The sequence below is a fragment of the Belliella marina genome, from assembly GCF_042682445.1.
Lineage (GTDB): Bacteria > Bacteroidota > Bacteroidia > Cytophagales > Cyclobacteriaceae > Belliella > Belliella marina.
Window position 1 is genome coordinate 115,343 of sequence record NZ_JBHUHR010000027.1, and the last position, 57,671, is coordinate 173,013.

Sequence of the window (57,671 nt, forward strand, 5' to 3'; positions counted from 1 at the left end):
CCACATCGTTGGGGTTTATATTTTCCAGGGGGCCATCATAGGGAAAGTCGTCTATGATGACCAGTGGGTTTGGATTGGCAAACAGTGTGCTTCGCCCCCTTATGCCTATTGGGTCTGCATTGGATCTGTTGAGTATCAGGCCGGATGTCACATCTGCCAACCTATCGATCAGGTTTGTAGATACCCTCCGGTTGATCAGGTCTTCGCCGATACTTACAAAAGAGCCAGTAGCCCTTTCCTTGGAGAGTTGTTGGTAGCCTGTAGAAACGATCTCTACCCCATCAATATCCAGCCCCACCTCTTCCAGATCGATCTGCAGCAATTCTTGATATGGCATAGAGACTACCAGTTCATAGGTATCAAAACCAATGTAGCTGATCAACAATACCGACTCACCCATTGGCAAATTGAGGGTAAACAGTCCATCTGCATCTGTAATGGTCCCTTTTGATTCACCTTTGAATGACACACTTGCCCCCGGCAAAGGCAATCCATCCTTTTTGCTGTTCACCTGCCCCTTCAAGGTGGCGATGTCCTGAGACCAGCCTTCAAACCCAAAGCAAGTCAGGAATATTAAAATGAAGTAATTTTTTTTCATGGGGGTTTATGGGATTTGGTTGGGGGATATTTGATTGTCGGAGATCACGAGGATCTCCTGTTCTGTCGTAGTCTCTATAATGTCCAGTCCATGGGGTAGTAAGGCCTTTTTAATGGACTCCATATCAGACATATTACATTGTAGATGCAAATCCAGAGGTTTGTTATACCCAGTCTGGTCGACAAGCACCTTGTCCAAGTGCTGCAAGTATTTGAGATTGAGATGTCCGACCAAAAAACCAAGGGTCTTATTCTGAATGATGGCCTCGTAGGGCGTTACATTATCTATCGGCTGTCCGCCATTCGTTTTGGGGGTAAAACCGTCCATGGCAATCAGGGCATAGCAAGGGACTACCCGAAGTTCCTTCCCTGCCTTGTATTGGGGAAATAGCAGTCTGAGATCAGCTTTAAAAATGTCCCAGATTTTGTCTTTAAATTCTCTGGCAACTTCCAGTTCGTATGTGAAAGTATATTTTTTTGTCCATTCGGTCATTTCGGTGGTTGACATCTTCTCTAAATCTTCAAAATAGTTGTCATTCTTAACCTGGACATCTACATTCTTGCTATTAAGGGACTTTCCACCGTCCCTGTGTGAATACCTATAAAGAACAGTCAAGGGGATATTCGTAAGGTAAATCCTAATATTATGGTCCCCCTCTTCAAAAAATGTGGAGATGGATGCCATGGAAGGAAACCCCGGAATGTGTCCCCATAATCCAGATTGATAAATAGGTTTGCTTACTTCTGGGATCTGATCCCTTAGAGGTTTGTCTTTTTCGAATACATTCGCTTGCTGCCTGTCGTTTCTGATTGCTGAGTAATCTCCGGCTATCGCTTTATGGATGTTGGCAGGGTTGATCTCATCTGAGTTTGTATATGCAGCCACCCTACCCTCCCGATCTATCCAAACATAATAAGGTAGTGAGCTGTGTGGAAAAATAGACCTTAGGGTATCATCCCCATACACCATTGGCTTTTTGATATCCTTCAGCTTAGCCATTCGTGAAAAGAGCTTTTCTACTTCCTCCTTGTCTTGATAAGTCACGGGAAGGATCGCCAAATCATCCCCAAAAGCCTTGTCCAAACTATCCAACTTCGGAAAGGAAGCCACGCATGGGGCGCACCAAGTAGCCCAAAAGTCAAGGATCAGAAGCTTGCCTTTGTAATCGGATATTTTGATGGGTTCACCATGACTGTTGAGTACATTGGTGAATTTGAAATCGGGAACCTGGTCACCTACCTGCAATTCCCCCATTGTCACCAATGGCGAAGAGGCGGATGCCTCCTGCACCATTGGTTGGGGTGTTTGGGGGAAAGCAACTTTTGCTGTCATCAAAAAGAGTGTTGTCAATAAGATGTTTTTCATTTGTAATTAGATTTGGGTTACTAAAGATTTTAAGATTAGGACATTAGTTATAAGTGGATTAGGTTATTGGTTGAATTGGTTCGTTAAGCGTTAAAGTTGTTAGATAGGGATTGTCACATCGAGCAAAGCGAGATGTCTCGAACTAGGATTGAGATTTCTCACTGGCGTTCGAAATGACTTAGCGTAAAAAGCCTGGCAGTACGGGCGTGGCGTATGAGGTTCGCCACAAACCCAGTTTAGCATCACTTGGTTTATTGTTAAACATATCACCGTAGCTGCCATGGCTTATTTGGTTATTAGTGGATTAGGTTATTGGTTGATTGAGGTTTGAAGGTTGGAAAGTTTGAAAGTTGGAAGGTTTGGGGTCTAGTAAAGTTCATGGGGTGTTAGTTATAAGTGGATTGGGTTAGTGGGATTTGAAATATTGAAAGATTTTAAGATTAGGATATTAGTTGATTAGGTTATTGGTTGATTGGGGATTAGTCACATCGAGCATAGCGAGATGTCTCGAACTAGGATTCAGATTTCTTCCCAATATCCATCAGGACAGACTTTAATACTTTGTACATTGTACATCGTACTTTGTACACTTTTTCTTCTCGCTTCTAGTCTCTCGCATCTAGCTTCTCGTCTGTCACATCGAATTTACCTCCCAACTCAGGGAGGCGTAGAGAGATGTCTCGAACTAGGGTTAAGATGTCCTCCCGCAATCCTTTAGGACAGGCTTCGCTTCTCTGCCTCTCGCTTCTCGCCTCTCGCTTCTCGCTTCTAGTTTCTCGCTTCTAGTCTCTCGTTTCTAGCTTCTCGCATCTCAAAAACAACACATACCCCTCCCATCCTGGAAAAAACCTGCGTTTTCCCCAACTGGGTCCAGAAACAGGGAAATGCTCCTAGTGGCTAAGAAATTAGAATATGGTTCCTTTCCGACAGTGCTCCTGCAGTAGCGATAGTTTCGGAAAGGGTGCGGGTACATCCATGGCGTATCGACCTTGGAAAAACGTATCTAAGTAGATGCCCCGTCTCGCATTGGTAAAGTAGGTTTAGATAGGGTTCTTGGGCTTGCGCTCAAAGAGGATATCGAAGGCAGAGAGGCCTGGGTCATCCGTAGGTTTGAGGGATTCTGTCTGATCAGACTGATGGTTTTTTCCTGACTCGGATCGCAAAGCAAATAGACACAGTCCTGCCATTCCGAATAAATCGGAGTAGGGTTCAATGATCAGGTGGCTGTATATTTTGCTCGCTTTCATGTTTGGAAAATATTAAAACGAGTCTGATTACGGAAAAAGTAACACTATAGCTAGGGCAACTACTTCAACCGCATCACAAGGTTCCGACGCCTTATAGGGACGATATCGATAGTGCCCAAGAGCTATAGTGCATACAAAAGTACGCAAAATATTCCCTTGGGCATTAATCTATCTTCTCTCCCTATTACAAACTTGTCGGAATTTGTGATCGAGACTCTTTGATTAATACCAAATTGATAATTCTAACATCATCAGAGTTTATCTAAACCTGATAATCCAAATATAATAATTTAAGTACATTTAAAAAACTATTTGATATAAAATGTACTAGAAAATATTTCTCCATTTGCTCATTATGAGCAAAATAGATGAAACTAGAGCTGAAACAATATCCCAGAACCTAAAGTTAATTATGGAAGTAGCAGACTTAACCATTGATGGATTGGCTGAATATACCAAAGTCTCAAAGCCCACAATTGACAGAGCAATATTAAAAACATCAAATATTTCACCTAATAAGCTAAATAAAATTGCAATTTCATTTGATTTATCCTCATCTCAAATTTCAAACAGATTCCCAGTAAAAACCAGCCACCTATCTAAAGTTAAAAAACTAATTGAATTTAAAGATGATGATTCAGCGAACCCTAAATACTTCATTAGCGAAGCAAAAAAACACAATGCGCATCAATTTGTAAAAGATCAGCTTTTAAACGATTCATATTTTTCGAAGGAAAGAAGGTTAAGTGACATCAAGAAAAGGCTAAAGGCTAGCGACTTATTTGTTAATACTTTTACGGATAGTGCATTAGAACAAGCTATTAAAAGGATAGCTACGGAATTCGAATGGCTTAAAATCTCCAAAAAAAGTCCAAAAGGAAAAGTGTTTTATTACAAAGTTGCGAAGTGATTTGAATTATTAAGAAATATTTTTATTAGTGAAAAATACCCTGTAGTTGGTATTTTTTAAATGATGGGGAATTGGTATGTTTGGGAAGTATCCAGACTTGTTTCTTATTATTAATGGATAAAGTCGGGCTTTTCCAGACAGATATAGGCAAAATTGAAGTGCGAAATCCACAAAACCAAATAATGAAATGACATTTATAGTAGGGTTAATTGAAAAAGACAATATATATTTATTCTCAGATACAGCAATAACAGAATGGAATTCTAATGAAATAAGTCAGATTTCTTCTTTTGGTGAAAACTCATATTCAGATGATGTGAGGGTTGTTTATCAGTCCGAGATTAAGCTTTTTAGTGTAAATAATAGGCTAATAATTGGAGGAGCAGGGAATTCAAATTCCATAGATTCATTCATCGAAAATATTGAAACTTATGAGAGTTATGATCTGTCTCTTAGCGAAATTGTTGAAAATGCATTAGAAAATATTGACGATATTGATTTTGAAATATTGTTGGGTTATTTTGAAAATAATATGCCAGTTTTATGCAAAAAACATTCAAATTCAATTGAACTCGAAGTTTGTAGCAATGAATTTTCTTACATTGGAAAAGAAGGGACACATTTTACTCTTTTTCAGAATAATTTCACAGAACTGAAATCTCAAACAGCAAATTTTGATTCATGGGATCCTAAAGAAATTTCAGTTACTGTGAATTCAATGTTGCAAGCCTATGGGGTCTGGAATTACACGTTAGAGGAAGGCATTGGCGGTGCTTTTACATCGTTATATTTAGATAAACAAAGAGTATCTTGGCAGCCAAGTTTAAGCTATATAATTTTTGATATCAACATTAATTCTCTAAAAGCAATTTCTTCAAATCCTGACATGGCTTTGCCGAATAATCTATTTTCTAATTCAAAATATATTTTCACAGACCAGAGAGAAGGTGCATTCTATATTAGTTCTCCGAAGCCAAATTATACAGGTTTTCTATTTCGACAGTTAGACAAAAAAAAGGAAATTTTGTGAAGAATTGGTTTTATAAATATGAAGAGGAATTGATTCGTCAATTTATAAATATTGAAATTGAATATGTTATTTTTATTTGCACTAATACGAAAGTTGTTACAATATTTGAGAAAGAAGAGTTATCAAAAAAGAGGATTCAGATTCAATATGGAAAAATGCTAAAACTTAAATATGAAATTCTTAATGAAGATGATATTAAGAATTATGCAGAATTTATAAACATGATAACAGAACCATTAGACAACGATTTCACTTTAAAAATTACTTTTCCTAATAGCAAAATATAATCAACTGCGGTTTCAGTGTTGTTAACAAGTTTTACAACCCAAATTAGCTAATGTTCTTTTCGACAGGAAAGGTCTCCTCAATCCGCAAATAATAATGTTTTCGGAACGTTGGCAGTAAGTTTAGGGACGACCGTACAATACTTCAAACCGACAAGCAATGAACACAGATAATATTGAGAAAATTTTTACAGACTACCTAAAGACAGACAAAACGCAATATGCGATTTTGCTTAATGGAAGTTGGGGATGTGGCAAGACATATTTTTGGAAATACGGCTTAGACGGCATAGCAGTCAAAAATGGTTTTAAGACAATTTTTATCTCTTTGAATGGCATCAGTAAAATAGATGCACTTGAACATTTACTATTTCTGCGGTTGATACCTTTTATCGGCAATCAAGAAAGTTCTCTGCTTCAAAACGCTACAAAGCTAGTCACTAACATTATAAATCAAGCAAGTAAGACCTTTCTCAAAACAAATTTGGTGGACATTTTTAAAGATGTCAGCGTTGACTCTTTCAACTTTTCCAAGTATGTAATTTGCTTTGATGATTTGGAACGCTGTCAAATCCCTATTAAAGAAGTATTAGGGTTCATCAATAATTTTGTTGAACACAAAAGTTTAAAAACACTAATTCTTGCAGATGAAAGTAACATTGACACAACTCAAAAAGGCTACAACAACATCAAAGAAAAGATCATTGGACGTGTTTTGAATTTTGAACTGAACATTGCCGCAACATTACCACAGCTCTTTAAAAAGTATGAGAATGGCAATGTTGACTTCTACAGCTTTTTACTCTCACAAAAACAAGTTTTAATAGATATTTTAGTAGAATACAAGCAGGACAATCTAAGAATTGTAGGTTTTTACTTAGACACCTTGGAAAAGCTGTTTCCTTCATTCAAAGATGTTGATGCAAAATACATTCAAGAACTCATTCTCTTTTCAGCATTGATAGCAATTGAGTTTAAAAAAGGTAAATTGACTTCTGCTGATTACAGAGACCCTAAAGGAATTGATATTATTGATGAACACTATTACTCATTAAATATAGCTCGTACAATGAGAGCATCAGAAAAGGAAACGACCGTTAGAGATAAATCTTATGCTGAAATCTTTTACGAGAAATATTTAGATAAGAGAATAGCAAATTATTTCTACTACCCTTCGGTTTATTCATACATACTATCAGGTTATTTAAATCAAACAGACTTAGATGCTGAAATTAAAAAGAGATACCCAGAAGTAATTTCTCAAGAAGTCCAAGATTTCAGAAGTTTATTAAACTACAAGTTTCGCGAGCTATCTAATGAAGACTTTAAAAAACTATCAAGAAATGTTTTAAAGTATGCAAGAGAAGGTCAGTATTGGATTTATGACTACGTGCAAATAGCCAATTTCTTTTACTTCTTTTCAAACAACAAGCTAATAACTGAAACAAAAGAAGATATAGACAACATTTTGCAGGTAGGACTTGAAATAGTAAAAGGTAAAAAGCAAATAAATGATAGAGTTTTAGAAAATCTGTTGCATTTTGGCGATGATAACCCTGAAGTAACCAAGATTAAGCAACTAGTAAAACTAATTCATTCTGAGATAAAAAAAGAAGAGTATGTGGCAGATAGCAACGAACTAATTGATTGTTTAACTAATAAAGATGAATATGCTTTAGCTGCTTTATTTGAGAAGCATAAATTTTCAAAAGAACTTTTTCAATATACTGACGACAAATTATTACTTGACACAATTTTGAGCATTTCAAATAAGCAATTATTCAATTTTACGGAGTTGCTGCGACACAGATACGAAATTGTAAACATTGGTGAGTTTTTGTTTGAGGACACGGTCTGTTTGAATAAAGTAAAAACGGGTTTATCTAATTATCTTGAGAAAAATGATGTCATTGAGCAACCGAGAAGGTACTTGTTTGTGACATTAGAAACAACCTTAATGTCAACAATTGAACACTTGAATGACACAAGAAAATAAATAAGTCCACCACTAATCAAGTCTCCTCCCGACCTTAGCCATTAGCTCAAATTGAATTCTGAAGTATTCTATATGCAGCTAGCAATTCTTTCTCTGTTAATTCTTTTTCTCTCTCTATTTTCTTAATTATTCGCGAAATCATATTTGAATCATGAATACTCAAGTCCTTAGATTTTACACCTAAATAATTAATTCTTATTAATCCATCTACACCAATTTCCATTAGCTTATTACGGATCCTATTTTTCAATTCGATATCCAGAGTGAATGATGTATATCTTTCTTTCGTGTCCTTCTTATCATACAGCTCTTTATTTAATTTCGAAAAGTCTATATCTAGAGATAGACTCTTCAATCGATTCCAACATTCAGTTTTTTTTGCCCATTCTCCTATTAAACCTCCCGGAGCAGTTTCTCGCATGAAGTCGTCTACCCTCCGCAGAACTGATAATATACAATTTTCGAATATTGTTGATAGTCCTTGATCTTTCCATATCTTATGAAGATTTAAGTTGTTTCCGACTTTAAACTTAATCCATGACACTGTGTATGGTACAACCATATACCTTAGATCTCCAATTGATTTTGCGCCAGTTCCATAAAGACGTTCCGCTGAACGGAATATAATTGCTTTAGCTATTATATTCTCATAAAAAATAGAATCTACATCTATATCGTTGGCTACTTTCATAAATTCAATAAAACTTTTTTGACGTCCACGTACCACCCACCAGGGTTCCATTTCCCAGCTCTTGTAAAATCTGGCAAGGTCTTCCTTTGCAAATTTCTGATTTTTAGGGTTTCTCTCAAGCCATTTTTTTTCCTGTGCCTTGGAATCAATCTGATATAGCTCGTCATTATACTGACCTCTGGCTCTTTCATAAAACCAACGTGTCTGATTTTTCCCTTTGCCTGCATTGGTCCATATTTTCCTTGACAGATTCTCCAATTTAATATGAAAAGGATGATTCGATGAAAGATCCGCTTCAGAAACTTTATTCTGAGTATTAGCATATCTAGAAATAAGGGCAACTATTTCCGGCTTACGAAATTGATCCTTAATTACAGACAATTTTACCTGTACACAAACAGAACTTATATCTGCAGTTTTATACTTTCTTTTTGTCTGAAAAATTGATGCTATGGTCTGACCGCCATTCACGATCTGAAAATCCTTTATGGAAGCAATTCCTTTTTCGTCATCTGTAAGCTCCACAAATTCTGCTGTCGCAGTAATACCATTATTATAAGCCATAAACATATGTGGTTCTTTAAGAATTGTATCTCGGATCCCCTTGTTAATTTTACCTCTGAATTGCAAAAAGGTACGGACGTTTTGTTCCAATAAACGTGCTCCATAGTTTTGATATATATCTATCAGCATATAAGCAGGTATAATGCATAGGTACGAATCATAATCGTCATTTATCTCTGACATGGGAAGACATGGAACCGACTCTTTAAAGGTTTCAATAAAATTTATAATTATGACCTCCTTTCCTGAACCGGAAGTATGTATACGCTTAAAATATTCAATATCCCTTACATGATAATTCAACTTTATCCCACTGAAATCAGATGGCCCCGAAACATTAATCGGAATCAAATAGTCAGAGAGAATGCATATGTTCACTCTGACTATTTGATCCACAATTGAACGGATAGTATTGACTAGATCAAACACAGGAGCAGTTTCTTCAATACCTTCCAGCTTGCCCGTTAGAAGATTTTGTAGAAAACGGGTGCACAGGCTTACAGCCATTTTAAGTTCATCTGAATAAAGTCTACCCAAATCTTCAGACCCCTTAAATACAGTAATAAAAAGATCAACAGTTTCATATCCTTCACTCAATGCATAACCGTTAATTTTATGAATACGGTTGCCAATACTGTTTTCTCTTATTTCGCGACAGAGAATCGCTCCTTCTGTCTCACCCGCATGCTCTAGATATTCGAACGCAATTTCTGTAAACTTCTCTTCTCTTATACCCCCTACTCGGTCAAAATGTATAGAATCATTAATATCCTGCAATACAGTTGTCCTGAAACGGGTCAATTCATGTCTTTTCATTATAAACGAATATTTGATTCATTTTAGAACCATCATTTAATATAAAATCATCAAATGGATCAGTTGCTTTTTCTACCCCTAGTGAATGACAGAACATACCATATATATCTTCAAATTTTCCTCCATAGCTAATTTTACACTTTCTCTGGTCACCTTCCTTTTGAGTTAAAGGCAAAATATAGAATACTGGAATTTTCACCCCATGTGCATGTTCTATTCTACGTATTGGCGTAGTCAATTCACATACGTATTCTCTCTCCAAACCCGTAGAAGGGTTGGTTTTTTTCATAATAATCTTTTCACCAGCATTCATGAGAATAGTATTCTTTAGCCCTTTCAAGTCATCAATTATTTCAAACACTAATTGTAACTCTTTCTTATAGATAGGACTTTCAAAGTCATCATGCGATAAAGGATTCATTACTACCCTTAGGCAGTTTCTAAGTTTGATAAAAGGTATAAAACTCAAGCCATTTTCTTCCAAATAGAGTTTAAGTTTCGTAACAAACGTATCTAGTTTATTAACAGGAACTATTTCTCCATTCGGTAGTGAATCGTACTTTTTGTTATCGGGAAGAAATCGCTTAATCAAGTTTTCACATATTTTCCTCTGATAATTTGCACAAGCAGGATACTGTTTGGTTTTAAAATAGTATTGTGCTTTTTCGAAATCATTTTGTGCGGGCAACCAGATCGGATGATCAAATTCTTGCGAATGATGATCAATGTACATTTCATGAAAATACCACTTACTATTTCCCATGTCATTTTTAGCTAATTCATACCATTGACGATCATAAGTAGTTAAAAAAATCTGATGACCTGTAAATGTTTCATCTGTGCCTTTGATAACCGGATCTGTTAGAATATCCAGCAACGGCATTCTGTTCGACATATCCAGTCCAGTGAAAATGTCATCTAGAAAAAGCATTTTGAATTGAGGGGAGGGAACAGACAGATGACCAGCAAGAAATATACATATTGCTAATGCAGATAGTCGTGCTTCATTCAGAAAATGATGATACTGCTCTGTTGAATCACTAAGGTCAACACCAAAATAGTTCACCTTTAGGCTTATAACTGGGAATCCACTTTTGATCGATGTTTCTGTCAGTTGGGGAAATGTTACTGAAATGGATTCATCAAAGTATTTAAGAAGAGAATTAAGAATAGTACTCAGATCTTCCAGTGTTTGGTTAACACCCGATACAAAATCCTTGACATTGACTTCATCAGGATTTGATTTTACAATCTGGAATAGGTCTTTTAATTTCAGATTAGTTTCAGGGCTTGAAGGAGCAGGATTAGGTAAATCTGCCAGCAATCCTTCACTTTCAAACAGGAAACCAAAGAGATTCACCGCTGAATCACTCATGAAATGAATCTTAAGAAGATCTCGGTATGTCATAAAGCTTCTGGCACTGGCCACAGAACGTAGTATTTCGTCATTAACAACATTTCTGTGAGGATCAGACGAAAAACGATATGTTTTATCCGGTTGACCATTTTCTTTAAAAGCAATCTCGATAAAAGGTTGTTCATCAAGCTCAAGACTTTTTGCAAAAACATTTTCAATTAAACGGTAACTCGGGTCAATAGAAGAATAGAACAAATCCTTTACCCCTTTATAAAACGAACTTTTACCACTTCCATTTTCACCATAAATAAGCATGTTTTTCCCATCCTTCAGATCAATTATATATTTTGTCCGTTCTTCTCCTTTTTCAGTATAGAAAGCGCGATAATTACTGATGATAATTTGATTTATCTTCATAAAGGCCTATTTTACTGGGTAAAAACTGATTTAATTCTATTTATCTTTTCCTGACTATCCAAAAAAAAGAGTGTTTTACGGACAGGATGGTTTTTATCATACAGTACCGCAAATAACTCCTCTGCTAATCCTGCTTTTTTTTCTGCCAACGGGAGATCTCCCGGAACAAGACGTGAAAGTTCAAAATGCAATAGTTCTTTTTCTTTTTGCAAGACAATTGGAAAATATGTGCAAAAAATCAACGCGTCCAAAATCCCTGCGAAAAAAGATCTTTTTATTCCAGTTCCATCAATCTGTTCCTTGCGAGCGATCGCAACCAAGATCTCATACAGGTTGTCGTAAAGCCACAAGTTATCTTCTTCTGGTAAAACGAGTGGAAAGTTGTAAAGAACCTCATTTTTTATAAAGTAGGTATCCTTACGCTGTTCCCCTTTCACCCGTACCCAAGCACCGAACAAAGTTGAATTAAATAATGAAGCCATATATTTTGCACAAGAAATCTCTGGTCTGATCACCCAGCAACTATCTGCAAATATTGCCGGCTGATCATGGTAAGAGAAGGTAACATATCTAGATCTTTTCGGCCCAACAAGACATCCTTTTTGCTCAATAAATTCTTGTTCGGGATTTACGACTACCAATGGAGGCTCATTCAGATAGAACTGCTGAATATCTTTTTCTGAATAGAAAGGAACAGTTAGGTGTCCGACAGCCTTTTCTTTTGCAAGTACCAAATTAACATTGGATGCCAGTTCATGCAAAATATTGTCCGTTTTAGGGTACGTAGGCACCATTCCACTGGAGAATTCAGTTTCGTTCAAAACATTCTGATAGCTATTTTCTATGAGGTCTCTAAATGTTTTTTCACTGAGTGGATAAGTCTGTCTGTATGAATTGTTTTTTTCAGAATCTTCTTCTTCCAACCCCAGATCTTCTATATCCAAATCTTCTGGATAATCATATAGTTGTTCTTTAAAAACATCATTTACTGCATACAAGACTTTTTCTTCATTTTCAATTTCCGGAAAACTAAGTGCAAGTCCTATAATAGGTTGTTCACTATAAGGGGAGTTCTTCGGATCTGGTTTAGGATCTAGTGGATAAATAAGTAACAAAGCGTTCCTTTCATCTCTATTTTTACGGATTCGTAAGGGGCTAGGGTGCTCAGTATTAGTTTCAATTCCTTTTTCTCGTTTATCTCTTTTGGTTGCTTCGAGTGCTTCTTCAAGTTGGTTATCATTCAGATCAATGTATTCATGAAAATTACCGATAATGTGTGCCTTGGTCAATTCATAATACTGCGATCCTTCTTCAGCATCGTTTTTACGGTAAGACAATCCCACCTTTTGATCACCAAATCTTTTAAGAGATTCTTCTTCTACACGGCTGTTATTTACTAGTGCAATTGTCCAATTCACCAATTTTCCTTTTGCGGCTTGTTTTTCTATATACTGCCGAAGCAAACTCGTATTGAAGGATGTTTGCGACGATTGATATTCACTGAGATATTGTATGACTTCCTTATAATTATTCTGCCCCCTCCATACGTATTTTTGTGAGGTCAGATGCTTACTTTTATTGGCTGGACCATTCGTGATTCCGAGTTTCTCGATAAATGACTGGGTTATTTGATGGTTTTTGTCGAACAAATCTTTTCTGATCTTATCAAACTGCCATGTTTCCTCAAGATCACCAGAAAAACTGAAAGACATCATCTTTTTATACCGAAATTTATTAGCTGCAGTGATTGCCAGAACGCCCGCATGAGCTCTTACTTTTAGTCCGTAATCCCTTGGTCTTTTACGAAGTAGCCACATTCTGTCAAATTCCGCCCGCATTTCTTCTGTTGCTGCTGTAATGTGTTTATAATGACTCACCAGATCATTTGTAGTAAACAACCTACACAGGTCTAAATAACCAGGTCTGTAGCCGAACCACCTCCCCATTTGCATTAAGGTGTCGTACATTTTGGAAGCACGTAGATAATAGCTTATTGTAAGTCCTTCAAGTGTGAGGCCTCGTGATAATTTATTCCCTCCAACGGCAATCACTGAAAGTCCCTTTTTCTGATTATCATAATAATCTAATGGTTGAATATTTTCCGGTTCAAGACCACCTAATAGCTTTGATCCATGTACTGCTCGAATACGTATTTTTGTAATCGCTGGGAGCAATTCTGGTTCAATATCATTCCACTTTATTGGCGTAATACCTGAATCAATTATTTCTGGAGATTTTATAATATGTTCGGTTTTAGAAATAAAGTCAATTTCCCACAAATCCTTCAGATCTTCAAAAAAACTGGAGTTTCTGAATTCTATTCTATTTTTATAACGGGACAGTTCATCCTCAACTAGAGATGCTATATGATTCTGCCATTCAACAAAACGTGTTACATGAATAAGCATGGAATTATGAACATTGATCTGTCCACGGACTCTTCTTGCAGCACAGGAAAGTATAAAACATTTTATTGCCTTTTTAAGAGACTCTGGTAGTTCCTTTGGCTTAGCGTCATCTTTTTTATGTCCGTCTGGGATAAAATTATAATTATGATCTTTAATTACTTCTGATATCATACGGCTCTGGTAGTCCAAAGGCTGATAATCTTTTACAGGTTCAAATAGATGGATTGGTTGGAGTGAGTTATTACTTTCGACTTCCTCCTTATCAGTTTCAGAGACTGTATCATATATATCATCTTCGCTCATAATACCGAAAAACTTCTCCGGTCCAATATAATTTGAAGGAGGTGAAATATTAATAATAAAATCTCTTGGGAATAGGTCTTCCCCTATCAAATAATCTTTATTCCCCGCAACTACACAGAGACCTTTTCCTGGTTTTTCATCGTTTTCAGAAAGGGGGATAAATACATTGGCATACGGAGTGGCGGTATAGCCTACATATGCACTTTTCCGAAACAGACTTAGCAAAGCCCTAATAGACCCATTAATTGAAGACACACTGCTTTTACTGATATTAATAGACGCATTATCAGCTTCATCATCAATCAGTAAAAGCGGAAGGTTATTTATAATTCTATTCCCAGAATTTGGTAGATCTTCACCAACTTTTGCTGATAACCATTGAATTAGATTTTTTAAAACGGCATTATTTTTCTTAACAACTACTATTACTGGATCCGTCCCTCTAAGATTTAGGTTTATCGTTTCCGCCACATTTCTATGAAAATCACCATTCAAAGCACTACTGGTAAGAGAATGTGCAGGGACATTCGGATCTAGTCGTCCCACTCCTATACGATTTGTAGACTGGCTGAAACTACGAGTGGTTTCTGTATCGTAACCAAGAAACCCCTCGTCTATTCGCAATTGAGTCTGACTACGCAGCGAACTGTGAATACCAGCAAGTACAATGATAAATTTATAACCTGCATCAGCAGCTTTTGTAATTAATCCAATATAGTTGGAAGTTTTTCCCGATTGAACGTGACCTACCACCAATCCTCGTTTATCAAATTCATCATGACCCTCAGGGTCAGACAACCTGTCTAAAATATTATTCGTCAAATCATCAAGTCGGGAAATAACTTTTGGTGCTATTTTTTTATCGTCTGCAAGATAGTTCTGATATCGTTTCCAGAACCTCCTGCTATTTGCCATTTGGGACCATTTGTCTACAACCCAGGGTTCGATCTTTTCATTGTCGAGAATACGGGAAACCTCCTGCGTTATTCCTGTAACTTCCACTAATCGGGATAACAACATTTTTTTGTCATCTTCATCAAGCGATAACAATTGTTTAACTTTATTGATAACCTCTTTTATCTTTTCTGTGGTTGCCGGCGGATCAATATCTAGAAGGTTTCGGCATATTTTCTGAGCCTGTTCTAAAATATTTCTATCACTCATAGCTTAAAGTTTCGATTAATTGTGGATAATCACTGAAGGGTTCTGTCATTAATAGCTTTTTTTTAATCAGGTCACCTGCCAGTCCCTGTTTTTTCCAGCCTTCGGATAATTCTTTCATTAACGAAGTAATTTCGGTATCTGGAATCATTTCGAATGGGCGCATCATATTATCAGGGTATTCATGCTCTTTTGCAATAATTGAAGAACCCGGGACTGTTTGTTCAATAAGGCGAAGTAATTTCTGTATATCTTTTTTTTTGTCTGCAGACTTTAAAACAAAAGATGCAATAAAAGGATGATCTTGATTGATCCTGAAAAAAAAACGTCCATCTTTTACCATCTCTTTCCATACAAATGAAAAATCTCCAGATAAAGATCGCTGAACCTGCTTTCCTCTATGACGAAAAACCTGTTCTGCCTGGGTGACTGTTGCCATGGTAATAGCTTTCAGATAATGTCTCAAAGTAAGGGGGGGGCTGGCTCTCGATTTTTTTATATCTATCTGCCACTCATGGTCAAAGTGATTAGGTAGATCAATCATAATTCTTGCTAACTTATAATGAGGTTTTTTTCGTATTAATCCCAGCCAATCTGCAGCCAACAATAACCGCTCATTTCGGTATACATAAAAACCTTGTAAAGAGTCCCATCCACCTCTTTCTTCATTTTCTGACCAAATATCTTCTCCTAATTTGGAGCGGTGAGGGAGAATATAGGATTTTATACGTATTTCTCCATTTTCCAACAATTCATCTGGGAGAGGTTGTGTAGCGATTTCCCCACGAAGAAACGGATCCCAGGCTCTTACAGCCACACCATTAAAAATGATTTGCAGTTTTCCAGTTTCCAGATACCTATGAAAAACCATTTCGATATGGCGCTTTACTTTTTCAGCGACTAAATAAAAATCATCCTCTGAATATCCCTCTTTATCTAACTCAATAACCCTGTCCAAATTATCCCATATCACAACTGTGCCACTTATCATCTTTCCTGCTTTAAGCAAATCATCTTTCTCAGCCTTCTGGAGTATTGTCCAGCCTTCCGTATCAGGAGCAGTAATATAATCCAAATCCCAACACCAATAACTTAATTTTTGTGTTTTCTTCCGAGACAAAACTGTAAGCATACGGCATTGCGATAAAGAAGCTGTTTTCAAACCTAAACCAAATCGTCCTAAATCATTATTTTTCCGCTCTGATGCAGGACTTTGACTTCCTGGACGCATCGCACGTACCAGCTGTTCTTCAGTCATTCCTAGACCATCATCCGAAATAACTATGCGAGATTGAACTCCATTCCACAAGAAATCAATAGAAACTTTTGTTGCCCTGGCAAAAATGGCATTATCAATAATATCAGCAACAGCTGTTTCTGTTGAATAACCTAGATCCCGTAGGCTTTCCATCATTGAAGCTGCAAATGGTGCTGCCTCACGCATTTTTATGTTATCATATTTACTTGACATAAAACGTTTTCGATTACAATTCTACAAAAGTTAGTATCGATACTCATTCCATTTTGTTACAGTGGACAAACAGAACAACAAGATCGTGGACCGAATTGATTAATCTTTTAACTTCCCCACCATTCTGTAACGAAATTACTTATATAATTTCAGCAAAACCGTTCTCCCATTCTCAATACACTTTTTTAAATTCAGACCGTATACTTTAAAGGAATTCCCCTGAAGTTAGTTTGTTTATTTCTCAATCCAGAATTTCTTTCCCCAATATAAGAAACGTATAGCTTTCTTCTGCTTTCAATTTAGTTAAACTATTCTAATCTAAGTCGATTTTATTTATAGTTAAATGTATTGTTAATCCAATCCGAAACAATCCGTACATAACTTTGACATACTGCGAAGAAATGTTGTATTAACCTGTAAGGCATAAACTGTTTACGATCTTATTCAATTCTTATGAGTTCGTTATTCAACAAAAAATTCTGTCAACATTAGATTCAGCTAAATTGGATTTTTAATGTAATCTGTACTTAACTATAACCATTGGATTCCCTCCCCCCCCATAACTGTAAAACATATTAATAAAAAGACCAATAATTAACATGAGACAACTTTTGCTCCGGTCCGTGTTTTTAATCTACAAAGTTTGTATTTTACATTTTACAAATAAGTAGTGAAGCAAAGCATAGCCAGTGTTTACACTTAGTGCATTACCAGCCTGTTTATATATCTGATGTTCACTAACTCCTGAATTGATCGCATTCTGGTAAAATTCAGCATTGAATCCCTGTAATTTTAATGCTTCCCAAGGTGTAAGTTTTCTAACAGGGACCTTGAAAAGAACTTCTTTCGAAGTATCCTTTTGTGAATTGTTGTTCAGAATGAAGTCATCAGAATAATAATTATCTTGACAAGCTCTATGCATCTTTACCATTGTAGCAGTAAGAGTTCTTGCTATATCCAGATCTATTTGGGACTTACTTTTGAAATTTTTTGAGCCATCAGCAAGAATAGTATGCTTAATCTTTTCAGAGAGATAATACTTTTGATCTACCTCTTTATCCAGTACATCTCTGACATCTTTATATGTGTTTAAAGAGTGCTTCTTTATAGAATTGAAATTGTTTATAATCGCTTCCTCACTCAAATCAATATCAAGTTTCTTTTTGCTGCAAACAAAAAATACTCTCGCTCTACGCTGGGGTAGTCCATAGTTGCGAGTATCTAGAAGAACATAATTGACATATTTATATTGATGACCTTTGAAAAAATCAAGTATTTTCCCTAAAGTTTCTCCTTTATTATGCTGAAGTATATTTCTTACATTTTCAAGTACTACAAATTTTGGTTGCTTTTTTACCAATAACTCATGTATACTAAACAATATTTTTCCCCGCTCATCTTCAAGTCCAAGTTGCTTACCGAGTAGACTGAATGCTTGGCAAGGAAACCCTCCGAGTAACAGGTCGAAATCTTCAAGTTGATTTATTCTTTCCTTTTCAGAAGTGAATTCAACTATATTATTCATACATGTTTCCCCGTTAATCACATAGTTACTACCATAGGATTTGAGTGCATAAGGATCTATTTCGGAGAATGCGGTGCATTTCAAACGGACATCAGTATCTTTTGATATTAGATCGGCTGATTGTCTGAAGCCACCTATTCCTGAAAATAATTCGGCATATTTCATTGAATATAGTTTTTAATTTCTTTGCCAATTACCTCAGCCAGTTTGACTGGAACGGCATTTCCAATTTGCTGATACCAGCTGTTGAGATTACCCCTGAAAATATAGTCATCTGGAAAAGTCTGAATTCTTGCCGCTTCTCTTGGACTCAATCCACGTGCTTCTTCGGGGTGTATATACATGTGACAATCAAATCTCATGTGAGAGGTAATGGTCTTTGATACTTCATCCCGCTTTAACCTGTAATATTTGTCCTTGAAAATATGTTTTCTATTTTTATAAACCAGAATATCCTGTATACTATCATGCAACGAATTTGCACCTTCAGGTAATCGTTTGAAGATTTCCAAATCATTTTCATTATTGTATCGTGATCTGTGATTCCATAAATAGTCAACTTTACGTCCCCCATTTATTTCTGTCAGAAATTCATTTTGTTCGAGCGATATACTTCGGACATTATATCCATTTATTTCACTTTCATAATCTACATTGAGCTTAATTGGATTAGTCTGTATATGAGGTAAACCGAAAAGAACATCACGTAGTTTATATCCTTTGTCTTCATTTTGCCTGTAGGTAAGCCTTGTTTTTATCTGTTCTATATCAAACACATTTTTCCCTCCAATCAGAAAATAACGTATCCTACTTTGTGGAACACCAAAATGTTTAGCATCGAGTATCAATGGATTAAAAAAATATTCGCTATTTGTTGCATTTTTAATATCTTCTTTAATTTGTTCTTCTACCTTTTTCATTCCACGAACATTCTCCATTATGAAAAAATCAGGTTTGATCAGACCAAGTAACTGAACAAATTGCTTATATAATACATTGCGTTTATCCTCAATAAAACGCTTTTCCTGATTTTCTGAATTTATCGTAAAGTTTTGACGATTAGCCGTTGAAAAACCTTGACAAGGTGGTCCACCAGCTATAAGTTTTACACCCTCAAACAGGTGTAGGAAGTCTGCAACATTATTGACAAGTTCAGCTATATCACCATAATAAAATCTGTCCAGGCTAAGAAAATGATTGAAGTAGTAAGTTTCAAGTGCCTCTAAATAATTATCATTTACAAAAGAGGGAGTAAATCCTGCATTTATTAAACCCTGGCTAAGGCCGCCAGCGCCACTGAAGAAATCTGCGAATAACAAGTCTGACTTTGGATGTACTTTTAATTCTGGCAGGTACTTTTTTAATAAAGGGTGATCTTTTGCATTATTCTTTCTAAGAGTATAATACACGTTGTTAAAATTCTTAAATAATGTTTCTGTAAGTTCAGTCTCATATTCACATGGGATTTCTGTACCTTCAGTTTCTTCAACGCATATACTTTCATATTGAAGAATTTTAGAAATTTCTTCAAATAGTTTTTTCGATTTTTCTCTGAACTTATTTTTATTGTATTTATAATAAAATTCAAGCATTTAATGAATTATTTAAGAGTATTGGTTAAGAAGGCGGATTTCAGATATCACTTCATAATCTCTATAACTCCTAAGTCAACATTTGTTGGCTCCAGTTTGCTCTTTACACCTTTTCCAACATTCCAGTTTATTTTAACTATTGCCGTTCTGTACATCTGGGAAAACTAAATAGCACTTATAATCTTCATAGCTATAAAAAGCATTACTTTATTAAATAAAACTGTTATATACTTGGGTAAAATAATATATGTTAGACCAAATATTTTTCCATGAAGTCCATACCTCAATCAATCATTTTGAAAACAGGAACATACTTGCTTGAAAATTCAGCTTTTTATCCTTTATTAAATTTTATCCTCTTTTACTTTACACATCTACAATTATTTATTTTAAACAAAAAGATCATTTTTTAGCATCTAATAACCAGGTTATCTTTATCATTGGTACATAGAGTCTACACAGTTTTGTCTAAGCTAACTTTACACCATTTCATTTCTAGGATTCATGAACTGCTCAGAGGATTCATTAGATATTCATTAGTTTTGTTTTGTTTAGATCTGAATTAATTCTTTTCTGGCTATATTGAGGCGCAACCCCCATTTTGCATCAAATACCCATTTTTCCAATCCTTGCAGATCGAACAAATTATAGTTAGTATTTACTACTTTTTTTGCAAAGTCTATAAATGATGATAACATTTTACATTCGAACAACTCAAGCAAAAAAACAAAGTGCTTTGTAACAGCTACGTTTCTGATAGTTTTGAAATATGTAATCAGCTTTTGTGAGCTTATATATGCACGTCTAATAAGCCAAATAAGTTCATCGTAGCCGATTGAATATCGTGGTTGATCAAAACAATCCGCTATGGTGATCTGATACCGGAAGCTTCCATACCTATTCCACCTAAACTCAACCTCTCTATGAACTAAATTTTCAAATTTCTGGTTGAGTTGTTTTTCAATATTCGAAAATTTAAAAAGCTGTATTTCGTGATCACCTAGTAGTTTCAAAAACTCTAACTGAGTTTTGGTAAGATTTGCAGAAATGTACACACTGTCAGCCATAATTACTGTTTAAGGAATCAAAAGCCCTAAAAAATGAGTCTTTTGATTCTTCAATTGGTAAATGTAATGAGAATTTTATAATTTTTATCCTTTATAAACGATTAAATATGCTAACCTTTGATCATTTATCATTGGCTTCATTTTTAACTGAATCATATCCTAATTCTCATATTTTATTTACATATGATTCTACAGCACTATGTCGTTTTCCACCTTTAGGATGAACTCAATTTCATACAGCTTTCATACTCTGGATCAAGCTTAGGGAAATCTCTTTTTAAAACCTTGAAATTTAAGAATTAGTGATTGTTTTGGACATAGTCAAAACAAAAACCGGTTTACTCTTTATTTTTTTCAGAATTGAAGGTTACCAAACATATATCCAAACTAAACCATCTTATCCCCTTGAGTAGATTCTCTTTCTTTCCTTTTCAGCGAGGCGGACTCTTGAAACTACAAAGTAAATTCAAACCATTCAAGCTGGACTAACTAAGGGGATTTTATCCTTTCAAATGTGGAATACCTTTCTATCAGGTATTCGGAAAAGCATTTGCTTTTCTTGATCTTGAGGGTAAAATCTATGTGCCTACCTTGGGAAAATATTGATAGACGTGTACAGAAATGCGGTAACCTGCTGTGCCATAAGGGGAAGCGAAATGAAAACCCTGTTTGAAAATGCGTTAAAACGCTATCAGATCAACTTTACCAAACTCATCAGTTTCGCAAGAAGAGAAAATAAAGAGGAACAAATTAAAAGCTACTTAGAAAACAACTTTGATGAATCTGTTAAAGATATTTTAAGATGATAAAAGAACATTGTTTTACCAAAAGTATGAATCAACGGTTTTAAGCAAGTTTGAAGGCTTTTTGATAGCCGGGAACTTCAAAATTGAAGAGGTCATACTTGCAGCTGGTAAGGTAGCCTACACTGCGAGACGATCAAAGAACCAAGATTTTTCAGAGGAATTTAATGGTCAGGACATCAGTAAGTTAGAAATATCGGGTGAGCTAAACTTTCTTAACAAGCTTAAAAAGTTAAGAGACAAAACAGCTTTTTTTATTGGTACAATGCGTCGAATTAAAAATCATCCCGATATTGATCAGCACAAACTGACTAATCAGCCCAGATTGAGAGTTTTTGTTTACGATTGTCGGAATCGTTAAAGACGGTGGCAAATTAAATTAATGTGGGAAGAAAAAATGATAGTTGCTCAGGACACTATAGAATCAATCTGTTATTTTTACATAAAATGTAGCAATAGAACAGAAATCATCAATAAATCTGATACTTCCCAACAACATAGGTGTCTTTCTGAAGAATGTGATTTTGAATTTATATTATAATTTGACAATAAAGATGAAATATGAAAGAAGGGCAAAAGCTATGGACAAGAGAAGAATTAATTTTAGTGGTAAATTTATACTGCAAATTACCTTTTGGTAGGTTACATCGACTAAACCCGGAAGTAATTCATCTAGCCGATCTAATTGGACGAACACCAAGCTCTGTAGCTTACAAGCTTGTAAATTTCGCGAGTCTTGACCCAAGTTTACAAGCAAGAGGAATTAAAGGCGCTTCAAATGCAAGTAAGCTTGATTCTGAAATTTGGAACGAGTTTTTTAATAATTGGGATGTTTTGCCTTTTGAAAGTGAAAAACTATTGGCGTATTTTGAAAATACGACCGTTGAACGGCTGAATCACATTCCAGAAATGGATGTGCCAAAAGAAGGAAAAACAAGAGAACAAATAGTAAAAGCCAGGGTAAATCAATCATTCTTTAGAAGTTCGATTTTGGCTTCCTACAATAATACCTGTTGCATAACTGGAATTCGGCAACCGGAATTACTAATTGCTGGCCACATCAAACCGTGGAGTATTGACGAAAAGAACAGATTAAACCCCCAAAATGGAATTGCCATAAATGCACTGCATGACAAGGCTTTTGAAACAGGTTTGATGACGATTACAACCGACTTTAAAGTAAAAATTTCCCCAACTCTATTTAAACAAAAGAAATCAAAATCTATCGATGACTATTTTTTAAAATTGGACAATCAAAACATTATTTTGCCTGATAGATTTCTTCCATCCAAAGACTTCTTAGATTGGCATTACACACATGTTTTCAAGAAATAAGTTGGATGTCTGGAAACCCTCCTAAGGCGGACATGTAAATGCGGATAAATTTGTAGTCTGTTTTTAAATGGTAGAACAGGTTTGGATAAGAGTTGTCCTTCAATTATCTCAAAACATAAATTTTATGGCAAAGTTGTAAAATCGACTTTATCTTTTTGCCTTCCAAGCAAAAAATGACGTAACAGAAATTGTTACCTTTACATAATTAAATTGATTTACTGTTGTAATGTCGTTATCTAAACAAAAATACACAGAACTTATTGACAGCATCGGCTCTACCTTACAAAGAGCAAGGGAAAATGCTGTTAAGGCAGTCAATAGAGAATTGGTGAAAGCCAACTGGGAAATTGGTCAATATATCGTGGAATACGAGCAAGACGGAAAAGAAAAAGCAGAATATGGAAGTGCTTTATTGACGAGTTTGGCAAAAGACCTGAAAATAAAATATGGCAAGGGCTTTAGTAAAAGTAGCATCTATCTTTGCAGACAGTTTTATATCAAATATCCAATTTTCCAGACGGTGTCTGGAAAATTGAGTTGGAGTCATTTTGCTGAATTATTAACGGTATCAGACGATTTGGCGAGAAGTTTTTATGAACAGCAATCCATCAAAGAAAATTGGGGAGCAAGAGAAATGAAACGCCAAATAGATTCAGCATTGTTTCAACGATTAGCGTTGAGCAAAGATAAAAAAGGCGTTTTAGCATTAGCAGAAAAAGGTCAGGAAATAGCAACATCTAAAGACATCATAAAAGACCCTTACGTTTTTGAGTTTCTTGAATTACCAATGGACACTATCGTCCAAGAAAGAGCCTTGGAAAAGAAACTCATTGACAACCTTCAACAATTCTTGTTGGAACTTGGTAAAGGTTTTTCTTTCGTCAAACAGCAGTTCAAAATCACATTAGACAACGAACATAATTTTATTGACCTTGTTTTCTATCACCGAATACTCAAATGTTTTGTTCTTATCGACCTGAAAACAAGAAAAGTGAAACACCAAGACATCGGGCAAATGAACCTTTATCTAAACTACTTCAGAGAAGAAGAAAACACCGAAGGCGACAACGAACCTATAGGGATTATCATCGCAGCAGACAAGCACGAATATACCGTTAAATATGCAACAGGTGGGCTAACCACCAAGATTTTTGTTTCAAAATATCAGTTGTATTTACCCGACCAAAAACAGTTGGAAGAAAAGGTAAAGGAAATAATTGAGCGATAAAAAGAAGTGAGACCGTACAATCGAGGTAAAGGCAAATCCTATCCTTTCATATCTCACTGCTTGTCCCGTCATACGGGGGTATACTGTATGTACCATACTCCAGCTCATTGCAGAAGCTCATATTTTGTAGTCGGATAATCCGTTTTTGTATCTGTCCGAGCAAGTCCAAGTCCTAGAATTAATTTTTTGTAAAGATGCATCATGGATATTCCGGAGCATAGCCTGTCCCGAATCTCGGGACTGACCCTAAAGTAGGAATTCCGATAAGATCCTCGAACCTGTTGCTCTGGGATATCCATCATAGAAATAAGTTGGATGTCTGAAAACCCACCTAAGGCGGGCATGTAAATACGGATAAATTTGCTAATTTTAGAGGGATTCCCACCATTCGATAGGGCAGGTGTAAAAGGGTTGGACTAAAAACTGGCAGAGGCTTTTTTCACAGTCTAACGTTATGATCAGTTTACAACATTACAAAAATCATCCACAAATGGGAAGCTGGGGTACAGGAATATCTTCAAATGATATATTCGAAGACATAAAAGATGAATTCTTCGAACTATACAATGATGGGTATGAGCCAAATGAAATAGCTCAAAAACTTATTGATTCCAATCAAGAGATTGTCAACGATTATGAGGAAGCTAACAATTTTTGGTTTGCGTTAGCTCTTTGCCAGTGGGAATGCAAATTGCTTGAACCAAGAATCCTTATGCGTGTAACTCAGATAATTGAATCAGGAAATGACATTAAACTTTGGAAGGAACTTGGGGCTGATAAATCTGAGGTTACAAAGAGGAAGAAAATTCTTGAAAAATTCCTCGAAAAGCTCAATTCTGAGAAGAAAAATCCGAAAAGAAGGGAAAAGAAAATATTTAGAGATTCTATTTTTAAAAAAGGTCATTGCCTTAGCGTCCAACTTTCTAACGGATTATTCGGAGCAGCTTTCGTTTTAGAATCCGAAGAACAAACCGAATATGGACTTAACCTAATTGCACTTTGCGATTACATTTCAGATAAAACTCCGACAGTCGAATTTTTCGAAAAGGCAAACGTCTTGTTTTCAAAAGATCAAGATTCACCAGATACCTATAAAGATTATCCACTAGTTAGTTGGTATATGGCTCCTCATTATAAAGCTAATGAGGTAGATTTGAAAATTATTGGTTCAATAGAAATAAAGAAATCATATAATAATGAAAGGGATTACATGAGATATGTCCATTGGAAATATATTCCTAGTCAAATTGAAGACCAAGCTGAACTTGTTGCCAAACATGGAGAAATAAAAATGAAATTGAAATTGAGCTCACTAAGAATAAAAACATGGCTATAACAACACCTAAGAAAATATGGGGCGGTCAGTGGGATACGAAAGGGTTGTTCCCCGAACCAACTTCAGCTAAGAAGGACAGGCAATCGCTCCGAAATGCCCCACGTTTCTTAGCTGTGAACCGTGTGTGACTTGAATCAGCCCCTAGGCTGAATGCTTTGAAATGGATGGAGGACTATTGGGCAACCAGTAGAGAGGCCCCCCGATGGCGGTTTGCCGAAGCAGCCATCAAACTACCTTGCGCTGCATAATTGGGAAGCCAATATGTGGTGAGTGGTAAGGAAAAACGGGGACTTTGATTCCCGTAGGTGAGAGTGCAATTCCATTGCCTGAATCCGATTGTAAGTAATTTAAACCAATCTAACATATGAGAAAAATCATTCTACTATTGACATTAGTCCTAACGAATAATGTATTATCTGCGCAAAATCAAGAATGGTTGACTTACAATTTAGACTCAATAATTTCAATTGAAATGCCAAATGAAGTTTTTGAATTAGATACAATTGCACAAGGAATGAGAATGTATCAAATATACTCTTATACAGAAAACTCAACATTTATTGCTCAAAAATCACTTTTTGAAAAAGAGAGCCAAAATGAAGACCTTTCAAGACTACCTTATAACTTAAAAAGTCTTATAGAACAATATAATGGAACGATTGACGGAATTGCGTCTAGTATTCCTTATGAGTTAGAATCTCGAGAACTGATTGAAAAAGAAGGCTATAAAGGTTACCGACTAAAGTTTAAAGATTCATTAAATAATCCAACTTATCAAGTAGAGTTGTATTTACTAAATAAACATCTTTATTCTTTTTATTATATTGGTTTAGAGAATTTTGACAATAACGAAAAGGAATTATTCTTTAACTCTATAAAGATAAATCCTAACCAAGAAATCAGTCAATATCTTGGAAAGGCACAGAGTTATAGAATTGGATATTTATTCGGAAAATATTTCTTCTATATTTTAATATTTGGAGTAATAATATACTTTATAGTAAGAAAGAAAAAGAAATAAAGGAATTTTCAGCTGTATTTGATGATAAAAAAGTTACATTATTTCAATATCTGAGATATAAAAGACGTTATTTCAAAGGAATTAAAAATTTGTTTGACATTTATATTGAGATCGTAGATGGAGCTTTGATTTTTGACAATTCGTATGGTAAACACGAACTGATAGCGCAAAAAATAGAACACGAACCACTATTAATTGTCGATTCAGAAAAATTTAATCTATTAAAGAAAAGCTATGAGCAACAGAGACAAGCAAATGGAACTTAAAGACAAGATTGTCAAGGGACTTGATAAAGTTTATGAAAGACTTCTTGAGTTTAAAAAAGAGAAAAAAAGTGAACTGGTTATTATGCAAGGTGGAAAAATTGTGAAAATTAAACCTGAATAAGAACATTATTGCTTAAAATTAACCCTAGTAAAAAACAACTCTTATACTAAGCCCTATCAGAGCTTTTTATTGGTATTTATGAATGCATAGCATTTGTCTAGTGGCTGCCTGCCCTCCGGGAGACGTATTGACTGTCTTGTGCGACGTGGCGTACATCCGCTGGGCGTAGGGGTTGCTAGATTTGCCAAAATTTTGTGTCATCAATGATTAATCTACAATAACCTAAACATACATATGAAAAGCAGGGAAATCGCTTTTATCCAAAAAACCCTCCTAAGGCGGGCATGTAAATACGGATAAATTTGCTAATTTTAGAGGGATTCCCGCCATTCGGTAGGGCAGGTGTAAAAAAGTTGGACTTAAAAACTGGCAGAGGCTTTTCCCATAACCTGTCCCGTACTGTGGGAGTCTGCCGTTAGCTGTAAGCTAAACGGAAAATTCAAGAACCATGGAGTTAAAGAGTAATTAAATATTTATGAAGAATTTGAATGTTAAAAAACATATCCTATTAAACCTGTGTGTATGTTTTGTGCTTTTTTCTTGTTCAAAAGACAATGATGATTACGAACTCAGTGAAGGACCAATAGTGAACAATATTGTGTTGTCAGTCAAAGACACTAATGGCAATGATTTGCTAAGCCCGAGTAATTCAATACATTTCGCAGAGGAAAATATTTCACTGGAACATCTAACATATGATGGGAAGGAAACCTCTAAAAATTTTAAAATTATAAAACACCGATACAATGAGTTATACATATTAAATTTTGAATCAAATCTAAAAGTTTTCGATTCAAAATCTAAAACGATTGTTCATTGGGACGGTATTTTATCAGATACCATAGAAGTTGAGTTTTCTAAAGACCTTTCGAAGGTTCTAAAAATTTCGGCAAATAATATTCCTATTTGGCATCACCTTCAAGCAAGCAGCTTGCCTCCCACAATAGTAAATAGTGGCCATTGAGAGATAGCCAACAGTTAATCGAGGTAAAGTGGGACTTTATTTCAGCCTTCCCCATGTCGGCTCTGGCTTTTATTGTGGGATCCCCAGATCCAGTGAATCTGGTAAAATAGATACCAAAATTTCATTTTCCAGTCGATTGGCTTCCTGTCCTTAGTTGACCTTACTTAAACCAATTTCAGTCCAAAGGATCAAAGAGAGGATAACTTGTATAAATTTTGACATAGAATAAGCTTGTTACGAGTTAAAATTGATTGTCATAAGTAAGTTGCTGTGATTGGTTGCTCCCCATATCTAGTATATGCAGCCTGCCATTGTCGGCATTGGAATTGGTATAGACAATCCTACGTCCATCTGGCGCCCAATCAGCTGTATGTGCATCAGCTTTTAGTAATTGCGGTTTTGTATTGCCGTTCGTCATTACAAAGATTGAGGAAGCCTCGGTTTCAATTGCAAATGAAGAAAAGAGGAATGAATCACCTGATTTTTCAAACCTGAAGTATTTGTTTGAAATAAATTCTGATGAGCTTAATGTCGTGACAAAAACATTTTCCGATTCTTTTACATTGTAGCAGAACAAAGAGTCCCCTAATACATCTCCATCACTTTCTACCCAGCTTCTTCGATAAACAAAAAGTTCTTGGGTAGGATGGAAGTTAGATGGCGTTCCATAAGAGACAAGGAATTTTGGAGATTTTCCGATTTCCATCATCCAAACACCACAAGGTATATTTGTGCAAATACTTTGTCGAAACAATAATATTGTTCCGTCTGGATTCCAATTTGGAGAAAAATTCCTTCCCTCAAAGGTCAGTTGTTCTGTGCTGCCACTTTCCAATTCCATGACCCATATTTGAGCGCCAAGGGAATAGGCGAGCTTCTTGGAGTCTGGACTCCAAGAAGGGTTTTGGGCGCCGGGTATCAACAATGTGTTTTCGCTTCCATCAGGCTTTATCCTGTAGATACCCGTGTGGGAAGGTTGGCTGTCTACATGGAGATATGCAATCCATTCCCCATCTGGACTCCAGGATGGTTCATAATCAATCAAAAGAAAATTCGGGCAGCCGTCAATACAGCTCGAACCTTCCTCCTCATCCGTTATACAAGCTGTAAACATGATCCCAAGCAGAACCACCCAAGCTATTTGCTTGGCTTTACCATATATTGAATATGTTTTGGAAAATCCCATAGCGGTTGAAGGTCTGTTAGACCCAATTAATCTACTTTATGCATTGAAATCAATATAGTAATTATTAACCTGAGTTCGACTATTCTCACTTTGTGATAACAATCGAACTCAGGTTAATACTATAATATATCAAAAAATAATATAAAAAATAACTGTTAAAATAATAATTAAAACGCAAGCGATCAGAATCTATTCGGGATTAACTACGGAAATTGGACGATCGATAAATTTTACCTTACTAGGCAGAACATAGGCGTCAAAATCAGCTCAAATTGAGGGGGAGTACGCTTTTCAGAATTTTTGAAGGTGTTTTGGGGAGTATTATACCATAATGGCTTCTACAAATAGCACTGCAAAAATGGATGGATGCTATTGGCTTAAAAAAAGGTGGCTGTGAGTTCACTAGTCCTCTATGTTAATAATTTTGGTAATTTTGGAACTGATAAATTAAAATAGAAAATTAAGCTTACGCCTCATGGCTAACCTGTAGGGGATTACTTGCTAAGTGCCCTACTTATAAAACACCAGAGACCCTGAGCAATTATACAAGAAATGATTTGAGACATAGATTTTATATTAAATCAAGAAAGGAACAAAATCGGATTCAATTTTTGATTGGATTATTGGCATTGATAGTAATCTTGACATCCTTGTTTATTTCTTGGAAGACAGGGATCTATGGATTTGTGATTTTAACTTTCCCAATAACGCTATCTATAATTGCACCTTTCTTCGATACACCTTCTTTGAAAAAGAGTGGAAGTTTAAAATATTATTCATCACTCTTCCTGGCCGAAAAACCTAAGGATGGAGTGGTTAAAATACACGGAGGGACATTGTTTGATTATGTTTTTGTAATTGACCAAAAAATGAATGGAAAACAAAGGTCGGATTTTATAATTCAGCAATATTTGGAGGGGCTTCTGAATCTTATTGAAGAAAGCGAAGCTTGTGAGTCTGAAAACATTACAATTCGTGGTACAAGTTACATTATCAATGATAGGACTGCACAGCGTATGGGTTTTGATGTGGTTAGAACAGATTATGTCCAAAAGTTAATTTTAATATATAATTACTTCAATCTTTTGATAACATATTCAATCGCAAAAGGTAGACTATCATTTCCCAAATTGAATAGGACAATAACATTCGAGGGAAAATTAAACGAACTTGTCAAGAGACGGGAATTTATAAGAAACCTGAATGAAAAATTAAAAAACACTAGTGCCAACAATTAGCTTATTAGAGAAAAGCCCTTGATACAGATCACTATCGGTAAACCCTGTTGGGTGTGAAAATCTATCAGGGCTTTTTATGGATTCTGAGTTTGTTTTTTATTGGAATCTTTACAGCAATTCTTTTAGAATGGATATTCCGGAGCATAGTCTGTCCCGAATCCCGGGATTGACCCCTCTCAACCGACATGTTTTTTGGCAGAGAAAGTGATCCATTCCCTGGATATGGTTCATAGGAATAAGTTGGATGTCTGAAAACCCTCCTAATAACCTGTCTCGTACTGTGGGAGTCTGACGAGGTTCGCTGGATTGTAGGTTGCGCCTGCCTGACCGACATGTTTGGGTAGGATTTGAGAGTGTAGGAAATCGATATTGAACAATCAAAATATACCAACCTAATAAACCAAATTGATGGACTTCTAAAAAAAGGGAGAGGGCAAGGGCAAGTAGCAAAGTCGGTAAACACAATTTTAGTTCAGACCTATTGGTTAATCGGTAGACACATCGCTGAATTTGAGCAAGGCGGTAAAGAAAAAGCAGCGTACGTGACTTTTCTCTTTGAGAAGCTTTCCAAAGACCTGATTCGACTTTATGGAAAGGGGTTCAGTAGAGCTAACTTGTTGTACATGAGAAAGCTGTATCTATTCTTTCCAAAAAGTGAGACACTGTCTAACGTATTGAGTTGGAGCCATTATTTTGAGATTTTGCGTTCTGACAACGGACTTGATATCTAATGCTTGGTCAGAACAAGAGCATGGTAAAAGTTAGCCATGAAACCATCTTTCATTATATTAGTTTGAATCTTGAATATCCATGATTATATTTGGTGAAAATGTCCCTGAACATTTTTTTACGAGCTGAAACCCTAATACAGACATTTGCGCTATCTTCTGAATCAGAACAGATAAAGCAGCGCTTTTTTTTGTCTATCTCCTACAAAAACCATAGTCTTCAACCAAGATAATAATCTAATCGAGCATGAAAAAAATAGTTGGTTTATTTATCACTCTGATAAGTTTTACAATCTCAGCACAGCAATCGAAATTTACGGACATTTATCCTTTCATCGAAAATACAGCGGTATTTGAAATCAACCAGACTGAAGGCCACACAGTCTGTATTCCTTTTAAGTCGGTTGGTGAAGCATTAAATCTTCAGACATCGAAGTCAGAAAATGTGCTTTCGTTGAATGGAAGATGGAAATTCCATTTTGCCAATACTCCGGAAGGTACACCCAACGACTTTTTTAAATCAAATTTTAATGATCAGAAATGGTCTGAAATTACAGTTCCCTCCAACTGGGAAATGCAGGGGGTTGGAGATCCTTTGTTCCGAAATGTTGCACATCCGTTTCCCTCCAATCCGCCATTTGTTCCCCGCGAATACAACCCGACTGGCTCGTATCGCAAAACATTTACCCTACCGGCAAATTGGAAAAGCAAACGCATTTTTTTGCGCATGGAGAAAACCGCTTCGGCATCATTTGTCTGGATCAACGGACAGGAAGTTGGCTACAACGAAGGTGCGCAAGAGCCTGCTGAATATGATATTACCAGTTTCCTGAAACCAGGAAAAAATACCATTGCCGTCAACGTCATTAAATATTCAGATGGTGTGTATCTCGAAAGTCAGGACTATTGGCGCTTGGCTGGTATTTTCGATGATGTTTGGCTGTATGCTAAGTCGGATGTACATCTCTTCGACTGGTATGCCACTACCGACCTGGACGAAAACTATGAGAACGCAAAACTGAATTTGCAGATTACGGTAAATAACCAATCGAGAACCGATAAACAGGACTACAAAGTTCGAACTTCGCTGTTTGATGCAAGCAATGCATTGGTTCAGGATTTTACTTCGGATGCAGTTCAAATAACTGCTGAGAATAAGCAAATTATTGATATGTCATCAGACGTATTAAACCCTAAAAAGTGGACAGCCGAAACGCCCAACCTCTATCGGTTAACCATGGAATTGATAAACAATGAAGGAAAAACCGAAGAAGTAATTACTGGTCGTATTGGTTTTAAAGAAACTGAAATCCGCAATCAGGTTTTCTACCTCAATGGCAAGGCCATAAAACTGAACGGCATCAATACGCACATGCAACATCCCACTTTGGGGCATACCATGGACGAGGCCACCATTCGGAAAGATTTTGAACTGTTTAAACAATTCAACATCAATTGTGTACGCATATCACACTATCCACCTGTATCACGCTATTTGGAATTGGCAGACGAATATGGGTTTTACATCATCGATGAAACCGGAAATGAAGCACATGCCACAGAATACCTTAGCGATAATCCGGACTGGGAACCCATGTACCGCGATCGAGTTCGCAAAATGGTGTTGCACGACCGCAATCATCCTTCCATTCTCTTCTGGAGTGCAGGCAACGAAAGTGGGGAAGGTAATAATATATGTGCTGTAATAGATGAAGGAAGGAAATATGACAGTACACGATACTGGATGTATGGAGGGAATGCTTTTTCGCATCACTGCGAAGAGATTATTGGTCCACGTTACCCTTCTCCTTTTGATCTCAAAACACAGGTGGGGATGGTTCCTGAAAGTGTTGATCCGAGACCATCGTTTATGGACGAATACCTTTCGGTAGCTGGAAACGCTGGTGGTGGACTGGATGAATATTGGGATGTCATTTACCAGTATCCACGCATCACGGGCGGTGCAATCTGGGATTTCGTGAGTCCAGGTTTGCTTGAGCCAGTTCGCAAATTGACCGATTCCTCACCCAACAAGGTCGCAACGCACATCATGGGACGCGCAAAACTGGTTGGCGGACACGATGGAAAAGGCATTGATCTGAATGGTCACGACCAATGGGTGGAAGTGTATCAGGATAGGAATATTGAAATCTCGGGTAATGAACTAACTGTTTCATTTTGGATTTTTCCACGCGATCTAATGAAAATGGGTGGAACACTGGTCACCAAAGGAAACAATCAATTTGGTTTGCAGCAAGTGGGTGACAACTCGCTCGATTTCTATATCTACACATCGAAAAAAACAGTAGTCCGTGGTGAATTACCCGAAGATTGGACACAAAACTGGCATCATGTGGCAGGTATTTATGACGGAAAAACGATATCACTATTCATCGACAACAAAAAGGTGGCTGAAGAACCGGTCACCGGGAACATTACCAATTTTCCTTTTCCTCTTAATGTGGGCAAGAATGCCGAGACACATGGTCAGCATACCTCCGGCTATTTGTGCGATGCCATTATCGATCAGGTGGGTATTTTCCCCAAAGCGATTGAAATCAATGATTTATTTACAGCAAAACCGGACTTGAAAAATCGTGCAGCTTTGTGGCTCGATTTTGAACAGGAGCAAAACGAAGGCGAGTTTTTCAGTTATGGAATTGGCGCGCGTACCTATGGAAGTATTTGGCCCGATCGGGTTCCGCAGCCTGAAATGTGGCAAATAAAAAAGTCGGCTCAACCCATTTCTGTAAAGTGGAGCAATGCCGAAAAAATGGAAATTGAAGTTCAGAACCGAAACTTTTTTACCAATACGAATGCCTTTGAAGCACGTTGGAATCTGGAGGAAAACGGCATATCAATAGCTTCCGGAAAATTGGAGGTGGATGTCGAACCAGAAGCAAAAAAAATCTACGTTCTTCCTATCCAAAAGCCTCAGCTAAAAGCCGGTGCAACTTATTTGGCAACAGTTAGTTTTCATTCGAAAGAAGCTGCAGAATGGGCAGCGAAGGGTTTTGAACTGTGTTGGGATCAATTGGAATTGCCATGGATTGTTCCTGCCGATAAAAAATTGGTACAGCATCAGACCAATCCTTTAAAAGTGACAGATAATGAGCAACATTTGATTGTATCCGGAGTAAATTTCGATTATACCTTTAATAAAGCCGATGGACAATTGTACTCCATGAAATACATGGGTGCAGAATTGCTGAAACAGGGAGCGCAACTCAATGTTTGGCGTGCCCCTTTGGCGAACGAACTGGACGACTGGACAGTTCCTGCGGTTAATGTATTTCCTACAAAACAAGGTTACGGAAGGATGGTTGCCACTTCATGGTATTCTATCGGTCTGGATAATATGAAGTCAAAACTTGAATCATTTCGGGTTGAAAATAAGGCTGAAAACGTAATTGTCAGTATTCGTGAAATTGCTCTTTTTGGAAATGCTGGCAATGCAGGCTTCGAAAATGAGATGGTTTATACGATTACGCCAGACGGTGAAATCAGTTTACAGCACACGATTAATCCAAATGGAAAAATGCCCATGTCCTTGCCACGCATCGGAACAAAATGGGTTTTCGATGAGCAAATGCAACATGTAGAATGGTTTGGACGTGGACCTCAGGAAAATTATCCCGACCGCAAAACCGGCTACCGTATTGGGCTTTATCAGTCAACGGTTGATGCGATGTTTGAACCATATTTGATTCCCCAGGATTGTGGCTTGCGCACCGACAACCAATATGTGCGACTGACAAATACTGAAGGAATCGGAATTGAGTTTTCGGCAGCTATACCATTCAATTTCAATTGCTATAATTACAGCACCGAAAATTTGTCAAAGGCAAAATATACCTATGATCTGATCAAATCGGATGGCGTAACATTCAATTTCGACTACCAAACCACTGGGGTAGGATGCACGGCAATCGGGGTGATTAATAAATATCAAGCCATTCCTCAAACCATACAATTTACAAGTTCGATAAAACCATTTAAAACCAATAAGTAAGCCTGATAATTTTTAAAACAATAAGAATTATATAATGCTTAAATATATGACATTGGGCTTTAAGGGTTCAAAAAATAATACGACAGATGACTTTGAGGTGTATTTTAATATATTTTCGAATTCCTATAAAAAATGTCCCAAAATCAACTTTCAAGATTGGCCTTGATAAGTGGAGGTTATGTCCCTTCTGATATAACTCCATAAGAGAATATGGATCTGAGTTTGTAACCTAGCTTTGGATGCAATTTCGTTAAACTTAATAATCAATTGATAATGAATGCTATTTTTAGGCTATATTCCGACCATGCCGAAAAATATTTTGAGATTAATGAATCTTGGACTAAACTACTATCGGCTAAAGACCGATAGGTTTGGTTTCGCCTAAAGGCGCCTAAAGTGAATCCGAGACTTAGTGTTCTTTGTGAAAAACATGGTGATCTTTGTGGTTATGAATTTTTACCACAAGGATCACAAAGTAAAAAAACACTAAAGTCTTCGCCTAAAGGTGGGGGGGACCAGAGTGAGGCATTAAAATATCATCAAATGACTCAATCGAAGGTTATCGAAAAATGGATTTTGCCATCGTCTGTTTTCTGGGGACATGAAATACTATCCACCTGATCAGGATATTTTAATTTTATGAAAGATTAGTTAGGTTTGGTAAGTGGGAAATAGCACCACTGTAGTTGATAGCATCCCGTTTTGAAATGCTGTTATCAATTAAGAATAAAGAAAGTAGAAGTTGGGATACGACTGGATTGCTGAGAAGTAGGATTGAATATGTTATTAATAAAGCATCCTAAATTGTAAAAAAAAACTTAGTTAGATTATGTCAAACACACCTTCAAATACAAAATTCTTCATGAAAATTGTTGATTTACTACAATCAGCAAGAAGTAAAGTAGTGCGTACTGTTAACCAGACAATGGTACTCAGCTATTTTGAGATTGGGAGAATGATTGTAGAGGAAGAGCAAGATGGGAAAGAAAGAGCAGACTATGGAAAACAAATCTTAAAAGATCTTTCTGATGTCTTGACTAAAGAGTTTGGTAAAGGTTTTTCGGTTGACAACCTTGAGAATATGAGACGGTTTTATCTTGTTTATGGAAAATCCGAAACACCGTCTCGGAATTTTGATTTAAGTTGGTCACACTACTTGAAACTCATACGAATTGATGATGAAAACGAGCGTAAATTCTATGAGATTGAATCATCTAAAAACACTTGGAGCGTGAGGGAATTACAACGCCAATTTGACTCCGCATTATATACAAGATTGGCATTAAGCAGAGATAAGGGCAAAGTAAAAGAACTCTCGGAAAAGGGATTGGTACTTGAAAAACCAAAAGATGCAATAAAAGACCCTTATATTCTTGAATTTATTGGACTTCCTGAACATTCTTCTTATTCTGAAAGCGACCTTGAACAAGAGTTAATAGATAAACTTGAACACTTTTTATTAGAACTTGGCAACGGGTTCACATTTGTTGCCCGTCAAAAACGAATTTCTTTTGATAGTTTAAAGTCTATTGACCTGCAGGATATTCCGGAGCATAGCCTGTCCCGAATCTCGGGATTGACCCCTCTCAACCGACATGTTTTTAGGCAGTGAAAGTGGGCCATTCCCTGGATATGATTCATAGGAATAGGTTGGATGTCTGAAAACCCTCCTAAGATGGGCATGCAAATACAGCTAAATTTACTAATTTTAGAGGGATTCCCGCCATTCGGTAGGACAGGTGTAAAAGGGTTGGACTAAAAACTGGCAGAGGCTTTTTTCATAACCTGTCCCCTACTGCGGGAGTCTGATGTTATATACCACCAATGCAACTACAATGAAAGTATATCGAATATATGGCAACAAGATCAAGAACTGGAAAACTTTCCATTCTGAATTCAAATCGGAGATGAACTTTCCAGACTATTATGGCGAGAACATGAATGCTTGGATTGATTGTGTAGACGAACTTTCGACTGAACCAACCCTAATCGAAATCCATAAAGGAAAACTTTTGAAACAGAATGCGCCAGAACTATTGGAAGCGATTTTTGAATGTTCAGCTTTCGTGAACTTTCGAAAAGTAGAGATTGGCGAACAACCAACTTTGATGGTTTCCATGAGCTGACCTCAGCAGAAGATATTTTGGCCAAAAGCTTTTTGGCCGACTCATCATTGTTTCAATTTATCCTTACTGGTATGATTGCGGATAATTATTTTGATAAAAAAACATGCCAATTAATCTCCAGTACGCCTCCGACCTTCATTTAGAATTCGAGGCCAACAAGAAATTCTTAAAACAGTATCCTTTGCAGCCCATGGGTGATGTATTGGTGTTGTCAGGAGATATTGTGCCTTTTGCGGTACTGGATAAGAACCAGGATTTTTTCAGTTTTTTGTCAGATCATTTCAAAACTACTTATTGGCTGCCCGGCAATCATGAATATTACCATTTTGATATGGCCGAGAAAAACGGTGTGTTGTATGAAGCCATTCGCCGCAATGTATTTTTGGTGAACAATACTGCGGTGGTACATGAAAGTGTAAAATTGATTTTCTCTACCCTTTGGAGCCACATCAGTCCCAACTACCAGTGGCAAATTGAACGCAGCCTGAATGATTTTCAATTAATCAAATACAAAGGCTACCGCCTTTCGACTGAACTATATAACCAACTGCATGTAGAGAGTTTGGCATTTATACAAAATGAACTAAACAAGAATACGGACTGGAAAATGGCCGTTTTTACCCACCATTGCCCTACATTTCTCAATTATCCTGAGCAATACAAGGGCGATATACTCAGTGAGGCCTTTGCGGTAGAACTGCATGACCTTATAGAATCGTCCGAAATAGCCTGTTGGGTGTATGGGCATCATCATACAAACACGCCTGAGTTCACGATTGGCAATACCAAACTCATAACCAATCAGTTGGGCTATATACATCGAAATGAACATCAGCTTTTTGAAACGAGTGAAGTGATTAAGATATGAAAATCAGAATAATAAATCTATATTTGCACAATAAAGATATATGCTTTATCAACCGAAATTAGGTTTATCATGGAACATAGAATGAAGAAAACGCTTAGGTATATTGAGGAAACGCTGGGCATACATCCAACGGTAACTCCCATAGCCAAAAGCTATTTGGACAGACTTCCTATGTATATCCACGAGACCTTCAAGCTGTACCGCACAGACTTATTCAACAAAGAAATCATTTTGGCGGAATTGAAAAACGATGATGGACTAAGCATACGACAAACCGAAAAGCAGGTGCAACAAATAAAAAACCTGCTCAAACAAAAAGTTGTGATAGTGTTGGAAAACGTACAAGCATACAACCGCAAACGATTGATTGAAAAAGGCATCAACTTTATAATGCCGGGAAAACAACTTTACATGCCCGATTTGCTGATTGACTTGCGTGAAATCTATGTTCATCCAAAGGCGAAGCAAAAAAATGAGACCCTACTTCCATCTGCACAATTTTTAATGATTTATCAAATCATCCATAGATACCAGCAATGGAAACTGGAAGAACATCCCTTTAAAGAAATTGCACAGAAATTAGGCTATACATCAATGGCTATATCAAATGCAATTGACAATTTGAAATACCATGAATTAGTAGATGTAGAAGGGGGGAAAGAAAAATTTATCCGCTTTCGATATGAGGGGAATAAGTTATGGAACATTGCCCAACAACAAAATCTTTTGGTGAATCCTATTATTAAAACTGTATATGTAGATGAAAAACCCAAAAATCTTTTTCTGCTGCATAGCAATACATCTGCTTTGCCTGAATACACTGATTTGAACCCCAGCAGACAAGAATATTTCGCTATTGAAAAAACCGTTTTTTATGATTTAAAAAGAAGCAATGCTTTAGTTAATCCAAACGATTATGAAGGCAAATATGCCTTAGAGGTATGGAAATATAACCCTTTGGCATTGGTGGATGAACTGCCAAATGATAGGACTGTGGTAGATCCACTTTCTTTATACCTGAGTGTGAAGGATAGCAAAGATGAACGTATTGATATGGCATTAGACCAGATTTTAGAGAAATATAGATGGTAAGAGGATTAGACATATTTAAAGAATACTTTGGACGGTATCCTGGCAATTACGTGATTATCGGTGGTACGGCTTGCGATATTATAATTGATGAAGCTGGCTTTGTTCCCAGAGCCACCAAGGATATAGACATCATTTTGGTTGTAGAAGCCCTAAGCTCAGAATTTGTTAAACAGTTTTGGCAGTTTATTGATGACGGCAAGTATCAGCAAAGGGAAAAAAGTAATGAAGAAAGAGAATATTACCGATTTGTTAAACCGGAGAATACAGACTTTCCGCATCAAATAGAGCTGTTTTCAAGAACACCCGATATAATTGTTTTAGAAGGCGAAGCACATCTAACACCTATTCCAGTTGACGATGACCTTTCAAGTTTATCAGCCATATTATTGAATGACGACTATTACAATTACATGATTGAGCACAGTCAAGTGGAAGATGGCCTGCATCATGCCAGTATTGAAGCATTGATATGTTTGAAGGCTAAAGCATTTTTAGAAATAAAAGAACGAATTGAAAAAGGTAGTAGAGAAGATGCAAAGCAATTGAGAAAACACAAGGCCGATGTGTTCAGATTGACAGTAATGCTTACACCGGAATCAATATTTAAACTACCCGAGACAATTCAAGCCCATGTTAATCAATTTGCTGCGTTAGCATCAGGTGAACTGCCCGATAAAGCCATATTTAAAGAGATGGGTATAACCAATGTTGCCCCGAACAATGTGTTTGAACAATTTAAAAAATCATTCAGGGTAAATATTGGGGAAGCCCAATAAAACAAAAGATCATATATGTAAAGAAAACTGGCAAAACTACACATGAGCAAGGCAACGTGAATAGAAAACAGCTCAATTTGAGGTGTTTTTGTTTATGTTAGTCAGAGTTTTAAAAAAAACAACGTGAAAACGATAAAAGAAAACATAGATAAGAAAGCAATTGACGGGTTGTTTGTGACCATTCCGACAGGAGCGATTGGTATGAGAGATGACCGAACCAAAGAAACTTGGTCGGTTGAAATAAACTCCTTTGAACTTTCTAAATTCCCAATAACACAGGAAATATATAGAGCATTGACAGACGAAAACCCTTCGACATTCAAAGGAGACAAATTGCCAGTTGAAAATGTTTCTTGGATTGATGCGGTGAATTTTTGCAATGGACTATCTGATTCTTTGGGAAAAGATAAATGCTATGCAATTGACTTAGCAACTGAAAAAGTAACGTTAAATTCAAAAGCAAATGGATTTCGATTGCCAACAGAAGCAGAATGGCAGTATGCTTGTCAAGCGGGGGTCAAAGACATTAGATACGGAGAATTGAATAAAATTGCTTGGTTTAAAGATAATTCCAATAATCAAACTCAAAAAGTTGGACAAAAGAAACCTAACGAATGGGGACTTTATGATATGTTGGGAAATGTTTGGGAATGGTGTTCAGACATATATGACGAAACTGTTTACGGAACTTACCGTGTTTTCCGTGGTGGCGGTTGGTGTGACCATGAAAGGAGTGTAATGGCAACAAATCGAAGAAGAAGTCATCCTTTTTCGTTCAAAATAGATGATTTGGGATTCAGAATTGCAAGGAACGTGAATGGATAAAAACAACAGTTAACAACACCTAAGAATACCCTAACCTTACTTTGAATGGGTGGTCAAGATGGTTCGGGATATACATATCTATTAAAAACATTCACTTTCAGAACTAACGGAGGGTACCAATTCTGGAAATCTAAAATAAAGATAGAGGCCTGCAAGGTGCAGATTTTCAATAGGGTAGTGTTAGATTGATCAGGGTTGCTGAAACCTCTAATGCATGTCTGGCTCCTTCATTAAGAAAAATAAATTCTACTAATTTGTGATTTTTTGGAAACTTCAAATACTAATTGGTTGAAGTTTGATTTTCGATGGATAAAAAAAGCCGATTCATACAAGTAGTAAAACAGAATGAAGGACTGATTTTTAAAGTAGCGATGCTTTATACCAACAGTCTTCACGACAGGGAGGACCTGTATCAGGAAATTGTCTTCCAACTTTGGAAGTCCTTTGACTCCTTCAGCGAACAGTCCAAGCTAAGCACTTGGATGTACCGGGTGGCCATGAACACGGCCATTTACAGTCTGAAAAGCACCAAGAAGCAAGTGGACACCGTCCCCATTGATTTGGAGACCATGCGGTTTGCCGATGTATCAGACAAGTTGGAGGAGGAAAGACTTAAGCTACTTTATGAGCATATCCAACTGCTAAATCTGCTGGAAAAAGGCATCATCCTGCTTTTTTTAGAAGGAAAGAGCCACCTGGAAATCGCTGAAATCATAGGTATAACGACCAGTAATGTAGGAACCAAGATTTCAAGAATCAAAGAGAAACTGAAATCACAGATCACTAAAACGCACTAATCATGGAACTGGAAGAAATGAAAAACACTTGGCAAGAAATGAGTAAGAGATTGGAAAAACAAGAAATTCTGACGCATCAAGTCATCGAAAAAATGACAAAAGAAAGGTATGTCAATAAATTCAGCAAACTACAAATTTATGAAACTATAGGTTCTGTAATATGCTATGGCAGTGCTATATTTTTAATTGTCAATTTTGAAAAACTAGATTCTTGGTATTTAATATTATTCGGGATAATCACCTTGCTGTTATTACTAGTCTTGCCAGCATTAACGTTGAGAAAAATCAGCAACATGAAAAAAATAAATATCGCCAATAGTAGCTATAAAGATGTTTTGGTTAAATTTCAAAAAGCTAAAAAATCATTGTTTTTTACTCAGAAAATAACACTTTATCTAAGTATGGTTTTGGCAATTATGATCTTACCTGTCACTTCTAAAATAATTAAAAATAAAGATCTTTTTGAGGCAGAGCATATTGACAATCTTTGGATTTATATTCCTATACTTTTAATCTTCTTGTTCTTTCTTTCAAGATGGGTATTCAAAGGCTACAAAAATGTCACAAATTCTGCAGAGAATATTTTAAAAGAAATAGATAGTTAACTGCGATTTGGTTAAAATCGGAACAAATGCTTTCCAACATCAACAGCTAATACCCCACAAACAGATTAGAATTTTCAAATCGGCTGAAACTATCAGTTACAGGATAGCTATGCCCAAAAAACCATAGAGTTATGAAAAAAATTGTAACAATCTTATGCTTTGCATTGATCTCTTTCACAGCATTTTCTCAGGAGATTGAGGGAATCTGGAATGGAAACCTGGAAGTACAGCCAGAAAGAAAAATACTGTTTATTTTTCAGATTTCCAGAACTGGTGAAGTACTGAAAACAGAGATTGCCATACCAAGCCAAGGAGTGAAAGACCTTGTGGCTAAATCTACCACTTTTGAAAATGGCGACTTCTTGATAGATGCTTCTAATCTGGGGTTCAAGTATAGCGGAAAATGGAATGTCTCCTCAGGTACAATTGAGGGCACTTTCCAAGAAGGAGTTAATAAAGTTCCTTTGATACTCACTAAAGAAACCATTGAGGAAGTCAAGCTGAACAGACCCCAAGAACCTGTAAAACCTTACCCCTACAGGGAGGAAGATGTGAAGTTTAATAATCAAAAAAGCAATGTTACGCTTGCGGGCACATTGACCCTTCCCATAAAAACGGACAAAAAACCACCAGTGGTCATACTGATTTCGGGCAGTGGACCGCAGGACAGAGACGAATCATTTGCTGCGCACAAACCTTTCTTGGTGCTTTCAGATTACCTCACCCGAAAAGGAATTGCGGTTTTGCGATATGATGACAGGGGCTATGGTGAATCCACAGGTGATTTTTCTGCTGGTACTACTGCCGATTTTGCAGCAGATGTTTTAAGTGCCATTGAATTTTTGAAGAAAAGAACGGATATTGACACCAATAAAATCGGTTTGGTTGGGCATAGCGAAGGGGCCATTATTGCCCCGATGGTAGCCAATCAGTCAAAAGATGTCAATTTCATAGTTATGCTGGCTGGCACCGGTACAACTGGGAAAGAAGTTTCATTACGGCAATCACTAGACTTTCGCAGCTTCCCTGTGGCGGATGAGAAAGCATATGAAGCCTATGTAAAGGAAGCCATCGAAATAGCTTCATCTGATAAGGAAACCACAATTGTAATGAGGGAATTGAAAGAGTTTTATCAAAATTCAGAGATATTGGCATCACTTCTACCGGTCAATGTTGACAGGGATGAATTTATTGAAAATCTGGTAGCAACAAGAACCACTCCCTGGATTAGGTATTTTTACAATTATAATCCAGCCACTGAAATCAAGAAAATTGACATTCCGGCAATGGCATTATATGGCACTAACGACACCCAAGTTCCTCCTAAATATCACTTACAACCTGTGAAAGATGCCTTGGAATCAAGTAGATCAAAAAATCATGAAGTTATTTTATTACAAGGATTGAATCACTTGTTTCAGGAAAGTAAAACAGGACTTGTTTCTGAATATTCCCAAATTGAAGAAACATTTGCTCCTGAAGCGTTGGAAGTAATTAGCAATTGGATTTTAAAACAAACCAAATAGATCGTGCAATGAAAATTAACTTGAAAGAAAAATTTGCCAAAATACAGCATCACTGGCACCCCTACATCATAGGAGAGTTGAATGAAAACTATGTAAAACTAGCCAAGCTTAAAGGAGACTTGGTTTGGCATAGCCATCAGGAAGAAGATGAGATGTTTGTGGTGGTCAGTGGTACCTTGATGATGGATTTTAGAGATGGGAAGACCATAGTCACCAATCCCGGAGAGATATTGATTGTACCAAAGGGCGTAGAACATAGGCCTTGGACTACAAACGGCGAAGAAGTAAAAGTCATGCTTATCGAGCCTAAAACCACTAAGCATACAGGAGACCTTAAAACTCCACAAACGGTAGATCAATTGGATTGGATATAGTGACAAAAGTAAATGTGAAAACTGGCAACATTGTATAATAGCAATAACGGGTGATGCCCGAACCGAAAGTTTCCTGCAATATTGTATCTTAGAAGCCGTTTGAAAGTCCATTGCTTTCAAACGGCTACTGCTTTATACTTGACCGTCCCATATATTGATACATAAGATCGTTAAATACAACCAAGAAAATGATAAATCTATTTCAACCTGGGACTTGAAGCTGTTAGATGCACCAACCGATTTTCAGTTAATGTTGGAATCTGATTTAAATAATAATTATCCAGATGTCTGGGCAATTACCGAATAGTCGGCTCAGTCAATAAAAACACCCATTTACTGCGTTAAATTTTTGAGCGATAGCTTAGGCTATTCCTCAAAAATTTGCCTTGTAACTGGATATTTTTATTGATTTTGACTTTGTGACAACAATCGAACTCAGGTTAATAAAATTAGTCTGCCAACTTCACCTTGGTACAGCCTGTCTGATTCCGGCAGGATGAATCCCGTCAGTGGCCATTCTAAAACAACATTCTGCTATAAAACAACAATCCAATGAAACCAGAAATTTATCAACCAAATAGTGAACTGACAGAATTTGTTAAGTGCTATTGGACATTGGAAGGCGAAAAAGACAGTACACCACAAAAAAACACCATAGTGCCTGATGGGACGATGAAGTTGATTTTTCACTATGGAGACACGTACAAACATCACTCAAACAACGGAGAAATCACAATCTTGCCAAAGTGCTTTTTAATTGGGCAATTGACGAAACCTTATATAGTAGAACCTGTTGGAATAACGGGCTCTTTTATTGTTCGATTTTACCCGAATGGCTTTCTGCCTTTTACGACCATTCCGATTAAGGAAATAGAAAATACGGCTGTCCCATTGGTTAAGCTATTTGGGAAAGACGGAGAAGAAATTGGGAAAAACATTTTAAACGCAAATTCAACTTCGGAGAGAATAAACATCATCGAAGCCTTTTTGTTAAAACGTCTTACAGACAAACAAACAATTGACAACATTGTAAAATCTACGGTTGAGACAATCTTAAATGCTAACGGACAGTTTTCTGTCATTGAACATTCATTGCAAAACAATATCAATCGCAGACAATTGACACGCAAATTTTCTTCAACTATCGGGATAAGCCCCAAACAACTCTCAAAAACAATACGAATCCAAGCCGCTTTAAAGTCATTATTGACAAAAGATGTCGGTAAATTAACCGATTTGGCTTATGAAAATGAATACTTTGACCAAGCTCATTTTATAAAGGATTTTAAAGAGTTTACAGGACTAACACCAAAAGAATTCTATGGTGACGATTTAAAAATGTCCTTGATTTTTGACAAAGATTGACCTTGTCCCATTTTTACAATTTTGCCGTTTTAAGTTGTTGTTGCTTTGTAGAGCAATTTTGCAACAGCACATAAATTTATAATAAAATGGCAGATGTAAATCCAGTTGGTTGGTTTGACCTCAATGTAGCAAGCTTAGACCGTGCAAAAAGATTCTATGAAACAGTTTTTGATGTAAAACTGACTGACCTTCCCATTGAATGGGGTAAACAATCCTTTTTTCCTTCCAATCCCAAGAGCCCAAACATTTCGGGGGCATTGGTGGAAAAAGCAGATTTTGCCCCAAGCAACAACAATACGGTTATATATTTTGAAACCGAAGACTGCCTTGCAGAAGAGCAAAGAATTGAGAAGGCAGGTGGAAAAGTTGTGCAACCTAAATTACATATTGGCGATTTCGGCTATGTTTCGATTTTCATTGACACAGAAGGCAATACCGTAGGGTTGCACTCACGAAAATAATAATGGACTATGCCATATGATATAGGTCTTGCAGACAGCGTCCGTGAGTATCTTTCCGAAATTCCAAATATAGAGGTTGAAGAAAAAGAAATGTTCTCAGTTCTCAACTTTATGGTTAATGGAAAAACCTGCGTCTGCGTTAGTGAAGAGAAATTGATGTTACGGTTTGATCCCAATCGTCAAGAAGAACTTTACGAATGGAGGGGATACGAAACAATGTTAATGAAAGGCAAGGAGTATAAAGGGTATTGCTACATAAATCCAGAAGGGTATAGGGACAAAAAAGACTTTGACTACTTACTGAATATTTGTCTTGACTATAACAAAGTCTCAAAAAAATCAAAGAAAAGAACCCGCTAACAGTGGTTCTGCGTAAAGAGGACAAACGTGCTTGATGGCACGCTTGCCCTTTATGTATTTAGATAATAGCGCTTATTCAATTATTGAAAATCGCATAATAACAGATGGATTTGATGGGATTATATAATTCACAATCCTTAATCATTCAGAATCTACTTGCTGATACACCCTTACATAATCTACTTCGTATGTCTTTGGAAATGCTGTTTCTGTGGGATCACCCCCATTTCCACCTATTGCCAAGTTGAGTAAAATATAGTGGGGTTGATGAAAAGGGTTGAAACCATCAGGATTTAAGGTAAGACTCAAGTCAATTTCGTTGAGCAATTCACCATCCAACGATAGTCTGATGTTTTCTGGAGTCCATTCCATCACCCAAGTATGGAATTTTTCAGGCCAATGGGCATCTTTTTCCAAGAAATCCCTGAATGGGATTTTAGCTTCATCCCATGCTGCCCGTTTGCTTTCATGCGCCCATGCCGCATTGGCCAAAATCGTGCCTTCTCCCTTCACCCTGTAATATTCCATGATGTCAACCTCCCCATTTGCTGGCCAGCCCTTGTCCACCCCCAGTGTCCATATTGCCGGCCACATACCCATAGCGGTATCAATCTTTGCCTTTACCTCAATAATCCCATATTGGAAAGTCTGTTTTCCCGCTGTGTTGATACTGGACGAAGAATACAATCCATATTCCCTGCTCTTTTTCCAATCCTTGCTTTGGGGATCATAGTTGGGATTTGGGATGCTATCCCTTCTGCCTTCAATCACCAATACCCCATCTTTGATATTGGCATTATCCTGTTGGTACCATTGTAGCTCATGGTTGCGGACAAAACCACTTTCAAACGACCAATCATCCGGGTTAGGTTTGCCTTCAGTGTCAAATTCATCTTGCCAAACGAGTTCATACCCAGGGTATGGGGAAGTGTTTTTACTGGTTTTTTCGATTTTTGTATCGCAAGAATACAGAAAAAGCACACTTAAAAAACCAAGAACAATAATATCATCATATTTTGTTGATAAATTCATTTTATGATATTTAGATTAGTCGAAAATTTCAATACTCCAAGTGTCCTTCCAATGCAATACAGGCCTTCCATCTTCAAACATGATAGGTAGCCAAACATATCTTCCATCAATTGCATTTTGCGGTCTCCACCTGTCGGCCATAAAAATAAAAGCACCTTCCTTGCCCTGCACGGGAAGTATGTAAGTGCTTTGGGAATCAAAAGTAATATCAGCATCCTTTCCCTGTGCGGGATTCCCCAAAGACTCCCAAGGCCCCATGATATCATCAGCCACAAAGGAACGGGCAGCATTGGGATCCCACCCGGTACATCCCGAGGTAATCATGTAGTAGCGTCCGTCTTTTTTGAATATTGCAGGGGCTTCATTGTGTCCAGCTGGTTCCAGTATTGCCCATTTACCTGTGAAATCAAGATAATCATCAGTCAACTCAGAAATGTGTAGGGTAAGGTTTTCTTCTGCCGAGTGGATATGGTAAGCTTTGCCATCTTCATCAACAAACAATGTCATGTCCCTTGACATTTGCCCTCCTTCAAAATCTCTTCTGACAAACAAGCCTTCACTGACTTCATTCTTCCACTGATCCGTCCATGCTTTTAGGTCCTTTTCCTGAATTGATTTTGTTTTCCATGACTCGGGAAAATCTATAGGCCAGGTTTTGGCATTGGGCCTTAAAGACTTGACAAAGGTAAATGGTCCTGTTGGTGTATCGCTTATTGCCAGGGCGGTCCGGGCAGCTTCATACCCCTTGTCTTTCAACTCCAGATGAAACCACATGACAAATTTACCCGACGATTCATTGTATATGACCTTCGGTCTTTCAATTACGCTGCCTTTTTCAATGTCTGACCCACTACCTTCAGCATCCACAGGGAGCGCTATTCCTTTGTTTTCCCAATTATAAAGATCTGTTGAAGCATAGCAGCCAACACCTACCAGTGCCCTGTTTCCCCCTCTTCCGGCAGTTTTGTGTTCTCCATACCAATAATAGATCCCATCATGGTATAAAAGACCTCCACCATGGGCATTGATATGTGTGCCTTGGTCATCTTTCCATATTTCTCCTGGGGTGAAGCTTTTATATTCTTGTGCATGGCCTATTGATACAGACAGCATCTGTATCAATAGGAATGTAGACAAAAGCTTGAAATGCCTCAATTTACTTTTTTTCATGTTTTTTATTGGTTTTACCATCCTGGGTTTTGTGTCAATGTCCCTCCTGATTTATTGATTTCAACGGCTTGTATTGGATACAGATTCATATGCGGTGCAAAATACCTGGACTCTACTTCCCGCTCATTGTATTCAATATCCCCTCCACTGTTCAATGCAATTGAAACTCCCAAAATGGGCTGATTCAATACCTCGTCAGCAATTCCCCATCTTCTCACGTCCCAGTATCTATGTTCTTCAAATGCCAATTCTACTCTTCTTTCGTTATGGAGACGGTCTCTAAATGCATCTTTACCTTGGACAGCAACAGCAGGCATATTAACTCCCGGCCTGGTCCTTACTTGGTTCAGCGCTTCCCTCGCAGACAAGGGAGTTTGCTCCGAGGTACCATCAGGCCCATAGAGCTCATTCATCGCCTCGGCATAGTTCAACAGAACTTCAGCGTACCTGAAATAAATCCAAGCATGCACACTTGTCCTTCCCTGCAGGATATCCAAACCTTCATCTACATACTTTTTCTGGTAATAGCCAGTCCTTGTAGCTCTGGGTTTTCCTGGGCCATCCATTCCATATCTAAAGGTTTCAACTGCTCTCCCCTTATAGGTTGAGCCATTTGTGACAATGCTCATCATCAGCCGTGGATCTCGGTTGACGTATGGAGCTTGTGGATCATAAGTTGGGTCTTCTGAGATTGCCAGGCCATTGCTTGTCTCATAAGCATTCACCAGATTCTGGCTTGGGTTTGTGCCTCCTACTGCACCTGTAAATCCTATTGGGTACATGGATCTTTCCAGGCTGTTTGCAGCAGGATATCTCCTTGAGAATATAATCTCGGAATTATGGCTACTTCTAAACAGGTCTCTGTAATTTCCAACCAAATTATATTGGCCACTTCCTATAACTTCAAAAGATGCCACCGCTGCTTTCTCCCAAGGCTCTGGATCAGCACCTGTATTGTGTAGGGGGCTTGCTGCATAGAGCCACAGCCTAGACCTTAATGCGTGTGCTGCACCTGTAGTGGCCCTACCCAAAAGCCTGTCACTATCAAAACCCTGCCAGCTTACCCTAAGGTCAACCAAGGCTGTTTGTATTTCATTTTCTATAAAGTTAACACATTCCCCAAAACTTGCCCTTTGAATTCCCTGTGTATCTTCCAGTGTCAGAACCTCTTCGATGATGGGAACTCCCCCGTATCTTTTGATGAGTTCAAAGTAAAAATATGCTTTAAGAAAATGTGCTTCAGCCCTCAACCAACGCAGGTCGTTTACTTGTGTTTGGTATGTTTGCCTGCCCTGATCAGTAATCGTATCCTGAATGATCACCCGTTCATAATCTACAGATTCCTGCAGAAACAAATTTGCTTTTCTGATTCCACTATACAGGTTGTTCCATTGGTCATCTGGGTTTGAGAATGCACCCCAATTTCCCGATGACAATTTTTGCACTGTCCCTATTGCACCGGAATGGACTGCTTCATCAGATGCTGCTGCCAAGGTTCCTCCATCAAATCTGTCAAAACCGTTTGGCAGGTGACTGTAAATACCAATCCCAAAATTCCTGATTGTTGTATAGGTTGAGAACACCTGGTCCTTGGTATAGTTTGTATCCATTCTTCTGTCCAAAAACTCATCCACACATGCGGTAAGACTGAGCATCAACAAGATTGTTATTATTCTATTCATTTTCATGATTTCTCAGGTTAAAAGGGTTAAAACTGTAAGGTCACTCCCATATTGAATGATTTCAAAGGTGGATAGCCACCAAAACTTTCCGGGTCAACCATATCCATACTATCCCAAGTAAAAAGGTTGACGGCATTGACATATAGCCTAAAACTGTCAACTCGGATTTTCTGGGTTAATGTACTTGGCAATGTATAACCCAGCTCTATATTCCTAAGTCGGAACACATTCCCTGACGCCTGCCAAAAAGTGGAAGGCCTAAAGTTATTTTCATTTGGAAGTGTGGAAAGCCTCGGATAAGTGGCATTTTGCTGATTATCCATTGTCCACCTACCCAAAGCATGAGCAGGGATATTGGCATCATTTTGCAATGCCCAGAAATAAGTACCATTCAATGCAACATCCCTTTGTGCCAAACCATAAAATAGGAGATCAAGATCGAAACCTTTAAAAGCACCACCTAAATTGATCCCATAATTAACTTGGGGCTGCCATGGTTTTCCAATCGCTGTCTCATCATTTTGATCGATCACTCCATCATTGTTCAGGTCTTTGTATTTGATATCCCCGGGCTGTACTGGTCCAAAGGATGAATTGACAACTCCCGATACAAGCGACCCGTCAGGCTGAAAATCCTCTGGCATATAGAACCCGTCTGCTACCCAACCAAAAGGTTGACCGATTGGATGTCCAGTTCGTTGCATGTAGGATTCGGGGTAATCAATCTCCTGCATGGCGATGATTTTGTTTTTGGCAAAGGAGACATTTCCTCCCAAATGATATCTGAATTCCCCAATTTCGTTGGAGTAATTCAACTCCAGTTCAACACCTCTGTTGTTTACTTTACCAAAGTTTAGGTGCGGGGCGACTACACCCAAGTAGCCTGGGTAGATTTGGGCACCGTTGATCAAGATGTCTGTTCGAGAATTGTAAAAAGCATCAAACCTAAAATCCAAGTGACCCAGAACCTGTCCCTGGAAACCAAAGTTTGTTTTAAAATCCTTCTCCCAGCTAATATTGGTATTGGCGAGTGAACCTTCCATAATGATTCCATTCGAAGTATTCTCAGCCCCCAAGCGATAATCTCCCGAATAGTAGAAATCCTGGGCATAGGCAAACCTGCTTCCCCCAAATTTATCACTGCCTACCAGTCCCACAGATCCTCTTACTTTAAGATAATCGAAGACTTTTTGTTGAGACATAAAATCTTCCTTGCTCAATATCCATCCTGCCGATACTGCTGGAAACAAACCGAATCGGTTTCCCTCTGGAAAGCGTTCAGATCCACTATAAGCCATGGTAAGTTCAGCAAAATATTTTTCTAGGTAGTTATACGAAAACCTCCCCATTACACTTTGGTTGGCGTAAGGCACATTGTTTCCTCCTACATAGAATGCATCTTGGTGGTACATCATCATGGCTTGAAGTCCATGATCATTTAATTGCTTTTGATAATCCAATGCAAACTGAAGGTTCAATCTATTCCACTGATCATTTCCCCACTCACTGATAGAGAAACCACTGTCCAATCCTCTTTGCAGGTAGGAGTAGGTGCCTTCCTCACTACCAGGAATCAGTTCAAAGAATGCAAGGTTTCTTGTTCTGTTGTAGTTTGCCCTATGGTAATTGTTTATACCGATGGCTTGTGAAAATTTGAGTCCTGGGACAAAATCACTCAAATTTTGGGACAATCTTAAATTGGCCATCAAGTTTCTATCATGGGAAGAAGTATAGCCCCTCCCAAGTACTGCAGCGGCTGGGTTGTTTGGGTAGGCATTGCTTCCTCCCCATGACCCATCTGGATTATATACCGGAAATGCATTGGCGGGATACCTGGCCATGTTTTCCCAGAGTTGAGCTCCGTTGACATTGGGGAAAAACCTATTTTCAATCCTGCCACCAAAATCCAAGGATGCCGCTACTTTATCTGAAATGGCAACATCGATGTTTGAGCGAAAATTCACCCTTTCAAAGTGGGCATTGGAATTGTCTTCCCTTCTTGAATCTGTATTACTGTACAAACCTTCATTTTGTAAATACCCCATCAGAATAAAATAACGTGTTCTTTTATTTCCACCTGAAAAAGTAAGGTTATAATCTTTGATTGGGGCACTGTTCTTCAAGACCTCATCGTACCAATTTACATTGGGGTATAGATAAGGATCCGAGCCGGATTGATACGCTGCTATCTGATCGGCACTATATCGCAAAGGCAGACCATCGTTGGATAGTGCTTCATTATACAGAGATGCATATTGCGAGGCATTCACAAACTCAGGCAAACGGGTAGGCTGTTGGAACCCCGTCCGTGCATCAAAGCGGATACGTGTCTTACCATCATGGCCTCTTTTGGTAGTGACCAAAATCACCCCGTTGGCTCCCCTTACACCATAAATCGCCAATGATGCTGCATCTTTCAATATGGAAACAGACTCTATCTCAAAAGCTGACAATTGGTCAAAGGATGCTTCGAAACCATCTACGATCACCAAAGGAGTGGCATTGTTCAAAGTTCCTAATCCCCTGATCAGCATGCTTGGCTCATCAAAACCCGGCTCTCCAGAGCCATGCATAATGGTAAGACCTGCCAACCTTCCAAACAAAGTATTGCTCAAGGTAGGTACAAAAGTCTTTTGGAGCGCCTCTCCACTTACAGTAGCCATGGATCCTGTAAAATGCGATTGTGCCTGCACCCCATAGCCTATATTCAATGGTTGGTCATTGCTTTCCGAGTTATGGTTTTTGTAATCAATTTGATCTGTTGAGTCAAGTTCAACTGCTATTCTTGGGCCAACACTCTGCCCAATACCTATTGTCACATTTACCAAAACAAAGATGGCAATCAACGCAGCATTCAGCTTTTTAAATTTGGCTATATAATGAATGTGTTTATAAATTTTCATAAGAAGTTATTTCAGAATTTAAAGGAATTGAAAAATGTGACAACCTAAAGGAAGATTGATGCACATTGTTTCCAAACTGCATTACCAACCTGGGTTTTGTTGAATGTACCCCTTGTCGATTTCACCTTGGGGAATCGGATAGATATACATTCTATCCTCCCATACCCTGCTTTCAAAGGGTTCCTTCCTGAAGATCATACTGCCATCTGTCTGCTGATACAATGTCAATCCCCACATCTGCCCCTTCATCACGCCTTCTTCCGAAGCAATTCTCCATCTTCTCACATCGAAAAACCTATGTTCTTCAAATGCCAATTCAATGGCTCTCTCCCTACGGATTTCAGCCCTGAATTTTTCTTGGGTATTGTACCTTGGATCTGATGGATCAATCTCGGGAATCCCCGCTCTTCTTTTGATCCTGTTTATTGCATCAAATGCCGCAGGATCCAAGGGGCTTGCCTCGTTCAAAGCTTCTGCATAGTTCAGATAAATCTCTCCCAGCCTGAAAATGATCCAATGGAATTGACCACCTCCCCAATTTCCTCTCCCCAGAAATTTCTTCATGTAACCTACGCCATTCACAGGAGCATTGTCAGACCAAGTACCATCTGATCTTTGGAAAAAATCACGGGTTCCAATTTCATCATTCCAACGTGACCCTGAATAAAATACAGAATATTGAAAACGAGGCTCCAAAGATTCCATGTTGCTTCTAAAAGTCTCCAAAGACCCTGTTTCTGGCCATTCCAAATCTTCCCCATCTATGGTATGGTAGTTATTGGCATGGTTTAAGGTTACACCGTGGCCATACCAGCCACCATAAATTCCTCTAGGCATTGCAAATTGCTGGAACATTGGGCCATAAGCCCCCCACCAACCGTTGGATTGGTTCATCAGGATAACTTCACTGTTTCCTTGGGTTTCAATTGCGAGGCTATAGTTTGTTTGGGGATCTGTGCTGCTCTCCACAAGACTATAGCCATTTTGTGAGGCCCAGTCCAGCATTTCCCTGCTTGCATTTGCTGCTGTTTGCCACCTATTAATGCTGTAATTTCCGTATCCAGTAAGTTGTTCCTGTCCTGGCAAATAGGGTGTGTCAGTATTGTGTAGTGGACTGGCGGCGTAAAGCAACACCCTAGACTTCAAAGCATGAGCAACACCTTTGGTGACTCTTCCCAGAAACTGGGTTGAATAATTATTGGGAAGTATTTCAATGCCTTGGTTACATAGTTCCACGATGTATTCTACACATTCTTCATAAGTATTTCTTGGCAACATGATCTCACCTGAAGCACTCAAGACTTCTCTGACCAAGGGAACCGCACCATACCTTTTCATCAACTCATGATAGCTGATAGCCATGAGTACTTTCGCCTCAGCCTTCATCTGTTCTTTTTCCGCATTGGGGATATCAGGGACCACATCCACATTTTCAATGAAAATCCACGCATTCCGGATACCTTTATAATGTACCCCAAAATCATTCTCACGATTATCTACTGCACTCCAAACACCCGTGTTATGGTCATTGGATGAGGGCCATGAATCATAGACATCTCCTTCATCACTAGCTGCCATCAACATGGAAGCATACATCCCATTATGCTTACCCCAATCTATCGGAAAGCCCAATGGGACATTTGTCCTGTATGTTTCCCATAGAAAAGACTCTGCCCTGGCCCTTTCAGAAAATATTTCTTCTACCGTCACATCGTTGCTTATAGGTCTTCCTAGAAATTCCTTGTCACAAGAGCATATCAATAAGACAATCGCCAGTGTCAATATGCTATTTTGTATTTTTATATTAAATGTCATTGTTTCTGAATTTAAAGGTTAAAATCTGGCATTCACCCCCATGTTGTAAACCCTCATTTGAGGATAAAAACCTCCCCTTCCTGTAGGGGCTTCCGGATCAAAATTTTTCATCTTGCTCCAAGTCAAAAGGTTGTTTCCATTGACAAAAACCCTGAGGTTTGCCACACCAATGCGACTGAGGAAACTTTTCTGGAAATTGTATGCTACTTCAGCGTTTTTTAACCTCAGATAACTGGCGTCTTGCAACCAAAAATCAGATGGTCTGTAATTGTGTTTGCCTGGTGTAGGTGAAAGCTCTACCCTCGGATAGCTGATGGGAAGACCTGCTTCATACCGCTCGGGGGTCCATCTTTCCAAATGCCTGGTAGTCGCACTTCTCCAATCTGTATCAAAGGCCCAAGCCCCCATCTGGTCAATGTATGCAGATACCTTATCGGCACCCTGAAACAATACCGAAAAATCAAGATTTTTGTATTGGCCACCGAATGAAACCCCATAAATTACCTGTGGAAAACTGGAGTAGCCGATTGGCACTTCATCGTATTGGTCAATGACACCATCACCATTTTGATCAACATACCTGATATCTCCCAATTGCAGTTGTGAGGTGAAGCCTGAATTGTCTGCTGCTGCCAATTCCTCTTGGGTGTTATAAAAGCCATCACTTACCAATCCCCAAAATTGACCTACTTGATGTCCTGTTCTTTGGAGCCATGGATGTGCACGTTGTGGCTCATCCATATAGAGGATTTTGTTCCTTGCCAAGGAGTAATTGGACTTGATCCAATAATTCAATTCCCCTATTTTGTTGTTGTAATTTATCTCCAATTCGAAGCCCCTGTTTTGGACTTCCCCAATATTTACTGGAGGCAGATTGGCCTGTACCAAAGCGGGAACTGTCCCCAGATACCAAAGGATATTGTCTCTGTTTTCGGCAAACACATCAAAATTTATCCTTAGATTATCATCAAAAAAACCTGTTTCTATACCTAGGTTGAACTTTTTGGCTCTTTCCCAGGTCACATTTGGATTACCTACCCTGCCTTCGGAGGATCCTGGATACCATTGATAGTTTTCACCATATTGTCCAAAATGGTAACCTCCTGAATTTGGATAGAATACCGATGGCAAATATAAAAACCTTGCTTGCCCTATTTTGTCATTTCCAACTTCACCATAGGAACCCCTGATTTTCATAAATGACAGAAAACCTACAGATTTCATAAATGCTTCTTCTGTAAGTATCCAACCCAAGGAGAAAGATGGAAAAAAACCAAACCTTTTTCCTTCCGGAAAATTCTCGGAACCATTATAGCCCATATTGAATTCAGAAAGGTATTTTTCTTTGTAGTTGTAGGTAAATCTACTGACCAAGCCTTGATAGCCTATTGGTACATTGTATTCCTGTCCTGGTTTGGTAAACCTTTCCTGCATATACAAACCCATGGCGGTAACTTGGTGAACCCCAAAAGTCCTGTTGTAATCCACTGCTGCCTCTGCATAAATCTTTCTGTTTCTCTCGTAACCCTCACTGAAAGAAAACGGGGCGTCCATTCCTTGTGGCAAGAATACAGGCAATTCAGGGTCTTCTGGATCCCTGACAATTCTGTAACGCATCGTTTCTTTACTCCTTCGGACATTGTGCTGGTAAAAATTATCGTAAGCTACCATTCCCCTAACACTCAGGCCTTCTGTGATAAAACCCAATTTATGTTTTAAGCTGACGTTGGTGTTTAGAGTACTTCCGAAATTCCTTTGATACCCATTGTTTACAATGGCATCCAAAGGGCTTCCCGAACTCGAAGGGAGTCCTTCTACACCAGTAATCAACATGCCATCAATAATGCCTGGATTCATCATTGGGTTGGTGTTGAGCAACCTGAAGAAGATATCTCCAGCACCAATACCAGGAAAGTTGGAATCGGTAAACTGTCCACTCAATTTTACAGAAGCAGAAAAGTCCTTGTTGAAATCTATGTCAAAGTTTGACCTGAAATTATATCTTTTGAATCTGGGATTGGCCGAATAAGCTGTTTGGACATCTTGGACATCATAAGCACCGCTTTGATCAAAATAGCCCAAGGATATAAAGTACCTCGTATTGTCTGTACCTCCGCTAAGATTGAGGTTATGTTGCTGTTGGGCCGAAAAATCCTTTAAAACCAGATCATACCAATTTACATCAGGATGGAAGTAAGGATCATCACCCATACGAAAACGCTCCAATGAAGCATCACTGAAATAGGGAGCCTGTCCGGAATTCACACTTGCTTCATTCCTCAGGGTGGCATAATCATAGCTGTTCAATAACTGTGGCAATGAATTGGGACTCTGTAAACCAAAGTTGGAGGTATAGTTTATTTGTGGTTTCCCCTTTGTTCCAGTCTTGGTTGTGATAAGAATAACCCCATTTGCCCCCCTTACACCAAACACCGCAGTGGCAGATGCATCTTTGAGGATACTTAAAGTTTCTATTTCATGTGGATCTATCTGATTGATATTGTCACGCTGTACACCATCGACCAATATCAGTGGATTTGATTCTGCTCCTGAATTCAGTGTCCCAATACCCCTGATTTTTAAGCTGGATTGATCATAACCTGGCTCACCGCTGGACTGAACGGCAATCAAACCTGGCAATCTACCGACCAAGGCATTGCTGATATTTGCTACAGGAGTTTGGATAAGCTCCTTGTCACCAATCGTAGAGACAGCTCCCGTCATGGTTGCTTTCTTCTGTTCCCCAAAACCAACGACAACAAACTCTTCCAGTCCTTGCATATCCGGTTCCATTTCAATGTTCAAAACAGAACTGTTGCCAACCGGCACCTCTAGAGACTTATAGCCAATGAAG

46 protein-coding genes (2 of these 46 running past the window's edge) are annotated in these 57,671 nt (G+C 37.8%); 28 read left to right on the plus strand and 18 right to left on the minus strand.

All coding sequences use genetic code 11. The features are described from left to right. From ACFSKL_RS10215 to ACFSKL_RS10225, 3 genes are all read right to left on the minus strand, one after another. Positions 1-598, minus strand: the beginning of a protein-coding gene (locus tag ACFSKL_RS10215; protein ID WP_376885943.1) for a SusC/RagA family TonB-linked outer membrane protein. It extends 2,597 nt beyond the left edge of the window; 598 of the gene's 3,195 nt are visible here — the first part of the coding sequence; it begins with the start codon at positions 596-598; its stop codon lies beyond the left edge, outside the window. A gap of 6 nt (positions 599-604) precedes the next feature. Beyond that, the gene (locus ACFSKL_RS10220) at positions 605-1,963 is read right to left on the minus strand and encodes a TlpA family protein disulfide reductase (RefSeq protein ID WP_376885944.1); all 1,359 of its coding nucleotides are present in this window, start codon (positions 1,961-1,963) and stop codon (positions 605-607) included. Between the two features lie 1,040 nt (positions 1,964-3,003). Beyond that, a complete protein-coding gene (locus tag ACFSKL_RS10225; RefSeq protein WP_376885945.1) occupies positions 3,004-3,210 on the minus strand; it encodes a hypothetical protein in 207 nt (68 codons plus the stop codon). Between the two features lie 355 nt (positions 3,211-3,565). Between ACFSKL_RS10225 and ACFSKL_RS10230 the strand changes: the two genes are divergently transcribed. From ACFSKL_RS10230 to ACFSKL_RS10245, 4 genes are all read left to right on the plus strand, one after another. Next, a complete protein-coding gene (locus tag ACFSKL_RS10230) occupies positions 3,566-4,120 on the plus strand; it encodes a hypothetical protein (RefSeq protein WP_376885946.1) in 555 nt (184 codons plus the stop codon). A gap of 187 nt (positions 4,121-4,307) precedes the next feature. After that, the gene (locus ACFSKL_RS10235) at positions 4,308-5,150 is read left to right on the plus strand and encodes a hypothetical protein (protein ID WP_376885947.1); all 843 of its coding nucleotides are present in this window, start codon (positions 4,308-4,310) and stop codon (positions 5,148-5,150) included. Then, entirely contained in the window at positions 5,147-5,437 is a 291-nt protein-coding gene (locus tag ACFSKL_RS10240; protein ID WP_376885948.1) for a hypothetical protein, read from the plus strand. The genes ACFSKL_RS10235 and ACFSKL_RS10240 overlap by 4 nt, the downstream gene beginning before the upstream one ends. Before the next feature lie 157 nt (positions 5,438-5,594). Further along, on the plus strand, positions 5,595-7,430 hold the full coding sequence (locus ACFSKL_RS10245; protein WP_376885949.1) for a P-loop NTPase fold protein: 1,836 nt from the start codon (positions 5,595-5,597) through the stop codon (positions 7,428-7,430). Between the two features lie 46 nt (positions 7,431-7,476). On the opposite strand, the gene ACFSKL_RS10250 is transcribed toward ACFSKL_RS10245, so the two are convergent. The 7 genes from ACFSKL_RS10250 to ACFSKL_RS10280 all read right to left on the minus strand — a co-directional run bounded on the left by ACFSKL_RS10250 (position 7,477) and on the right by ACFSKL_RS10280 (position 20,802). After that, positions 7,477-9,501, minus strand: a complete 2,025-nt coding sequence (locus ACFSKL_RS10250) for an AIPR family protein (protein ID WP_376885950.1) — start codon at positions 9,499-9,501, stop codon at positions 7,477-7,479. Then, complete coding sequence (locus ACFSKL_RS10255; RefSeq protein ID WP_376885951.1) at positions 9,488-11,275, minus strand: AAA family ATPase; 1,788 nt, start codon at positions 11,273-11,275, stop codon at positions 9,488-9,490. The genes ACFSKL_RS10250 and ACFSKL_RS10255 overlap by 14 nt, the downstream gene beginning before the upstream one ends. Positions 11,276-11,286: 11 nt before the next feature. Next, entirely contained in the window at positions 11,287-15,150 is a 3,864-nt protein-coding gene (locus tag ACFSKL_RS10260; RefSeq protein WP_376885952.1) for a Z1 domain-containing protein, read from the minus strand. Further along, positions 15,143-16,618 (minus strand): ATP-binding protein, encoded by a 1,476-nt coding sequence (locus ACFSKL_RS10265; RefSeq protein ID WP_376885953.1) that lies wholly within the window; start codon positions 16,616-16,618, stop codon positions 15,143-15,145. Before ACFSKL_RS10265 ends, ACFSKL_RS10260 begins: the two co-directional genes overlap by 8 nt. A 634-nt stretch (positions 16,619-17,252) precedes the next feature. Further along, on the minus strand, positions 17,253-18,308 hold the full coding sequence (locus ACFSKL_RS10270; RefSeq protein WP_376885954.1) for a DNA cytosine methyltransferase: 1,056 nt from the start codon (positions 18,306-18,308) through the stop codon (positions 17,253-17,255). Next, positions 18,305-19,735: a DNA cytosine methyltransferase gene (locus ACFSKL_RS10275; RefSeq protein WP_376885955.1), complete on the minus strand. Its 1,431-nt coding sequence runs from the start codon at positions 19,733-19,735 to the stop codon at positions 18,305-18,307. Before ACFSKL_RS10275 ends, ACFSKL_RS10270 begins: the two co-directional genes overlap by 4 nt. A 551-nt stretch (positions 19,736-20,286) precedes the next feature. Next, entirely contained in the window at positions 20,287-20,802 is a 516-nt protein-coding gene (locus ACFSKL_RS10280; RefSeq protein ID WP_376885956.1) for a hypothetical protein, read from the minus strand. 599 nt (positions 20,803-21,401) lie between these two features. On the opposite strand from ACFSKL_RS10280, the gene ACFSKL_RS10285 reads away from it, so the two are divergent. The 4 genes from ACFSKL_RS10285 (at position 21,402) to ACFSKL_RS10300 (ending at position 24,168) form a co-directional block, all read left to right on the plus strand. Next, positions 21,402-21,608, plus strand: a complete 207-nt coding sequence (locus ACFSKL_RS10285; RefSeq protein ID WP_376886030.1) for a DUF6577 family protein — start codon at positions 21,402-21,404, stop codon at positions 21,606-21,608. A 10-nt stretch (positions 21,609-21,618) separates the two neighbouring features. Further along, positions 21,619-21,966 carry a hypothetical protein gene (locus ACFSKL_RS10290; RefSeq protein ID WP_376885957.1) on the plus strand — a complete coding sequence of 116 codons (348 nt, stop codon included), beginning with the start codon at positions 21,619-21,621 and terminating at the stop codon, positions 21,964-21,966. 200 nt (positions 21,967-22,166) lie between these two features. Continuing rightward, positions 22,167-22,940 (plus strand): HNH endonuclease, encoded by a 774-nt coding sequence (locus ACFSKL_RS10295; RefSeq protein WP_376885958.1) that lies wholly within the window; start codon positions 22,167-22,169, stop codon positions 22,938-22,940. Positions 22,941-23,166: 226 nt separating this feature from the next. After that, positions 23,167-24,168, plus strand: a complete 1,002-nt coding sequence (locus ACFSKL_RS10300; protein WP_376885960.1) for a PDDEXK nuclease domain-containing protein — start codon at positions 23,167-23,169, stop codon at positions 24,166-24,168. 104 nt (positions 24,169-24,272) lie between these two features. Here ACFSKL_RS10300 and ACFSKL_RS10305 read toward each other — a convergent pair whose 3' ends face one another. Then, positions 24,273-24,512, minus strand: coding sequence for a hypothetical protein (locus ACFSKL_RS10305; protein WP_376885961.1), 240 nt, complete (start codon positions 24,510-24,512; stop codon positions 24,273-24,275). 110 nt (positions 24,513-24,622) lie between these two features. Between ACFSKL_RS10305 and ACFSKL_RS10310 the strand changes: the two genes are divergently transcribed. From ACFSKL_RS10310 to ACFSKL_RS10325, 4 genes are all read left to right on the plus strand, one after another. Continuing rightward, complete coding sequence (locus ACFSKL_RS10310) at positions 24,623-25,504, plus strand: hypothetical protein (protein ID WP_376885962.1); 882 nt, start codon at positions 24,623-24,625, stop codon at positions 25,502-25,504. Positions 25,505-25,868: 364 nt separating this feature from the next. After that, on the plus strand, positions 25,869-26,525 hold the full coding sequence (locus ACFSKL_RS10315; RefSeq protein WP_376885963.1) for a hypothetical protein: 657 nt from the start codon (positions 25,869-25,871) through the stop codon (positions 26,523-26,525). Positions 26,526-26,759: 234 nt separating this feature from the next. Further along, positions 26,760-26,912, plus strand: coding sequence for a hypothetical protein (locus ACFSKL_RS10320; RefSeq protein WP_376885965.1), 153 nt, complete (start codon positions 26,760-26,762; stop codon positions 26,910-26,912). Between the two features lie 475 nt (positions 26,913-27,387). Then, positions 27,388-27,876, plus strand: coding sequence for a hypothetical protein (locus ACFSKL_RS10325; RefSeq protein WP_376885967.1), 489 nt, complete (start codon positions 27,388-27,390; stop codon positions 27,874-27,876). 241 nt (positions 27,877-28,117) lie between these two features. Here the strand turns inward: ACFSKL_RS10325 and ACFSKL_RS10330 are convergent, their stop codons facing one another. Next, positions 28,118-29,062: a TolB family protein gene (locus ACFSKL_RS10330; RefSeq protein WP_376885969.1), complete on the minus strand. Its 945-nt coding sequence runs from the start codon at positions 29,060-29,062 to the stop codon at positions 28,118-28,120. A 611-nt stretch (positions 29,063-29,673) separates the two neighbouring features. Here ACFSKL_RS10330 and ACFSKL_RS10335 point away from each other — a divergent pair. The 16 genes from ACFSKL_RS10335 to ACFSKL_RS10410 all read left to right on the plus strand — a co-directional run bounded on the left by ACFSKL_RS10335 (position 29,674) and on the right by ACFSKL_RS10410 (position 46,215). Continuing rightward, positions 29,674-30,300 (plus strand): hypothetical protein, encoded by a 627-nt coding sequence (locus ACFSKL_RS10335; protein ID WP_376885970.1) that lies wholly within the window; start codon positions 29,674-29,676, stop codon positions 30,298-30,300. 404 nt (positions 30,301-30,704) lie between these two features. Then, entirely contained in the window at positions 30,705-31,031 is a 327-nt protein-coding gene (locus ACFSKL_RS10340; RefSeq protein WP_376886032.1) for a DUF1016 N-terminal domain-containing protein, read from the plus strand. Between the two features lie 244 nt (positions 31,032-31,275). Next, positions 31,276-35,040 carry a beta-galactosidase small subunit-related protein gene (locus ACFSKL_RS10345; RefSeq protein ID WP_376885972.1) on the plus strand — a complete coding sequence of 1,255 codons (3,765 nt, stop codon included), beginning with the start codon at positions 31,276-31,278 and terminating at the stop codon, positions 35,038-35,040. An 829-nt stretch (positions 35,041-35,869) separates the two neighbouring features. After that, complete coding sequence (locus tag ACFSKL_RS10350) at positions 35,870-36,652, plus strand: PDDEXK nuclease domain-containing protein (protein WP_376885974.1); 783 nt, start codon at positions 35,870-35,872, stop codon at positions 36,650-36,652. Between the two features lie 223 nt (positions 36,653-36,875). Continuing rightward, positions 36,876-37,166 (plus strand): barstar family protein, encoded by a 291-nt coding sequence (locus ACFSKL_RS10355; protein WP_376885977.1) that lies wholly within the window; start codon positions 36,876-36,878, stop codon positions 37,164-37,166. A gap of 103 nt (positions 37,167-37,269) precedes the next feature. Next, the gene (locus tag ACFSKL_RS10360; protein WP_376885979.1) at positions 37,270-38,034 is read left to right on the plus strand and encodes a metallophosphoesterase; all 765 of its coding nucleotides are present in this window, start codon (positions 37,270-37,272) and stop codon (positions 38,032-38,034) included. Positions 38,035-38,103: 69 nt separating this feature from the next. Then, positions 38,104-39,126, plus strand: a complete 1,023-nt coding sequence (locus tag ACFSKL_RS10365; RefSeq protein WP_376885981.1) for a hypothetical protein — start codon at positions 38,104-38,106, stop codon at positions 39,124-39,126. Beyond that, positions 39,120-39,902 (plus strand): hypothetical protein, encoded by a 783-nt coding sequence (locus ACFSKL_RS10370; RefSeq protein ID WP_376885983.1) that lies wholly within the window; start codon positions 39,120-39,122, stop codon positions 39,900-39,902. The genes ACFSKL_RS10365 and ACFSKL_RS10370 overlap by 7 nt, the downstream gene beginning before the upstream one ends. Positions 39,903-40,025: 123 nt before the next feature. Further along, on the plus strand, positions 40,026-40,727 hold the full coding sequence (locus ACFSKL_RS10375) for a formylglycine-generating enzyme family protein (RefSeq protein ID WP_376885984.1): 702 nt from the start codon (positions 40,026-40,028) through the stop codon (positions 40,725-40,727). Positions 40,728-41,032: 305 nt separating this feature from the next. Next, on the plus strand, positions 41,033-41,524 hold the full coding sequence (locus ACFSKL_RS10380) for an RNA polymerase sigma factor (protein ID WP_376885986.1): 492 nt from the start codon (positions 41,033-41,035) through the stop codon (positions 41,522-41,524). Between the two features lie 2 nt (positions 41,525-41,526). Continuing rightward, positions 41,527-42,129, plus strand: coding sequence for a hypothetical protein (locus ACFSKL_RS10385; protein WP_376885989.1), 603 nt, complete (start codon positions 41,527-41,529; stop codon positions 42,127-42,129). A gap of 131 nt (positions 42,130-42,260) precedes the next feature. Then, positions 42,261-43,655 carry an alpha/beta hydrolase family protein gene (locus ACFSKL_RS10390; RefSeq protein WP_376885990.1) on the plus strand — a complete coding sequence of 465 codons (1,395 nt, stop codon included), beginning with the start codon at positions 42,261-42,263 and terminating at the stop codon, positions 43,653-43,655. Between the two features lie 8 nt (positions 43,656-43,663). Continuing rightward, positions 43,664-44,029 (plus strand): cupin domain-containing protein, encoded by a 366-nt coding sequence (locus ACFSKL_RS10395; RefSeq protein WP_376885992.1) that lies wholly within the window; start codon positions 43,664-43,666, stop codon positions 44,027-44,029. A gap of 552 nt (positions 44,030-44,581) precedes the next feature. Continuing rightward, positions 44,582-45,394 carry a DUF6597 domain-containing transcriptional factor gene (locus ACFSKL_RS10400; protein ID WP_376885994.1) on the plus strand — a complete coding sequence of 271 codons (813 nt, stop codon included), beginning with the start codon at positions 44,582-44,584 and terminating at the stop codon, positions 45,392-45,394. An 86-nt stretch (positions 45,395-45,480) separates the two neighbouring features. Continuing rightward, positions 45,481-45,855 (plus strand): VOC family protein, encoded by a 375-nt coding sequence (locus ACFSKL_RS10405; RefSeq protein WP_376885995.1) that lies wholly within the window; start codon positions 45,481-45,483, stop codon positions 45,853-45,855. 9 nt (positions 45,856-45,864) lie between these two features. After that, entirely contained in the window at positions 45,865-46,215 is a 351-nt protein-coding gene (locus tag ACFSKL_RS10410) for a TfoX/Sxy family protein (protein ID WP_376885997.1), read from the plus strand. A gap of 141 nt (positions 46,216-46,356) precedes the next feature. On the opposite strand, the gene ACFSKL_RS10415 is transcribed toward ACFSKL_RS10410, so the two are convergent. The 6 genes from ACFSKL_RS10415 to ACFSKL_RS10440 form a co-directional block, all read right to left on the minus strand. Beyond that, the gene (locus ACFSKL_RS10415; protein ID WP_376885999.1) at positions 46,357-47,247 is read right to left on the minus strand and encodes a glycoside hydrolase family 16 protein; all 891 of its coding nucleotides are present in this window, start codon (positions 47,245-47,247) and stop codon (positions 46,357-46,359) included. Positions 47,248-47,262: 15 nt separating this feature from the next. Then, complete coding sequence (locus tag ACFSKL_RS10420) at positions 47,263-48,417, minus strand: glycoside hydrolase family 43 protein (protein ID WP_376886000.1); 1,155 nt, start codon at positions 48,415-48,417, stop codon at positions 47,263-47,265. A gap of 14 nt (positions 48,418-48,431) precedes the next feature. Further along, positions 48,432-50,099: a RagB/SusD family nutrient uptake outer membrane protein gene (locus tag ACFSKL_RS10425; protein WP_376886002.1), complete on the minus strand. Its 1,668-nt coding sequence runs from the start codon at positions 50,097-50,099 to the stop codon at positions 48,432-48,434. Between the two features lie 26 nt (positions 50,100-50,125). After that, entirely contained in the window at positions 50,126-53,002 is a 2,877-nt protein-coding gene (locus ACFSKL_RS10430) for a SusC/RagA family TonB-linked outer membrane protein (protein WP_376886004.1), read from the minus strand. An 81-nt stretch (positions 53,003-53,083) separates the two neighbouring features. Then, on the minus strand, positions 53,084-54,817 hold the full coding sequence (locus tag ACFSKL_RS10435; protein ID WP_376886007.1) for a RagB/SusD family nutrient uptake outer membrane protein: 1,734 nt from the start codon (positions 54,815-54,817) through the stop codon (positions 53,084-53,086). Positions 54,818-54,835: 18 nt separating this feature from the next. Continuing rightward, on the minus strand, positions 54,836-57,671 hold the 3' portion of the coding sequence (locus tag ACFSKL_RS10440) for a SusC/RagA family TonB-linked outer membrane protein (RefSeq protein ID WP_376886009.1). 242 nt of this gene lie beyond the right edge of the window; only the last 2,836 of its 3,078 coding nucleotides appear in the window; the start codon falls outside the window, past its right edge; its stop codon occupies positions 54,836-54,838.

Excerpts from the sequence above, each read along its gene's own strand:
- ACFSKL_RS10220 (WP_376885944.1), bottom strand. The coding sequence starts at position 1,963 with ATGAAAAACATCTTATTGACAACACTCTTTTTGATGACAGCAAAAGTT.
- ACFSKL_RS10225 (WP_376885945.1), bottom strand. The coding sequence starts at position 3,210 with ATGAAAGCGAGCAAAATATACAGCCACCTGATCATTGAACCCTACTCC.
- ACFSKL_RS10230 (WP_376885946.1), top strand. The coding sequence starts at position 3,566 with ATGAGCAAAATAGATGAAACTAGAGCTGAAACAATATCCCAGAACCTA.
- ACFSKL_RS10235 (WP_376885947.1), top strand. The coding sequence starts at position 4,308 with ATGACATTTATAGTAGGGTTAATTGAAAAAGACAATATATATTTATTC.
- ACFSKL_RS10245 (WP_376885949.1), top strand. The coding sequence starts at position 5,595 with ATGAACACAGATAATATTGAGAAAATTTTTACAGACTACCTAAAGACA.
- ACFSKL_RS10250 (WP_376885950.1), bottom strand. The coding sequence starts at position 9,501 with ATGAAAAGACATGAATTGACCCGTTTCAGGACAACTGTATTGCAGGAT.
- ACFSKL_RS10255 (WP_376885951.1), bottom strand. The coding sequence starts at position 11,275 with ATGAAGATAAATCAAATTATCATCAGTAATTATCGCGCTTTCTATACT.
- ACFSKL_RS10260 (WP_376885952.1), bottom strand. The coding sequence starts at position 15,150 with ATGAGTGATAGAAATATTTTAGAACAGGCTCAGAAAATATGCCGAAAC.
- ACFSKL_RS10265 (WP_376885953.1), bottom strand. The coding sequence starts at position 16,618 with ATGTCAAGTAAATATGATAACATAAAAATGCGTGAGGCAGCACCATTT.
- ACFSKL_RS10270 (WP_376885954.1), bottom strand. The coding sequence starts at position 18,308 with ATGAAATATGCCGAATTATTTTCAGGAATAGGTGGCTTCAGACAATCA.
- ACFSKL_RS10275 (WP_376885955.1), bottom strand. The coding sequence starts at position 19,735 with ATGCTTGAATTTTATTATAAATACAATAAAAATAAGTTCAGAGAAAAA.
- ACFSKL_RS10280 (WP_376885956.1), bottom strand. The coding sequence starts at position 20,802 with ATGGCTGACAGTGTGTACATTTCTGCAAATCTTACCAAAACTCAGTTA.
- ACFSKL_RS10295 (WP_376885958.1), top strand. The coding sequence starts at position 22,167 with ATGAAAGAAGGGCAAAAGCTATGGACAAGAGAAGAATTAATTTTAGTG.
- ACFSKL_RS10300 (WP_376885960.1), top strand. The coding sequence starts at position 23,167 with ATGTCGTTATCTAAACAAAAATACACAGAACTTATTGACAGCATCGGC.
- ACFSKL_RS10305 (WP_376885961.1), bottom strand. The coding sequence starts at position 24,512 with ATGCCCGCCTTAGGTGGGTTTTCAGACATCCAACTTATTTCTATGATG.
- ACFSKL_RS10310 (WP_376885962.1), top strand. The coding sequence starts at position 24,623 with ATGATCAGTTTACAACATTACAAAAATCATCCACAAATGGGAAGCTGG.
- ACFSKL_RS10315 (WP_376885963.1), top strand. The coding sequence starts at position 25,869 with ATGAGAAAAATCATTCTACTATTGACATTAGTCCTAACGAATAATGTA.
- ACFSKL_RS10320 (WP_376885965.1), top strand. The coding sequence starts at position 26,760 with ATGAGCAACAGAGACAAGCAAATGGAACTTAAAGACAAGATTGTCAAG.
- ACFSKL_RS10325 (WP_376885967.1), top strand. The coding sequence starts at position 27,388 with ATGAAGAATTTGAATGTTAAAAAACATATCCTATTAAACCTGTGTGTA.
- ACFSKL_RS10330 (WP_376885969.1), bottom strand. The coding sequence starts at position 29,062 with ATGGGATTTTCCAAAACATATTCAATATATGGTAAAGCCAAGCAAATA.
- ACFSKL_RS10345 (WP_376885972.1), top strand. The coding sequence starts at position 31,276 with ATGAAAAAAATAGTTGGTTTATTTATCACTCTGATAAGTTTTACAATC.
- ACFSKL_RS10350 (WP_376885974.1), top strand. The coding sequence starts at position 35,870 with ATGTCAAACACACCTTCAAATACAAAATTCTTCATGAAAATTGTTGAT.
- ACFSKL_RS10355 (WP_376885977.1), top strand. The coding sequence starts at position 36,876 with ATGAAAGTATATCGAATATATGGCAACAAGATCAAGAACTGGAAAACT.
- ACFSKL_RS10360 (WP_376885979.1), top strand. The coding sequence starts at position 37,270 with ATGCCAATTAATCTCCAGTACGCCTCCGACCTTCATTTAGAATTCGAG.
- ACFSKL_RS10365 (WP_376885981.1), top strand. The coding sequence starts at position 38,104 with ATGGAACATAGAATGAAGAAAACGCTTAGGTATATTGAGGAAACGCTG.
- ACFSKL_RS10370 (WP_376885983.1), top strand. The coding sequence starts at position 39,120 with ATGGTAAGAGGATTAGACATATTTAAAGAATACTTTGGACGGTATCCT.
- ACFSKL_RS10380 (WP_376885986.1), top strand. The coding sequence starts at position 41,033 with ATGGATAAAAAAAGCCGATTCATACAAGTAGTAAAACAGAATGAAGGA.
- ACFSKL_RS10385 (WP_376885989.1), top strand. The coding sequence starts at position 41,527 with ATGGAACTGGAAGAAATGAAAAACACTTGGCAAGAAATGAGTAAGAGA.
- ACFSKL_RS10390 (WP_376885990.1), top strand. The coding sequence starts at position 42,261 with ATGAAAAAAATTGTAACAATCTTATGCTTTGCATTGATCTCTTTCACA.
- ACFSKL_RS10395 (WP_376885992.1), top strand. The coding sequence starts at position 43,664 with ATGAAAATTAACTTGAAAGAAAAATTTGCCAAAATACAGCATCACTGG.
- ACFSKL_RS10400 (WP_376885994.1), top strand. The coding sequence starts at position 44,582 with ATGAAACCAGAAATTTATCAACCAAATAGTGAACTGACAGAATTTGTT.
- ACFSKL_RS10405 (WP_376885995.1), top strand. The coding sequence starts at position 45,481 with ATGGCAGATGTAAATCCAGTTGGTTGGTTTGACCTCAATGTAGCAAGC.
- ACFSKL_RS10410 (WP_376885997.1), top strand. The coding sequence starts at position 45,865 with ATGCCATATGATATAGGTCTTGCAGACAGCGTCCGTGAGTATCTTTCC.
- ACFSKL_RS10415 (WP_376885999.1), bottom strand. The coding sequence starts at position 47,247 with ATGAATTTATCAACAAAATATGATGATATTATTGTTCTTGGTTTTTTA.
- ACFSKL_RS10420 (WP_376886000.1), bottom strand. The coding sequence starts at position 48,417 with ATGAAAAAAAGTAAATTGAGGCATTTCAAGCTTTTGTCTACATTCCTA.
- ACFSKL_RS10425 (WP_376886002.1), bottom strand. The coding sequence starts at position 50,099 with ATGAATAGAATAATAACAATCTTGTTGATGCTCAGTCTTACCGCATGT.
- ACFSKL_RS10430 (WP_376886004.1), bottom strand. The coding sequence starts at position 53,002 with ATGAAAATTTATAAACACATTCATTATATAGCCAAATTTAAAAAGCTG.
- ACFSKL_RS10435 (WP_376886007.1), bottom strand. The coding sequence starts at position 54,817 with ATGACATTTAATATAAAAATACAAAATAGCATATTGACACTGGCGATT.